The 57,671-nt window shown below is 41.3% G+C and carries 60 protein-coding genes, 1 tRNA gene, 1 other RNA gene, 1 riboswitch and 1 other annotated feature (1 of these 64 running past the window's edge); of the genes, 9 read left to right on the top strand and 53 right to left on the bottom strand.

Annotation, left to right across the window (positions count from 1 at the left end; genetic code table 11):
* The 12 genes from ispE to N693_RS0104895 all read right to left on the bottom strand — a co-directional run.
* Positions 1-157 carry the 5' portion of a 4-(cytidine 5'-diphospho)-2-C-methyl-D-erythritol kinase gene (ispE, locus tag N693_RS0104955; RefSeq protein ID WP_025783697.1) on the bottom strand. The gene continues 707 nt to the left of window position 1, outside the view, so only the first 157 of its 864 coding nucleotides appear in the window; the start codon lies at positions 155-157; the stop codon falls past the left edge of the window.
* Positions 158-349: 192 nt separating this feature from the next.
* On the bottom strand, positions 350-535 hold the full coding sequence (locus N693_RS0104945) for a small, acid-soluble spore protein, alpha/beta type (RefSeq protein ID WP_025783695.1): 186 nt from the start codon (positions 533-535) through the stop codon (positions 350-352).
* A 123-nt stretch (positions 536-658) separates the two neighbouring features.
* Positions 659-925, bottom strand: coding sequence for a biofilm formation stimulator Veg (gene veg, locus N693_RS0104940; RefSeq protein WP_025783693.1), 267 nt, complete (start codon positions 923-925; stop codon positions 659-661).
* Between the two features lie 163 nt (positions 926-1,088).
* Positions 1,089-1,979, bottom strand: a complete 891-nt coding sequence (gene rsmA, locus N693_RS0104935; RefSeq protein WP_025783692.1) for a 16S rRNA (adenine(1518)-N(6)/adenine(1519)-N(6))-dimethyltransferase RsmA — start codon at positions 1,977-1,979, stop codon at positions 1,089-1,091.
* Positions 1,973-2,533, bottom strand: a complete 561-nt coding sequence (gene rnmV / locus N693_RS0104930; RefSeq protein WP_025783689.1) for a ribonuclease M5 — start codon at positions 2,531-2,533, stop codon at positions 1,973-1,975. Before rnmV ends, rsmA begins: the two co-directional genes overlap by 7 nt.
* Before the next feature lie 151 nt (positions 2,534-2,684).
* Positions 2,685-3,917, bottom strand: coding sequence for a G5 and 3D domain-containing protein (locus N693_RS0104925; protein WP_025783686.1), 1,233 nt, complete (start codon positions 3,915-3,917; stop codon positions 2,685-2,687).
* A gap of 137 nt (positions 3,918-4,054) precedes the next feature.
* Positions 4,055-4,822, bottom strand: a complete 768-nt coding sequence (locus N693_RS0104920) for a TatD family hydrolase (RefSeq protein WP_025783684.1) — start codon at positions 4,820-4,822, stop codon at positions 4,055-4,057.
* Between the two features lie 123 nt (positions 4,823-4,945).
* Positions 4,946-6,913, bottom strand: coding sequence for a methionine--tRNA ligase (metG, locus tag N693_RS0104915; protein WP_025783682.1), 1,968 nt, complete (start codon positions 6,911-6,913; stop codon positions 4,946-4,948).
* Positions 6,914-7,239: 326 nt separating this feature from the next.
* Entirely contained in the window at positions 7,240-8,436 is a 1,197-nt protein-coding gene (locus tag N693_RS0104910) for a M20 family metallopeptidase (protein WP_025783680.1), read from the bottom strand.
* A 15-nt stretch (positions 8,437-8,451) separates the two neighbouring features.
* Positions 8,452-9,309, bottom strand: a complete 858-nt coding sequence (locus N693_RS0104905) for a MetQ/NlpA family ABC transporter substrate-binding protein (RefSeq protein ID WP_025783673.1) — start codon at positions 9,307-9,309, stop codon at positions 8,452-8,454.
* Positions 9,310-9,347: 38 nt separating this feature from the next.
* Positions 9,348-10,010 carry a methionine ABC transporter permease gene (locus N693_RS0104900; RefSeq protein ID WP_025783672.1) on the bottom strand — a complete coding sequence of 221 codons (663 nt, stop codon included), beginning with the start codon at positions 10,008-10,010 and terminating at the stop codon, positions 9,348-9,350.
* Positions 10,000-11,025 (bottom strand): methionine ABC transporter ATP-binding protein, encoded by a 1,026-nt coding sequence (locus tag N693_RS0104895; RefSeq protein WP_025783671.1) that lies wholly within the window; start codon positions 11,023-11,025, stop codon positions 10,000-10,002. Before N693_RS0104895 ends, N693_RS0104900 begins: the two co-directional genes overlap by 11 nt.
* A 146-nt stretch (positions 11,026-11,171) precedes the next feature.
* Positions 11,172-11,284, bottom strand: a riboswitch (SAM riboswitch).
* Between the two features lie 296 nt (positions 11,285-11,580).
* Here N693_RS0104895 and N693_RS0104885 point away from each other — a divergent pair.
* Entirely contained in the window at positions 11,581-11,856 is a 276-nt protein-coding gene (locus tag N693_RS0104885; RefSeq protein WP_025783670.1) for an AbrB/MazE/SpoVT family DNA-binding domain-containing protein, read from the top strand.
* Positions 11,857-11,914: 58 nt separating this feature from the next.
* Here the strand turns inward: N693_RS0104885 and rsmI are convergent, their stop codons facing one another.
* From rsmI to dnaX, 15 genes are all read right to left on the bottom strand, one after another.
* Complete coding sequence (gene rsmI / locus N693_RS0104880) at positions 11,915-12,787, bottom strand: 16S rRNA (cytidine(1402)-2'-O)-methyltransferase (RefSeq protein ID WP_025783669.1); 873 nt, start codon at positions 12,785-12,787, stop codon at positions 11,915-11,917.
* Positions 12,784-13,053, bottom strand: coding sequence for a GIY-YIG nuclease family protein (locus tag N693_RS0104875; RefSeq protein WP_025783668.1), 270 nt, complete (start codon positions 13,051-13,053; stop codon positions 12,784-12,786). The genes rsmI and N693_RS0104875 overlap by 4 nt, the downstream gene beginning before the upstream one ends.
* Positions 13,037-13,789 carry a tRNA1(Val) (adenine(37)-N6)-methyltransferase gene (locus tag N693_RS0104870; RefSeq protein WP_025783667.1) on the bottom strand — a complete coding sequence of 251 codons (753 nt, stop codon included), beginning with the start codon at positions 13,787-13,789 and terminating at the stop codon, positions 13,037-13,039. Before N693_RS0104870 ends, N693_RS0104875 begins: the two co-directional genes overlap by 17 nt.
* A gap of 79 nt (positions 13,790-13,868) precedes the next feature.
* The gene (gene yabA, locus N693_RS0104865) at positions 13,869-14,222 is read right to left on the bottom strand and encodes a DNA replication initiation control protein YabA (protein ID WP_025783666.1); all 354 of its coding nucleotides are present in this window, start codon (positions 14,220-14,222) and stop codon (positions 13,869-13,871) included.
* 21 nt (positions 14,223-14,243) lie between these two features.
* Positions 14,244-15,062 (bottom strand): stage 0 sporulation family protein, encoded by an 819-nt coding sequence (locus tag N693_RS0104860; RefSeq protein WP_025783665.1) that lies wholly within the window; start codon positions 15,060-15,062, stop codon positions 14,244-14,246.
* On the bottom strand, positions 15,055-16,062 hold the full coding sequence (holB, locus tag N693_RS0104855; protein WP_025783664.1) for a DNA polymerase III subunit delta': 1,008 nt from the start codon (positions 16,060-16,062) through the stop codon (positions 15,055-15,057). The genes N693_RS0104860 and holB overlap by 8 nt, the downstream gene beginning before the upstream one ends.
* Before the next feature lie 55 nt (positions 16,063-16,117).
* Positions 16,118-16,558, bottom strand: coding sequence for a YaaR family protein (locus N693_RS0104850; protein ID WP_025783663.1), 441 nt, complete (start codon positions 16,556-16,558; stop codon positions 16,118-16,120).
* 21 nt (positions 16,559-16,579) lie between these two features.
* On the bottom strand, positions 16,580-16,909 hold the full coding sequence (locus N693_RS0104845; RefSeq protein ID WP_025783662.1) for a cyclic-di-AMP receptor: 330 nt from the start codon (positions 16,907-16,909) through the stop codon (positions 16,580-16,582).
* Positions 16,910-16,956: 47 nt separating this feature from the next.
* On the bottom strand, positions 16,957-17,586 hold the full coding sequence (tmk, locus tag N693_RS0104840; RefSeq protein WP_025783661.1) for a dTMP kinase: 630 nt from the start codon (positions 17,584-17,586) through the stop codon (positions 16,957-16,959).
* Entirely contained in the window at positions 17,579-19,027 is a 1,449-nt protein-coding gene (locus N693_RS0104835; protein ID WP_025783660.1) for an aminotransferase class I/II-fold pyridoxal phosphate-dependent enzyme, read from the bottom strand. Before N693_RS0104835 ends, tmk begins: the two co-directional genes overlap by 8 nt.
* A 104-nt stretch (positions 19,028-19,131) precedes the next feature.
* Entirely contained in the window at positions 19,132-19,395 is a 264-nt protein-coding gene (locus N693_RS0104830) for a pro-sigmaK processing inhibitor BofA family protein (protein ID WP_025783659.1), read from the bottom strand.
* Between the two features lie 63 nt (positions 19,396-19,458).
* Positions 19,459-19,689, bottom strand: a complete 231-nt coding sequence (locus N693_RS0104825) for a YaaL family protein (protein ID WP_051508685.1) — start codon at positions 19,687-19,689, stop codon at positions 19,459-19,461.
* Positions 19,686-20,282 carry a recombination mediator RecR gene (gene recR, locus N693_RS0104820; protein WP_025783657.1) on the bottom strand — a complete coding sequence of 199 codons (597 nt, stop codon included), beginning with the start codon at positions 20,280-20,282 and terminating at the stop codon, positions 19,686-19,688. Before recR ends, N693_RS0104825 begins: the two co-directional genes overlap by 4 nt.
* Positions 20,283-20,293: 11 nt before the next feature.
* Positions 20,294-20,614, bottom strand: coding sequence for a YbaB/EbfC family nucleoid-associated protein (locus tag N693_RS0104815; protein ID WP_025783656.1), 321 nt, complete (start codon positions 20,612-20,614; stop codon positions 20,294-20,296).
* Between the two features lie 26 nt (positions 20,615-20,640).
* Positions 20,641-22,425: a DNA polymerase III subunit gamma/tau gene (dnaX, locus tag N693_RS0104810; protein ID WP_025783655.1), complete on the bottom strand. Its 1,785-nt coding sequence runs from the start codon at positions 22,423-22,425 to the stop codon at positions 20,641-20,643.
* 624 nt (positions 22,426-23,049) lie between these two features.
* Here dnaX and N693_RS0104805 point away from each other — a divergent pair.
* The gene (locus N693_RS0104805) at positions 23,050-25,326 is read left to right on the top strand and encodes a family 10 glycosylhydrolase (RefSeq protein ID WP_025783654.1); all 2,277 of its coding nucleotides are present in this window, start codon (positions 23,050-23,052) and stop codon (positions 25,324-25,326) included.
* A 175-nt stretch (positions 25,327-25,501) separates the two neighbouring features.
* On the opposite strand, the gene ffs is transcribed toward N693_RS0104805, so the two are convergent.
* Positions 25,502-25,769, bottom strand: an RNA gene (gene ffs, locus N693_RS19905) — signal recognition particle sRNA large type.
* Positions 25,770-25,896: 127 nt separating this feature from the next.
* Between ffs and N693_RS0104795 the strand changes: the two genes are divergently transcribed.
* Positions 25,897-25,989, top strand: a tRNA-Ser gene (locus tag N693_RS0104795).
* Between the two features lie 186 nt (positions 25,990-26,175).
* On the opposite strand, the gene N693_RS0104790 is transcribed toward N693_RS0104795, so the two are convergent.
* On the bottom strand, positions 26,176-27,033 hold the full coding sequence (locus N693_RS0104790; RefSeq protein WP_025783653.1) for a helix-turn-helix domain-containing protein: 858 nt from the start codon (positions 27,031-27,033) through the stop codon (positions 26,176-26,178).
* Positions 27,034-27,516: 483 nt separating this feature from the next.
* Between N693_RS0104790 and N693_RS0104785 the strand changes: the two genes are divergently transcribed.
* Positions 27,517-28,239 (top strand): hypothetical protein, encoded by a 723-nt coding sequence (locus tag N693_RS0104785; protein WP_025783652.1) that lies wholly within the window; start codon positions 27,517-27,519, stop codon positions 28,237-28,239.
* Positions 28,240-28,305: 66 nt separating this feature from the next.
* Positions 28,306-29,487 carry a hypothetical protein gene (locus N693_RS0104780; protein WP_025783651.1) on the top strand — a complete coding sequence of 394 codons (1,182 nt, stop codon included), beginning with the start codon at positions 28,306-28,308 and terminating at the stop codon, positions 29,485-29,487.
* 172 nt (positions 29,488-29,659) lie between these two features.
* Here the strand turns inward: N693_RS0104780 and N693_RS0104775 are convergent, their stop codons facing one another.
* The 5 genes from N693_RS0104775 to N693_RS0104755 all read right to left on the bottom strand — a co-directional run bounded on the left by N693_RS0104775 (position 29,660) and on the right by N693_RS0104755 (position 34,324).
* On the bottom strand, positions 29,660-30,016 hold the full coding sequence (locus N693_RS0104775) for a GIY-YIG nuclease family protein (protein WP_025783650.1): 357 nt from the start codon (positions 30,014-30,016) through the stop codon (positions 29,660-29,662).
* A gap of 23 nt (positions 30,017-30,039) precedes the next feature.
* Positions 30,040-30,795, bottom strand: a complete 756-nt coding sequence (locus N693_RS0104770; RefSeq protein WP_025783649.1) for a DUF2087 domain-containing protein — start codon at positions 30,793-30,795, stop codon at positions 30,040-30,042.
* Between the two features lie 277 nt (positions 30,796-31,072).
* On the bottom strand, positions 31,073-31,969 hold the full coding sequence (thrB, locus tag N693_RS0104765; RefSeq protein ID WP_025783648.1) for a homoserine kinase: 897 nt from the start codon (positions 31,967-31,969) through the stop codon (positions 31,073-31,075).
* Positions 31,970-33,028 carry a threonine synthase gene (thrC, locus tag N693_RS0104760; RefSeq protein WP_025783647.1) on the bottom strand — a complete coding sequence of 353 codons (1,059 nt, stop codon included), beginning with the start codon at positions 33,026-33,028 and terminating at the stop codon, positions 31,970-31,972. It lies immediately after the preceding gene.
* 3 nt (positions 33,029-33,031) lie between these two features.
* Positions 33,032-34,324, bottom strand: a complete 1,293-nt coding sequence (locus N693_RS0104755; protein ID WP_025783646.1) for a homoserine dehydrogenase — start codon at positions 34,322-34,324, stop codon at positions 33,032-33,034.
* 157 nt (positions 34,325-34,481) lie between these two features.
* Here N693_RS0104755 and N693_RS0104750 point away from each other — a divergent pair, with 157 nt between their 5' ends.
* Complete coding sequence (locus tag N693_RS0104750) at positions 34,482-35,849, top strand: aspartate kinase (RefSeq protein ID WP_025783645.1); 1,368 nt, start codon at positions 34,482-34,484, stop codon at positions 35,847-35,849.
* A gap of 180 nt (positions 35,850-36,029) precedes the next feature.
* Here N693_RS0104750 and N693_RS0104745 read toward each other — a convergent pair whose 3' ends face one another.
* Positions 36,030-36,350 carry a hypothetical protein gene (locus N693_RS0104745; protein ID WP_037592764.1) on the bottom strand — a complete coding sequence of 107 codons (321 nt, stop codon included), beginning with the start codon at positions 36,348-36,350 and terminating at the stop codon, positions 36,030-36,032.
* A gap of 311 nt (positions 36,351-36,661) precedes the next feature.
* Complete coding sequence (locus N693_RS0104735) at positions 36,662-37,552, bottom strand: LysR family transcriptional regulator (RefSeq protein WP_253271155.1); 891 nt, start codon at positions 37,550-37,552, stop codon at positions 36,662-36,664.
* Positions 37,553-37,646: 94 nt separating this feature from the next.
* Here N693_RS0104735 and N693_RS0104730 point away from each other — a divergent pair, with 94 nt between their 5' ends.
* A complete protein-coding gene (locus N693_RS0104730) occupies positions 37,647-38,732 on the top strand; it encodes a citrate synthase/methylcitrate synthase (RefSeq protein ID WP_025783642.1) in 1,086 nt (361 codons plus the stop codon).
* A 362-nt stretch (positions 38,733-39,094) separates the two neighbouring features.
* Here the strand turns inward: N693_RS0104730 and N693_RS0104725 are convergent, their stop codons facing one another.
* The 13 genes from N693_RS0104725 to N693_RS18905 all read right to left on the bottom strand — a co-directional run bounded on the left by N693_RS0104725 (position 39,095) and on the right by N693_RS18905 (position 49,840).
* Entirely contained in the window at positions 39,095-39,568 is a 474-nt protein-coding gene (locus N693_RS0104725) for a hypothetical protein (protein ID WP_025783641.1), read from the bottom strand.
* A 94-nt stretch (positions 39,569-39,662) separates the two neighbouring features.
* Complete coding sequence (locus N693_RS0104720; RefSeq protein WP_025783640.1) at positions 39,663-40,193, bottom strand: GNAT family N-acetyltransferase; 531 nt, start codon at positions 40,191-40,193, stop codon at positions 39,663-39,665.
* Between the two features lie 84 nt (positions 40,194-40,277).
* A complete protein-coding gene (locus N693_RS0104715; RefSeq protein WP_025783639.1) occupies positions 40,278-40,589 on the bottom strand; it encodes a DUF3784 domain-containing protein in 312 nt (103 codons plus the stop codon).
* Positions 40,590-40,803: 214 nt separating this feature from the next.
* The gene (locus N693_RS0104710; RefSeq protein ID WP_025783638.1) at positions 40,804-41,289 is read right to left on the bottom strand and encodes a M48 family metallopeptidase; all 486 of its coding nucleotides are present in this window, start codon (positions 41,287-41,289) and stop codon (positions 40,804-40,806) included.
* 451 nt (positions 41,290-41,740) lie between these two features.
* Complete coding sequence (locus tag N693_RS0104705; protein ID WP_025783637.1) at positions 41,741-42,283, bottom strand: metalloprotease family protein; 543 nt, start codon at positions 42,281-42,283, stop codon at positions 41,741-41,743.
* 337 nt (positions 42,284-42,620) lie between these two features.
* Positions 42,621-43,259: an arylformamidase gene (gene kynB, locus N693_RS0104700; RefSeq protein WP_025783636.1), complete on the bottom strand. Its 639-nt coding sequence runs from the start codon at positions 43,257-43,259 to the stop codon at positions 42,621-42,623.
* A 27-nt stretch (positions 43,260-43,286) separates the two neighbouring features.
* Positions 43,287-44,627 (bottom strand): sodium-dependent transporter, encoded by a 1,341-nt coding sequence (locus N693_RS18910; RefSeq protein WP_037592762.1) that lies wholly within the window; start codon positions 44,625-44,627, stop codon positions 43,287-43,289.
* Positions 44,628-44,659: 32 nt separating this feature from the next.
* Positions 44,660-45,505 (bottom strand): tryptophan 2,3-dioxygenase, encoded by an 846-nt coding sequence (kynA, locus tag N693_RS0104690; RefSeq protein ID WP_025783635.1) that lies wholly within the window; start codon positions 45,503-45,505, stop codon positions 44,660-44,662.
* 21 nt (positions 45,506-45,526) lie between these two features.
* Positions 45,527-46,810, bottom strand: a complete 1,284-nt coding sequence (gene kynU / locus N693_RS0104685) for a kynureninase (protein WP_025783634.1) — start codon at positions 46,808-46,810, stop codon at positions 45,527-45,529.
* Positions 46,811-46,984: 174 nt separating this feature from the next.
* Entirely contained in the window at positions 46,985-47,653 is a 669-nt protein-coding gene (locus N693_RS0104680) for a deoxynucleoside kinase (protein ID WP_025783633.1), read from the bottom strand.
* Positions 47,654-48,286 carry a deoxynucleoside kinase gene (locus N693_RS0104675; RefSeq protein ID WP_025783632.1) on the bottom strand — a complete coding sequence of 211 codons (633 nt, stop codon included), beginning with the start codon at positions 48,284-48,286 and terminating at the stop codon, positions 47,654-47,656. It abuts the gene before it with no gap.
* Positions 48,287-48,666: 380 nt separating this feature from the next.
* Positions 48,667-49,305: a hypothetical protein gene (locus tag N693_RS0104670; protein WP_025783631.1), complete on the bottom strand. Its 639-nt coding sequence runs from the start codon at positions 49,303-49,305 to the stop codon at positions 48,667-48,669.
* 1 nt (position 49,306) lies between these two features.
* Positions 49,307-49,840: an RNA polymerase sigma factor gene (locus tag N693_RS18905; RefSeq protein ID WP_037592759.1), complete on the bottom strand. Its 534-nt coding sequence runs from the start codon at positions 49,838-49,840 to the stop codon at positions 49,307-49,309.
* 155 nt (positions 49,841-49,995) lie between these two features.
* Here N693_RS18905 and tadA point away from each other — a divergent pair, with 155 nt between their 5' ends.
* Positions 49,996-50,499, top strand: coding sequence for a tRNA adenosine(34) deaminase TadA (tadA, locus tag N693_RS0104660; RefSeq protein ID WP_025783630.1), 504 nt, complete (start codon positions 49,996-49,998; stop codon positions 50,497-50,499).
* A gap of 28 nt (positions 50,500-50,527) precedes the next feature.
* On the opposite strand, the gene serS is transcribed toward tadA, so the two are convergent.
* Positions 50,528-51,811, bottom strand: coding sequence for a serine--tRNA ligase (gene serS, locus N693_RS0104655; protein WP_025783629.1), 1,284 nt, complete (start codon positions 51,809-51,811; stop codon positions 50,528-50,530).
* A gap of 71 nt (positions 51,812-51,882) precedes the next feature.
* Positions 51,883-52,096, bottom strand: a binding site (T-box leader).
* 168 nt (positions 52,097-52,264) lie between these two features.
* On the opposite strand from serS, the gene N693_RS0104650 reads away from it, so the two are divergent.
* Positions 52,265-53,671, top strand: a complete 1,407-nt coding sequence (locus N693_RS0104650; RefSeq protein ID WP_025783628.1) for a PLP-dependent aminotransferase family protein — start codon at positions 52,265-52,267, stop codon at positions 53,669-53,671.
* A 21-nt stretch (positions 53,672-53,692) separates the two neighbouring features.
* On the opposite strand, the gene N693_RS0104645 is transcribed toward N693_RS0104650, so the two are convergent.
* The 3 genes from N693_RS0104645 to N693_RS0104635 form a co-directional block, all read right to left on the bottom strand.
* The gene (locus N693_RS0104645; protein ID WP_025783627.1) at positions 53,693-55,039 is read right to left on the bottom strand and encodes a D-alanyl-D-alanine carboxypeptidase family protein; all 1,347 of its coding nucleotides are present in this window, start codon (positions 55,037-55,039) and stop codon (positions 53,693-53,695) included.
* Positions 55,040-55,176: 137 nt separating this feature from the next.
* On the bottom strand, positions 55,177-56,643 hold the full coding sequence (gene guaB, locus N693_RS0104640; protein ID WP_025783626.1) for an IMP dehydrogenase: 1,467 nt from the start codon (positions 56,641-56,643) through the stop codon (positions 55,177-55,179).
* Between the two features lie 107 nt (positions 56,644-56,750).
* Positions 56,751-57,227, bottom strand: coding sequence for a glutathione peroxidase (locus tag N693_RS0104635; protein ID WP_025783625.1), 477 nt, complete (start codon positions 57,225-57,227; stop codon positions 56,751-56,753).
* Positions 57,228-57,671 lie beyond the last annotated feature (444 nt).

The following is a 57,671-nucleotide window of genomic DNA, read 5'->3' as shown; positions in this document are numbered from 1 at the left end:
AACGGATTGTAATGCCACGATCTAAAGGCTTTAACCAAATACGATCTGCAAGGTCCACTGTTGTCATTATCATTTCAACTTCATGAAAACCATCCGGACGTTTTTGTAGGACATCGAGCGTTAAATTTATTTTAGCTGGCGCTTTTTCAGATACCATACTCATCTGGCTGCCTCCATTCAAACTTCATTGCTCACTATTTTACCATAGGAGGGTTTAAAAGTGCCTAGATTCGATAAAAAAACCATGGTTAAACACAAAAAAGAGCTGTGCAAGGCACACAGTGTGCATAGCAACAGCCTCTTTTGTCAGCCTTACGTTGGATTTGGGTCGTTCAAGGTCCAATGAACTTTATTGCGGTCGATCTTTATCCGCCATTCCTTGTCCTGCCATCTCAATTGCGCGCTTCACCATGTTGCCTGCATCTCGAGACTTAATGCCTCCCCAACCTTCACGTTGAACCACATCGTAAAATCCAAGTTCTTTTGCAATCTCTTCTTTAAGTTGCTCAGACATTACGCCGTTTCTTCTCGCCATTTAGGTTTCCTCCTTCTTGGCTGACACGTGTAGTATGAACATGAACCTCAAAAAAACACCTCCCACTTTCAAAGGAAAGTAGGAGGTGTTTTGTTTAAAAATAAATCAAAAATGATAAAAGTGCTATTTAATCTCAAACGCTGTGGTGTCTCCACCGTCCAGTATCGTTATTTCAACTGCTTCAGTTAAAATATCCGCATAGCTGTATGATACCCGTTCAAACGCATTTTCGTCCTGATCAAGTTCCACTACAAATACCGCACGATACGTGTCACGAAGGATTCCAGCTCTTTCGATCGTTTTTTTACGACCGCCGTTTGCACGAAGGTGCAGACGTTTTCCTAAGTGAGCATCCAATGACTTTTTAATGTCCGCTAATGTTTTTGGCACGTCGCTTCCACCTCACTGTGTATTATCATAACACAGTTAAAAAGTTCTGTCAATTAAAATTTAAATTTTAACAGGTTGAAATCCTCTTTGTCAATCCTTTTATAGCAATTTCTCACCTTTCGACATTCTTTTTTTCTTAAAATAGTCATAACTTCAGGATGTCTTACTTTTCGCTACTACAAAACTCCTCATACAAAGCATTCGACAGATTCGCAAATTCTTCAATAGAAAGAGTTTCTCCTCTTCTGACTGGATCTATCCCTGCTTCAGTGAGCGCAGCTATAATTGCTTCCTTCTTCGCCTTCCCTTGAGGAAGAGACGTTTGTAAGTTATTTAAGATGGTCTTTCGTCGTTGCACGAAAGAACCTCTTGCCACTTGAAATAGAAATTCTTCATTAATAACCGAAGCAGGTGGGTGTGCTTTCCTCGACAAACGAAGGACAGCAGACTCTACGTTAGGTTGTGGCATGAATACCGTTCTTGGGACAACCATCGAAACTTCTGCGTCCATATAATACTGAATCGCAATCGAGAGGGATCCATACGCTTTTGTGCCCGGAACAGCAGTAATACGATCAGCTACCTCATGTTGCATCATTATGACCATTCGCTCAATGGGTACCTTGCCCATCAAAAATTTCATAATGATTGGTGTCGTGACGTAGTATGGGAGGTTTGCTACGACAGTCACTTCGTCAACATCTGAAAATTGTTCTTCAATGGCCGCGTTTAAATCAACGTCCAGTATGTCTTGATGAATGACTGTGACGTTTGAGTACGGAGAAAGAGTGTCTTCTAAAACCGGTAGCAAACGATCATCTATTTCATAGGCGACAACTTTACCTGCTGCACGTGCAATATGTTCCGTAAGTGCACCAATACCCGGTCCAATTTCGATGACACCCGATCGCTTATCGATACCTGCATGATAAATGATGTTTTTTAATATATTTGGGTCGATCAAAAAGTTCTGCCCCAAACTTTTTTTAAAAGAAAACCCGTGCTTTTCCAGTATTTCCTTCGTTCTTGCGGGGGTTGCGATGTCTTTCACCATTCTTGTTCCTCCTCGTCTATCGTTAAAAGTGCCTGCATGAGCACAGTTTCACTAATCCGAAACATGGTAAGCCGTTTTTGGAGTCCTTTACCATTTACTTGACCAATTTGCAAAAGCTCACTTAAGCGATCACGTCGCTTTTTAGCTTCAGGATGCCCAATTAAACGTGCTTCAATTAGTAGTTCTCGTGGTGTTTCTTCTATTAGAGTTGTGTCAACTGTGTAGACGGCTTGGAGAGCAGTTCTAATGTCCTCATCCGTGGCATGCTCAATTCCAACTTTTTTTCCGTTTTTCGCAATCGCGCGATCTCTTGTTAAGAAGGCATGCTTAACTTCTGGAATTTGTTGTTCGATGATTGCTCGGATTCTTCTACCTGGATAGTCCGGATCCGTAAATACAATGACTCCACGTGTTTCTTGAGCATGACGAATTTTAATAAGGGCTTCTTGACCGACTGCTGAACCATTGGTTTCGATGGTATCTGCTCCAGTTGCCCGCTTTATGGCAATCGTGTCAGACTTTCCTTCGACGACGATAACTTCTTTTATATCCACTGTAATCCTCTTTCCTGAAAATAAGTCTTCTTCAATTCTAACGGCTGTACCCATTATTGTACAGAATACGTAAATACCACAACAATCCGCATGGCTAGTTTCAAGCCATGCGGATTGTTGGACCTACCTCTATATACTGTGCGGCGTGCTATCACTTTAATACTTTAATCTTTACTTGCCGTCTGCCGAACTTTTTGGCAACAGCGTCATTAGGTACGTGCAAATCGATACGATTGCCTTTTATAGCACCACCTGTATCACCTGCGATTGCGTAGCCGTAGCCCTCAACCCATACCTTTGAACCGAGTGGAATGACACTTGGATCTACTGCTATGACTTTCAAATTCGGGTTGGCAGCTAAGTTAATGCCAGTAGCCGTAATTCCACTACATCCCGTGCAATGTGCTGTATAAGCAGTTGCGTTCATATACATCACTTTACCGGACTCACTTCCATTTCCACGTGAAACACTTGTCTTCACAGTAGAAGATTTCGGTGCTGCACTCGCAAGCGCGACTTTCGATCCTACAGAGACTACTTTAGTTTTTGGATGTGCGACAACGTGTTCACGGATAAGATTACGTGAAACTTCTTTTCCGTTCTCTTTGACGATTTCGAATCTCTTTCTGACTTTCCCATTTTCACCTTCTCGGACAACCTTTTCTCGTCCTTTCAGTAAACTATCGTCAGTACGTGTTTTCACGTCATAATCCGTCGTCTCTTCCACTACATCGGTGACCTTTTCCACACGAACAATTGAGACAACAGATTTCGGCAGCAACATTTGCTCCTTATCATTTTCTAATCGATCCAACTCACTTAGTTGAATGTTCTCGTTCTTTAAAAAGTCAGCGACCGTAGTCGAAGTGGACCACACTTTTGTAGACTTCTCACCGTCTTTAAACGTGACTTGAAACGCTTTGTCAATCGAGATTTCACCTGAATTGCCAACTTTACTCTCTAGGCTTGGCTCAACAGAATCATGATCTGCCAGTTCTACACCTGCATCATCTAGGATGTCTTTTACTGTAGACTCGGTTGTCCAAATCGTAGTAGAGTCGTTATTTATATTTATTGCAACGGGTTTTGCCTGTTTCCAATCAATCGTCATTCCATCTTTGATGGACGTTGTTGCTGAGGGTGAAATTACGTCGTGAGACCCAATTTCTATATCACGCTGCGCCAGTACATCTTTAACTGTTTTCGCGTGTGTTTTAAATTCTACTGTTTCGCCACCCGCTTCAAGCGTGATGTTTTTCTTCGTACCTTCATAGAAAGCAAGAGAAAGAACAGTTATAAAAATCGCTAGTATCGCTGTACCAGCTGCGATTTTTTGTATCCTCAGTGATTGAAAGAATCCGTTTCCCATGGTACATTTCGTCATGAAAAAAATCTCCTCCTTATTCACTCGGCTGATTATATAGGCTCAATTTCATGCTGTCAACCGTTCTAACTTTCCCGCATAGGAATGCCGGAAGTCACCTATCTTCAAAGAATGGGTGATTCTCCCGGCAAATCAAGTCAGTCGATGGCAAATAATTTCATAGCATTTTGAGTGGTAATTTGAGCTACCTCTTTGAGTGATATTCCTTTTAGTTCTGCGATTTGTTCTGCAACTAGTGCGACAAATGCAGGTTCGTTTCTTTTACCACGATGTGGATGTGGTGCAAGATACGGTGCGTCTGTTTCTACAAGTAAATACTCAAGTGGAATTTCGGTCGCAACTTGTTTTGGCATCTTGGCATTTTTGAAGGTCACCGGACCACCGAGAGATATCATAAAGTTCATATCTATACATTGTTTAGCAGTTTCTACACTCCCACTAAAGCAATGCATAATGCCCCCCGTTGTTCCTGCTTCTTCTTCTTGTAAGATTTGTACAACATCCGCTGTTGCATCTCGATTATGAATGATAATCGGCAAATCCACTTTTTTAGCAAGTCGTATTTGCTTTCGAAACAGTTCTTGCTGAACCTCTTTCGGTGACTTATCCCAATGATAGTCGAGTCCAGTTTCTCCAATTCCAACAACTTTCGGATGTGCCGCTAACTCTTCAATCCATTTTAAATCTTCTTCGGTACAATCGATTGCATCGACCGGATGCCAACCGACCACCGCATATATAAAGCTATGTTTTTCAGTAAGCTCCATTGCTCTGGTAATGGTGGGGCGGTCAAATCCGACGACTACCATTCGCTCAACACCTGCGTTAAGTGCGCGCTGAATAACTTGGTCTATGTCTTGTTCATACTGGTTATCATTTAAATGGACATGTGTGTCTATTAACATCTCATTCGCCTCACATAAGTTATAGTGTACTTTCCTGTCTTTACACAAACATCGCAGTTTCATTACAAAACGGTTACAAACAAAAGACAACAGCGGCTCTCCGAAGAAAGCCGCTGTCCTATATTATTTTACACGCGATCCATTTGCAAGAGATGCGTCTGCTGTTGCAAGTTTTAAAACGCCGTCTGATGTGCCTGCTAAAATCATTCCTTGGGACAACTCCCCACGCAATTTAACGGGCTTTAAATTAGCTACGACAATTACTTTTTGTCCAACCAATTGGTCAGGTTCGTAATGTTCAGCAATACCTGAAACTACTTGTCGTTGCTCATAACCTAGATCGACTTGCAGCTTCAACAATTTGTCCGCTTTCGGTATTTTCTCACACGCAGTTACCGTTGCAATTCTCAAATCGATGGTGTTGAATGCGTCAATTGTAATTTCAGGGGATTCCTCCACCTTTTTTTCTTCCTTAGGCTCTTCTTTCTCTGCCTCTTTAGGAGCGGTAATCGCCATTTGTTCTTTAATGTATTGAATTTCAACTTCGTTATCCAGTCTTGGGAAAATAGGAACGCCCTTTTCAATTACTTTCGTGTTTTCTGGAATAGTATTGAAATCACCTAACGTGTCCCATGCCAATCGAGATTCGTCTAGGCCGAGCTGTTCTATAATTTTTTTCGGCGACTCAGGCATGAATGGTTGTAACATTACAGCGATATGGCGTAGTGACTGTGCCAAGTGGACCATGACAGAGGCAAGCTTTCCGCGATCTGCCTCTTCTTTTGCAAGAATCCAAGGTGACGTTTCGTCAATGTATTTATTCGTTCGTGATACGAGTGACCATAGTTCGGAAAGCACAATACTGAACTGCATTTTTTCAAGAGACTCTTCATACTTTTCCACAGTAGATGTCATTGCGGATTGAAGACTTTCGTCAAACTCCGTTGGCTCTGTGAGATCGACTGGCACCACACCATCAAAATATTTGTTTATCATAGAAACTGAGCGGTTCAACAAGTTTCCTAAGTCATTTGCTAAATCGTAATTCGTTCGTTCAACGAATGATTCAGGAGAAAACGTTCCATCTTGACCAAACGGTAGTTCACGTAATAGGAAATAACGAGTCGCGTCCAGGCCATAACGTTCTACAAGCATGTCTGGATAGACGACATTTCCTTTAGACTTGGACATTTTACCATCCTTCATCATGATGAATCCGTGTGCAAATACTTTCTTTGGTAACGGTAAGTCTAACGCCATTAAGAAAATCGGCCAGTAAATCGTATGGAATCGAACGATGTCTTTACCAACCACTTGAACGTCAGCCGGCCAATATTTGTTAAATAACGTTTCATCATCCGACAAATAACCAAGTGACGTAATGTAATTGGTTAATGCATCTACCCATACGTAAATGACATGCTTCGGATCTCCTGGCACTTTAATGCCCCAGTCGAAGGAAACCCGTGAAACGGATAAGTCCTCAAGACCCGGTTTAATGAAGTTATTAATCATTTCGTTTTTACGTGATTCCGGTTCGATGAACCCCGGGTGATCTTCATAATATTGAAGGAGGCGATCGGAATACTTCTTCATATTAAAGAAATAAGATTCTTCAGCTACACGCTCTACCGGACGCCCACAATCTGGACAATTGCCATCTACTAGCTGTGCTTCAGTGAAGTATGATTCACAAGGAATACATTTCCACCCTTCGTATTCCCCTTTATAGATATCCCCGTTATCGAGAAACTTTTGAAAAATCTTCTGAACGGCCTTTTTATGTCGCTCTTCCGTCGTTTGGATGAAGTCATCATACGTAATGTCCATCAGCTTCCATATACGTTTTGCATAGTCCGCGATGTCATTGACGTATTCTTGAGGTGGACGCCCGGCTTCTTCTGCTTTTTCTTGAATCTTTTGTCCGTGCTCATCCATTCCTGTCAAGAAGCGTACATCATATCCCCGGAGTCTTTTGTACCGTGCCATCGCATCGGATGCCACGGTTGTATAAGCCGTACCAATATGAAATTTACCACTCGGATAATAAATCGGTGTTGTAATATAAAATGTCTTTTTCTGTTCAGCCACTGCAATTCCTCCTGTACCCTTATCGATTATTTCATTTTATCGAACTTCTGATAATTTAGCTATGGTGAGGTGTGTAAAGATTGTATCCATTTCGCAGAAAATCTGTACCTTCACTAAAATTTATATGTTTTTCAAATACTATTCTGGTCAATGTAATCCCTAGACCTTGGTACATCTAGAACCTTTTTGAAATAATGAATGAATTCCCTTTTACTATTAACTATCTCCAATTCAAAAACAGCTTATTCTTCCCCTGAAAAAGGAAGAATAAACTGTTTGTTAGTCTAGATTCAATTTAACAAATGAGTTTCATATGAGAGACCTTATTATTTCTCTTTCAAACTTTTTTCAAATTCCTTCTTAACACGATGCAGGAGCTCAGCATCTGTTAACAATCTATACCCCGTTGACGCCAACACTTTTGCACCTCTAATGAGCGCTTCATCTCCAACAGGTGACTTTGCAGCTTCCCTAAATTCATCCGTGTGGGCAACTAACTCATCAGGACCAATCTTTATATACGGATGTGCTGTAGGGACTTCATAACTAATATTCCCTGCATCTGTAGAACCCTTACCAATTTTCTTTTCAGTATGAACGACTTCACCGAACGTTTCTAATTCCTCATGTAAAATTCCGTCTAATACAGAGTTCAATACAAAGTCTTTTACTTCATTTTGGAACCGTTGAATTTTAACTTCAGCTCCTGTTGCAAGAGCAGCACCTTCAGCGATTGCACGAACCTTGGTGGAAGTCTCTTCGGTTTTTGACCAAGTCTCGGCACGGATGAAAAATCTTGCTGCCGCGTATTCAGGGATAATATTAGGAGCATCTCCGCCGTGTGTAATGATTCCATGGATTCTCACATCCTGCGGAAGCTGTTGACGGAGTGCGTTTATCCCATTAAAAAGTTGAATGACTGCGTCTAGTGCATTGATCCCTTTTTCAGGTGAACCTGATGCATGTGCAGGCTTCCCGTAGAAATGGAAGTCTAGCGGATCGACAGCTAACGTCTCACTCGTCAATGCAGTTTTACCGGATGGGTGAATCATTAAGGCTGTGTCAATCTCTTTTAAGTAGTCGTGTTTTACAAAACTTCCTTTTGCACTGCCGTTGGGACCCCCTTCTTCTGCAGGTGTCCCCAACACAACGACACGCCCTCCGCTCTCAGAAATTATTTTAGATAAAGCAATACCAGCAGCTACACTGGTAGTACCAATAATATTATGTCCACACGCATGACCTAACCCTGGGAGTGCATCGTATTCGGCAAGAAAAGCGATTGCTGGTCCTGGAATGCCGCTGTCTTTCACCGCGTAAAACGATGTTTCATGTCCAGCAACCGCCGTTGTAACTTCAAAACCTTCATCTTTTAATAGCTTGACATGTTTCTCACTAGCAAAGAATTCTTGGTTGCCGATTTCAGGTGTGGCATGGATTTCTTGACTCGTTTGAATGTATAGATCCCGGTTAGATTCAATTGAATTTATAATAACATCGTGTTTAGAAGTAATTGTGCTCATAATAGTTTTCCTCCCTTATAGTCCTTTGTAGACTTTTAGTAACTCTTCCTTTGAAATATCAACTACGACAGAACCGCCATTTGTATCTGCCTCCACCGCTTTTTTCACATCTTCTTCATGATACAATTCAATAATTCGCTGATAGGTTTCATTGTTCTTATCTGCTGACCTAGCTGCAAAGATATTTACATACGGCAATGTATTTTCGTCATCGCTATCTTCTAGATAGATTGGATCTTTTACCGGATCAAACCCTGCTTGCCCAGCGACTCCATTATTAATGACAGAAGCGGCAACATCCGGCAGTACGCGTGGAGTTTGTTGAGCTACAATTGGATAAATGTCGAGTTTCTTCGGATTTTCGACAATTTTCGACGGATCTCCAAACAATCCGAAATCATCAGCTAGTTTTATCAGGCCTGCAGATTCTAGCAATTTCAAAGCACGTGCTTGGTTAGATGGATCATCTGGAATTGCGATACGTGCTCCATCTTCAATATCGTCAATTGACTTCAGCTTTTCTGAGTAAATTCCCATGGGTGCAATGATTGTGGCTCCAATTGGTGTTAAATCTGCATCATTTTCTTTTGTGAACTGACTTAAAAATGCAATGTGTTGAAATGAGTTTAGGTCAATATCTCCATTTGCTAAAGCCTGGTTCGGTAATGTGTAATCGGCAAACTCGATGAGTTCAATTTCAATTCCTTCAGCTTTAGCTTTCTCTTTAAGAATCGGCCAAACTTCACCATCTGATCCCGTCACACCGATTTTCACTACATTTGAGTCTTTTTCTTGTCCTGATGTTTTTTGGCTGCAAGCTCCTAGTGTTAATAGAAGTAAGACAGTTCCTAAGTAGATAATTGCTTTTTTCATATTATAATCTCCTCCAAGTATGTGTCTGATCAAAAAAACTAACGTCTCATAACCTTCCGCGAAAGCGTATTTCCTAGCCACTGTGCTACCTGGACCAGAACAATTAGAATGACTACCGTAACCAGCATGACACTGCCATCGAAACGCTGATATCCGTATGTCATCGCTACATGTCCCAATCCTCCTCCGCCAACAGTACCTGCCATTGCCGAGAAGTCTATTAAACTAATTGTTACAAATGTTAAACCAAGAATTAGAGGACCGAGAGCCTCTGGTATTAGAACTGTAAAAATAATTTGAAAAGGGCTTGCCCCCATCGCTTTAGCAGCTTCCACAACTCCAGGATCTATACCTACCAAGTTGTTTTCCACGATTCTAGCGATTCCAAAAGATGCTGCAATCGTCATTGGAAAGATAGCCGCCCATGTTCCGATTGTGGAACCCACCACAGCTCTTGTAATAGGGCTTAATGCTACAAGAAATATAATAAATGGAATTGGACGTATGATATTGATAAGCATATTTAAGGTTTGAAACACCCATTGTTTTTCTAGTATATTTCCTTTTCTCGTTACATAAAGCAATAAACCTATACTAATTCCTAGAATCGAACCAAAAATAAGCGTTGCAATGACCATGAGTACTGTTTCACCTGTTGACTCTACAATCCTTGGCCAAAATGTTGTCCAATCAACTTTCATGAACCTCAACCTCCTCAATCTCAACCGTTTCCTTCAATGCCGCAATGAGTAGGTTAACCGACTCCTCTTCACCATCAAATGAAACTAGCAAATTCCCAAAAAACTTCTCCTGCAATTCACGAATGGAACCGTACACAATATTAAAATTCACTCCATATTTTTGCGTGAGTCTCGAGAGAACTGGATCACTAGCTACCTCGCCTTTAAAGATAACGCGATATAGTTTCCTTCCTCCTTTTGAACGCCACTCCTTAAGCAAAGCGTCGGAGGGACGATCCTGCTGTACGGACTGAATGAAGCGTTGCGTGGTTGAGTGCTGCGGATTTGTAAATGTATCAAAAACTGTACCTGTTTCAATCACTTCTCCATCTTCCATCACAGCGACACGATCACATATTTCTTGAATGACGTGCATCTCATGTGTGATCAATAAAATCGTGATTCCAAGCTCCTTGTTCACTTTTTTTAGTAGTCTAAGAATATCAGCTGTCGTATCCGGGTCTAACGCTGATGTCGCCTCATCGCAAATTAATATATCCGGTGATGTAGCGAGTGCTCTTGCGATACCCACCCGCTGTTTTTGACCACCGGAAAGTTGTTCCGGATAATCATTTGCTTTATCAGACAGTCCAACAAAGTCCAATAGTTCTGCTACTCGTTCAGTCACTTCTTTTTTGGCTCCACCCGCAAGCTTTAAAGGATACGCCACATTTCCCGCGACCGTTCTTGATGAGAACAAATTAAAGTTCTGAAAAATCATCCCGATTCGGCGACGAAGCTTTCTTAGATCTTTTTGAGAAAGTGTTGCTAGGTCTACTCCTTGTACTTGAATGGAACCCGTGGTTGGTCGCTCCAGCATATTAACGAGTCGAAGTAATGTACTTTTCCCCGCACCACTAAACCCGATAATTCCAAAGATTTCACCTTGCGCAACGGACAAACTCACGTCATTAACCGCCGTCACCTCACGCTTTCCTAGTCGAAACGTCTTAACCGCCTGTTTAAATTCAATCATGCCGTGCCCCCTCTACTTACTGTTATGATTCTGTGCAGCAATGAGCGCAGTCATCGAACTTTCTTTTGTTTGAACGAAAAAAGCCCTCTTTTTTCTCATGAATACGAGAAAAAAGAGGGCTTCAATATAAAGTGAAACCATCTCCGTTCTCATCTTCCAAATGCATTAAGCATTTGCAGGAATTGGCACAGTGTTCATGTGTAATGAACCCGCTGCCGAGATGTCATAGGGCCTGCCCCTCGATCTCTCTGGATAAGAAAGTGATGTGTTGCTATTCGATTGTCGCAAGAATTAATTTATACTATAATCACAAAATCATACAAAGTCAACCTATTTTCATTTTTTTTAAATTTCTAATGAAATACTTTCTAATTTGTTATAAAACTGCAACTTTCATTCACATTTAAGTGAGTTTTTCATGTATCTATTATTCATAAAATAGTTTATAGGTTTCACCATTGACGTTAATTGGAAGACTTGGTATGATAATAGACAGACAAGAGAAAAATGTCGAAATCTGACGAATCACCATTTTACTTTAGGAGGAAACCTGATATGAAATCTACTGGAATCGTACGTAAAGTCGACGAACTTGGTCGTGTAGTTATCCCTATCGAATTACGTCGGACACTCGGCATAGCTCAAAAAGACGCACTAGAAATTTATGTGGATGACGATAAAATCATCTTGAAGAAATACATGCCTAATATGACATGTTCAGTAACTGGAGAAGTTTCAGATGATAACTTAACACTTATCGATGGTAAGCTGATTCTTAGTCCTGAAGGTGCTAAACAGCTAATTGCTGAAATCGAAGACAAAATGTCTTGATTTAATGCTTTTATTGCAATAACATCTGTGCCTATTCAAGTAGACACAGATGTTTTTTTTATTCAACGTGATATGCCTGGTAAATCTCCCGTTTACTCACACCTCGATCAACTGCCGTTTCCCGAATTGCCTCTTTTGATGTATACCCTTTTTGCTCTATCAAGAGTTCAACGTGTTCAACCGGAGTTAGCGAATTCCACCACACTTCTTCAGTTTCTGATTTCGTCTCATTTGTACCTTCTACGACTAAACAAAACTCTCCGCGAATTTCTGTTGATTCTGCCCAGTTAAGTGCTTCTTCAACCGTTCCTCTAATGAATTCTTCATAACGCTTTGTTAGTTCTCTAGCAAGAGTAATACGACGATTCGGTCCAAACTGTTCTTTCAATTCGCGCAACGTATCTTTTAGGCGATGGGGTGCCTCGTAAAAGAGTAATGTCTCTTGTCGATTCTTTAACGCTTCCAACTGAATACGACGTTTTTTCTTCTGCCGATCTAAAAAACCGAAAAACATAAATGGTTGCGTTGGAATACCGGATGCAACTAATGCACTAATGGCTGCATTCGGTCCAGGTACAGGTACGACTGGATAACCGTCTGCGATTGCTTTTTCTGCAATATCGGCACCCGGATCTGATATACAAGGCATCCCTGCGTCACTAACGAGCGCAACAGTTTTACCTTCTGCCAATAGCTCTAAAATTTTTCTCCCACCCACTTCAAGATTGTGCTCATGGTAACTCATGAAAGGCGTGTCAATTTCAAAGTGATTGGATAACTTTACAGTATTCCTCGTATCCTCAGCTGCAATCATGTCTGCTTCTTTTAAAATGCGGATAGCACGATAACTCATATCTTCCAAATTCCCAATAGGTGTACCGACTAAATACAGCACACCCTTCTCGTATTCCGCACTTTTCTGCGTGATCATTCGTCTGCCTCCTCTTGTTCCAAATACCGTTCTTTAGCGGGTCGCGTCAACTGTTTGAAACGGTACTCCGCTTGCATCGCTTCCCGCTTCGTTTCAAACTTTTCGTGATGAATGCAACGAACTGGCCTTCTTGCCCTCGTATATTTTGCTCCTTTACCTGAATTATGCATTGCAACCCTACGATCTATATCCGTTGTATAGCCTCCGTAGTAGGAGCCATCCTTACATTCAAGTACATAAAACAGATGCTCATGCTTCTGTTCCATACAACAATTTCCTCACTTCTTCAGTATACGTACCATCTTGTTGATAAACATATAGCGGCGGAAGTATCTTCAAATCAGGCTTCCCATCTTTCGTCGCTTCGATTAGCAATGTATTCGCTTCTTTGCCTTCTTTCGGATATACAAATTGAATACGCTTCGGCTCCAGCCGATTCGCCCTCATCGAAGTAACAATATCCAGTAATCTTCCTGGACGATGGACAAATGCTGCCTTCCCACCTTGCTTGAGTAATTCACTTGCAGAATGAACCGCTTGATCAAGAGTCAGTTTTACTTCGTGTCGAGCAATGGTCAGCGGTTCTTTTTGATTTTGTTCACTATGCTCATACGCTTTAAAGTAGGGAGGGTTACATGTTACTACATCGTATTGATCAAACCCGATCTTCGATGCAATACCAATGACGTCGTCACACAGCATTGTAATCTGCTGATCCAACTGATTATAAGTAATACTACGACTTGCCATATCAGCTAGTTGTTCCTGCAACTCCACCCCTATAATATCAGCGGAGGTGCGGGCACTTAAAAACAAAGGAATTGCACCATTACCTGCACACAAATCCACAATCTTCCCGCGTCTAATAGGCATATAAGCAAAACGTGCTAGAAGTACAGCATCTAGTGAAAATGAAAAAACAGATGGACTCTGGATTATTCGCAAGTCTTCTGCAAGTAAGTAATCGAGGCGTTCGTCACCTCGTAATTCAATTGGTTCCATCGGATACTCCTTTAAGAGAATAGTGACTTCATAATATAGAAAAACCGACACCTAGAAAGAAATAGGGATCGGCTATAATTCACAAATTTTGTTTACTTAGAAACGAGAGACAAAACAGGCAATCTTCACCTTTACGGGTGCTTCCATAATGGACATTGCACACGTGGAATCCCTCATTATAAATACGAGCCAAATTGTCTACGCCTTCGCCAACGTCTGCCCGTTGCGAGCGTTCTGCGTTTTTTTTGTCAGTAGCAGCTTGTTGATCCAACTCGTCCAGACGTGCGCGCAGATGATGATTCTCAAGTTGAAGTGAATGGTTTTCTTCCGTCATCTTGGCAACAAAACCGATTATTTCACGGAATTGCTTGTGCATAGAGTCGAGTTGTTGTTCGTATTCGATTACCTTATCGAGAAAGTTCCCTTCTTTCAACTTTGTCACCTCATCACTTCATCAATTAACGGGCTGTCCCGTCTTCTTCGACAGTTCTTCCCAAGCATATTCAAGTGTTTGGTCTTGGTCGGTTAACTTTACTTTCAGCAAACGCTCTAGTAAGTTTAGACCGACAACCTTCCCTGAGCCATCTGGCGTCTCAATTCGTGCACCAATATCGGGCATGAGTGCTTTAGCTTGCTCATACTCGTCGTTTTCGTATTTTAAACAGCACATCAATCTTCCACATAATCCCGAAATCTTTGAAGGATTCAATGACAAATTTTGATCTTTTGCCATTTTAATAGAAACCGGTTCGAAATCCCCTAGGAATGTGGAACAACAAAGCATTCTACCACAAGGACCAATTCCGCCCAGCATTTTTGCTTCATCTCTTACACCGATTTGGCGTAGCTCAATTCGAGTTCTGAAGATAGATGCTAAGTCCTTCACTAAGTTTCTGAAGTCGACTCGACCTTCAGCTGTAAAATAGAAAATCACTTTATTACGATCAAATGTATATTCCACATCGACAAGTTTCATATCAAGTTTGTGCTCTTGGATTTTGGCGACACATGTAGTAAATGCTTTTTGAGCATCCAGTTGGTTTTCTTCCACCTTATCCTTATCCTCTATACTAGCGGGACGAATCACTTTCTTTAAAGGCAGAACTAAGTCTGAACCATCCATATCCACCATCATGCTAACCACTTTCCCATACTCTGTACCTCGTGCAGATTCGACGATTACGTAATCATCGACTTTCAAGTCATAGTCCATTGGGTCAAAATAATGTATTTTACCCGCTTTTTTAAAGCGGATTCCTGCAACGTTATACAACGAATAACCCCTCCTGCATACTGAGCACCAATTGCTCCATTAAAAGCGTCCGGTGCATATTGCGATGCAATTGCTTTTTTGCCTGCAAAACTGATTCCAAGATTGTGGACAATTGATCATAAGTCATTTTCATTGCTAAACTTGTTATGAATTCATCTAAATCCGGGTATGCGGGTGTTGCAGACAGTCCCGCTTTCTTCGCCACGATATCACGGTACATGTACAGAAGCAAGTCCAGCCCCATCTCGGTATCTACTTTTTCTTTCAAGAATGGCGCCCATTCAGACTGGATGAGTAATAATGCGTCTGTTACGTTCAAATCGATGGCTTGAACTAATTTTACCACTGTTTTTCGCAAACTTACAAACTGCTCGTCTACTGCAAGTTCAGCAGCGCGGGTTGAATCCGCAGTTAGTGAAGTAACCGTAGCTGCAAGTGAAGGAGAAATCCCTTCAGCTTTCAAGGTTTCCAACAGCTGTTCCCGCTGTGGTGGTAGGAAAGAAATACGTTGACATCTCGACTGAATTGTTGGCAATACCATATGATAGGCATCTGTCAGCAATATTGCCGTCACATCCCCTTCAGGTTCTTCTAAAAATTTGAGGAGTGCATTAGCTGCGGCTGTATTCATTCGATGAGCTTGACCAATCATATAAATACGGCGTCCACTCTCATATCCCTTTTTCGTCATAACTGAGAGTAATCCTGCCATTTGTTCTTTTTTTATGTCTTGACCATCAGGTTCAATCGTTAAGATGTTTGGGTGATTTCCTGATGCGATGCGCTTGCAGGCGCTACATGTTTCACATGGAACATTTTCGTTTGGATGCTCACACAATAATAATTGGGCGAAGTATAATGCAGCCTCTTGTTTCCCAATCCCTTTTTCGCCATCAAATATATAAGCATGACCAATCCGATGATTGCGGTAGGCAGCACTGAATCTAGCAGCAACTGCCGGCTGTTCTGTAGCGATTCGACTGTTTAACTGCTTTTCCATACGGCTGCCTCCTTTCGTATAAAAAAGACGTTTTCTTATGTATCAGAAAACGTCCTCATGTATATAGATTGATGAGAAGTCCTTTGATTTCACCAATTTTAGCGAGAAGTTCCACGGATGATTCTTCATCTTGAAGCAATTGTTCCGCTAATTCGATTAGCTTCTGATCAATTGTTTCAACAATTTGTAACCGCCGTCCTTCTCCGTACTGGTTCCACGTATGTGACTGCTTCAGACCTAGACCGGTTTCGACAGACTCTTTTAGAAAACGTTTGACAAGCATTTTAAATTTAGCCATGTCCCGTAGGTTGCGAGACCGGGCAAGCCGGTCACCTGCGCTGGAAATGTCGCCAAGTAGACGAGTAATCTGTTCTCCATGCAGGCGTGATTCTTGTTTTTGAACCATTTGACCAAATCGCTCCCCACCTTGAGGAGACTTTAACGGGTCGTTACGCAATTTATCGAGGCCCGTGCGATACTCATTATTAACTTTCATTAAAATTCACTCCGATATGAATCAGAAATGACGGAATTGTTCAATTGGCAGAACGAAAACCGTTGCGCCACCGACTTCAACTTCAACTGGATATGGAATATAGGAGTCAGCGTTTCCGCCCATTGGTGAGACGGGAGCTACCATTTGATCACGCGAACGACAGTTATCTCGAATGAGGTCCAACGCTTTCGGAACAAGACTATCGTCTGTACCGATCAAAAACGTCGTGTTCCCTGATTTCAAAAATCCGCCTGTACTTGCCAATTTCGTTGCACGAAAGTCACCTTTCGTCAATGCCGATGAAAGTCGATTACTATCTTGGTCTTGTACTACTGCCACTATAAGTTTCACGAGGTATCTCTCCTTTTCCGCTTTCTTTTATTATATCATGAAATGGCTTAAGAAATGAATGATGCAATCGTTTTCCATACAATTTCTGTAACTTCTTCTACCGAGCCACTCGCATCAATGGGTTGAATCCGTTTTGGAAATCGTTTCTGTACGAGACGGTAACCTTCTGCGACGTCTTTATGAAATTGCAACGTTTCATTATCCAAACGGTTTTGTTCTCGTTCACCACTCCCTGCAATTCTTGCTAAACCAGCTTCCGGAGATAAGTCAAAGTAGATTGTATGATCAGGCATGAGTCCATTGATCGCAAATTCGTTTACCGCGAACACTTCATCGATACCTAGACCTCTTGCATACCCTTGGTACGCGAGAGAGCTATCCACGAACCGATCACAAAGGACAATCGCCCCCTCTTCCAGAGCTGGGATGACCTTCTCCGTTAGATGTTGTCGTCTTGCAGCGGCGTATAATAATGCCTCTGTCCTGCCATCCATTTCTTCATGATCATTATCTAAAATAATCGTCCGGATTTTCTCTGCAATTCGGATCCCGCCAGGCTCCCGTGTTAAAACCGAATATTTTCCTTGTTGTTGCAAACGGTTATGAATTTCTTTAATAACTGTCGTCTTCCCTGCGCCTTCTGGTCCTTCGAATGTGATGAAAATTCCTTTAGCCATTCCAATCTTCTCCTTGTGCACTCAACACTTCAAATTCCGTTGTTGGTCCATTTACTCTAACTGCTCCTTGAAACTTTGCCCCTGACTCCATCATATGACATACCTCTTGAATTAGCTGTGCATTCAATTGTTCTCCGCTCAAAACCAGCGGGATTCCTGGTGGGTACGGAATAATTGCTGCAGCTGCTTGAAAACCATTTGCCGACTCTGCAGGTACCCATTCCGTATCTTTCTTGGAATGGGAGCTTGTTGTAATTATCAACTTACGCGACTCTTCTTCATTTGATTCATCCTTTTCAGGAACCTGCTCAGAGTCTCTTTGCAAAAGTTGTACTGCTGACTCGACTGCTGCACAAATGGAATCTGTAGGGTATGAAATCGCTTCAGGTAACAAAGGAAGTACGAATAACACTTGGCGTTCGTCTGCGAGTTCTGTATAGATCCCCATCTCTTCCAATGAATGCTGAAGTGTATAGCCGGATTCTTCTTTTGGTCGAAGTAGAATTTTCAATGGATCTTCTGTCTCGATCACTTCAAGATCTTTTATCTTACTAAGCTGATCGATAAATTCACCACGCCACGCGAGAAATGATTGCTTGTCATCCTCTGAATAGGCAGCAATCATCGCTCGTGCATCGTCAAGAGAGGCGAGTAACACATACGATGGACTACTTGTTTGTAGCATGGAAAGTATGCGAGCCAATCGGTCTATATCTACTAACTGTGAGTTAGCATGTAGAAAAGATGCTTGGGTCATCGCGGACAATGTTTTGTGTGCCGATTGAACAACAATATCTGCACCAAGACTAAGCGCAGATACCGGAAATGGAGTACCAACTACAAAATGCGCACCATGTGCTTCATCTACAAGTACAGGTATACCCTTTTCGTGCGCTTTTTCAACAATTGTCTGCAAGTCACTACCTGTTGTTCCATAATACGTCGGGTATGTAACGATTACGCCTTTTGCATCTGGATACCGTTCTAACGCATCCTCCACAGTTGTCGTTGAAACTGCGCCTGCTGTGCAAGTTGCTTCGTCCCACTCCGGTGTAAGTAGAACAGCTTGTGCACCTGACAACTCTACTGCATGAAACACAGATTTGTGGGCGTTGCGTTGTACGAGCAACGTATCACCCGGTGCACAAACTGTACGGATCATTGCAAGGTTACCAACTGTAGAACCATTCACTAGGAAAAAGCTTTGGTCCGCTCCATATACATCTGCCAACATCATTTGTGCTTCTGCAAGCATTTCAGTAGGTGCGTGCAGATCATCCAGTCCTGTCAATTCTGTTACATCGTATCGTAGTGCAGCTTTAAGATCCTCGGGTAGTCCTGAAAGCAAGCCGTGCTTATGTCCAGGTACATGGAAAGATACGGGCTGTGACCCTATAAAGGTCTGTAGTGCCTCCACTACAGGTCTTTTTGTATGATCCATTCGTTTCTCCTCCTTCCTCATGAGATTTTGCTCCATCTTCTATGTAAAAAAAGTCAGCACACATTGGCTGACTTCGTGGTAGGACATCTTTCAACTATTCACCCTTACAAGAAAACTGCCAGGACTAGTAAAGACGCCAATCCTGGAATACCAAGCACTGCCAATAAAAAGCCTGATCCAATATTAATCGGCACGTACAATCCAACAAACCCGCCTGCGATGTTGAGGATGAATAGAATTAAAAACGCAAAAGCGAGTCTAAACCATAAAATGGACAGCTTTTCAGCAGCTGTTTGCAGTTGGGGCTTGGTCAAACGCAGAACGAAGAGCAGGACAACACCGAGTGCAAGAATTATAGCAACTTTCATAGCAGAAGTTGCCCCCTTTACAATAGACTACTAGCAGTCTATGCAAAGCAATCGTTGTTTAGTTCACTCGATGCCAAGATTTCTAATTTTAGCTTCTTTGTACAAATAGAAATGATTGCTTTCAGCGATTTTTTTTCGAATCACAACTTCCTGATCGAAATCATCCGCATACTTTTCAATCGATTTTGCCTGCTCCCACTCTTCTCGTGTATCTACCATCAATGTCCGTAACTTTTCATCGTATTCTCGTTTCAGCTTATTCTTCCTGCGAAACAGTCCCCCTGACCGTCTCACAGTTGTCGCCGCCCTTCTAAAGCTTTAGACAGCGTCACTTCATCTGCGTACTCCAGATCTCCACCAACCGGTAACCCGTGAGCGATTCGACTCGTTGGAATGCCAGACGGTTTCACAAGACGCGAAATGTACATCGCAGTTGCTTCGCCTTCGATCGTCGGATTGGTTGCTAGAATTAGCTCTTCAACTTCCTCATCTTGTAGACGCTTCAGCAAGTCGGGGACGTTAATGTCCTCAGGCCCAACACCATCCATAGGCGAAATTGCACCATGCAAAACATGATAAAGTCCTTTGTAATCACGCATTTTCTCCATGGCAATGACGTCTTTCGGGTCTTGGACTACACAAATCAAAGTGCGGTCTCGTGACTGATCCTGACAAATATGACACGGATCGATGTCTGTAATATGTCCGCAAACGGAGCAAAACCTTAGATTACGTTTGGCATCAACCAATGCTTTCGCAAAGTCGAGCACTGTATCTTCTTTCATACTCAACACAAAAAATGCCAGCCGGCCCGCAGTTTTCGGGCCGATGCCTGGCAGTTTCATAAAACTGTCAATCAGTTTAGATATCGGTTCAGGATAATGCATGGTTTTGCCTCCTAGAACATCCCTGGAAGGTTCAATCCCTTCGTGAATTGTCCCATCGTAGAGTTCGTTAATTCTTCTGCCTTTTCCATTGCATCGTTAGTTGCAATAACGATCAGGTCTTGTAACATTTCAGCATCTTCAGGATCGATAACTGATGGGTCCACGATGACTTCGACAACTTTTTTGTCGCCTGAGACGATCACTTTCACCATACCGCCGCCTGCTGAACCTTCTAAACGCTCTTCACCTAGTTTTTCTTGAGCCTCACCCATTTGCTTTTGCATCTTTTGCATTTGCTTCATCATGCCTTGCATATTTCCCATACCACGCATTCTTGTTTCCTCCTCTTTAAGTTAAGTTACTCGTCATGGACGGTAATGAATTCTTTACCAAATATTTTTTCTGCTTCCGACACGACCGGGTCTTCTTGTGTCAGTTCGGCGCCATCAAGGAACGCCGGGGGTTCTTCAGACCCCGAAACTTCGGAAGGTTCACCGCTAGTCGCGGAGTTCTCCTCTGTTTGAGATGGTTGCTTAGACATCCCACTCTTGCGGATGAAATCCTCTCTAACTTTAAGCCATCCCTCTTCAGGGACGTAAACTACGTCGTAGGCTTTGCCTGTTTGTTGACGCAACGCTTCCGCAAGACCTGAACGGAGGGATGCGTTTTCAGACGCCATGAGACAATGGATTTCATATTTGAATTTTAACACAAACGCGCTATCCGATGCTGCTACTGGCTCTGTTTCTTCCAGAAGAGCAGAATGTGAACGTTGCATCGTCTGCATCATGCGTGCCCATTCTTCCCGGATCACTTGAATGTCCTGCTTGGTCGCAGAACTGAGTACTTGATGGACTTTACCGGTCGGAATCTTGTATGCACGGGCATTGTTGGATGAATTTTTGCGTGCTGTTGGTGCTTTCTCACCTGCTTGCGAAGCATGTCCCCCACCGTTAGCAAGTTGTTGCTGCAATTCTCCAACAATCCGTTCCAGTGTAGCAATCTTTTGTTCCAGTTCAGGAGAAGCTGCTGTACCGCTTGTTCCTGAATTAGAAGTTCCACGCGTTTGCACCATCTTCAATAATGCAGATTCAATATACACTTTCGCATGATTAGAGAAACGCATTTCTTGCTGGGTTTCTCCTAGAATGTCGATATAAGCGTACAAAGTATCTGGCTCAAATGCTTGTGCCAGTGCAACGAAACGTTCATCACCCGAAACGACTTCTAGTAAGTCTGTAAGATCAGGCGCTGTCCGTAATAACAGTAAATCACGGAAGAATGTGATTAAATCCTCCGCTAGACGTGAGACATCTTTTCCTTCTGCAATGAGTCGGTTTAATAATGTCAGTGCAGCACCTGCGTCTTTCGTGAGCAAAGCTTCCGCAAGCTGGTGGAAGATATCTTCCCCAACAGATCCTGTGACGAGTAGAGCCTCTTCTGCAGTAACTCGATCACCACTGAAAGAGACAACTTGGTCCAGCATGCTGAGTGCATCCCGCATCCCGCCTGAAGCTGCTTGCGCGATTACTTTTAGCGCACTGGCGTCAGCTTCAATGTTCGCGTCTGTTAAAACATGGGTCATCCGCTCCACAATCTCTGCAGCAGTAATCGGCTTAAAGTCGAATCTCTGACAACGGGAAATGATTGTGAGCGGCAGTTTGTGTGGCTCCGTTGTTGCTAGGATGAACACCGCATGTGCAGGTGGTTCTTCCAACGTTTTCAACAGCGCATTGAAGGCTGAATTGGAAAGCATATGCACTTCATCAATAATATAGACTTTGTATTTGGACGAAGCCGGAGCATAGCGAACCTTTTCAATGATGTCCCGCATCTCTTCAACGCGAGAATTGGACGCTGCGTCAAATTCAATCACATCTGTATTCGATCCTTCTGTGATCGTCCGGCACGTCTCACATTCGTTACATGGTTCTTTGGCAGGTCCGTTTTCGCAATTCAATGCCTTCGCAAATATCTTTGCGGCACTCGTCTTTCCAGTTCCGCGGGGACCTGAAAACAAGTAGGCGTGGGTCGTTTTGTTATGGAGGAGAGCGTTTTGAAGTGTTTGTTTTACGTGTTGCTGTCCTGACATTTCGTGAAATGTCTGAGGCCGGTATACCCGGTAAAAAGCTTGATAACTCAACCGTCCGCTCCCCTTTCTTTTCGCATCATTCATTCCTACAAGTATACCACAAACCAACAAATAAGACGTTGTTTGAGAGAGGTGTTTACAAATGATTTCTTGTAGAAAAAATTTGTGTTCCCAGTGCAGTTTTTCACAGACAGGACAACTCTATTCTGAATCACTGAGTATTTCAAAATCATATTCTACCAAGGTCTCTGTTAGTTTAACTAAATAAATTCACTGTTTTTTAACAAGTTCACAATTCGTCAACTCTTAATATCTTGTACTTAAGCATAATTAATGTAATTAGCGCAGCGTGTACTTTTCTAAATAATAATCTAAAAATTAGCGTTGGCCATTTTTGGAAATAATTCGGTAAAAATAGGAAAAAAGCCACTGTTAAAATGAAATTTCTCGTGTAATCTTATCCATTGCGGGGTCCTTTTATTGGAAGATTAATAGGTTATTATCATTTTTTTGCGCAAAAGTAGTCAAAGAATCTTCGGCCTTCAAAATATGGACACCTATTTTATCGAGGCGTTAGTGGGGATAAAAAAATTCTCTTTTTCTGTACACGTTAATTATTATCCTCATCACTAAATATATGGACAAACAACTATCTTCGGGAGGAACACACTCATAATGTCTAAAAAATTTTTCGTCCGTTATCTAGCAACTTTTTTAGTTTTAGTATTGCTTATTCCAGTATTTAAAATTCAAAATGTCTACGCTAGTACAACCCATCCTAAAACTGAAATGCGTGCTGCTTGGATTGCAACCGTTACAAATATTGATATGAAAGCTGGAATGAATAAATCCTCGTATACTCAATGGGTAAAAAACACATTGGACAAACTAAAAGCCGATCATTTCAATACTGTTATTTTTCAAGCTAAACCATTAAACGATGCATTATATCCATCCAAGCTTGCACCTTGGTCTTCCTATATTACAGGTAAGAATCAAGGGACGAATCCTGGATACGATCCTTTACAAATCATGATAGATGAAGCACATAAACGTGGGTTAGAACTACATGCATGGGTAAATCCTTATCGCGTTACAATGCCTTCACAGAAATTAACTGATCTAGCTACTAATAATATTGCTCGCAAGAATCCTGGGTGGGTAGTGAAATATGGCAATCAATACTATTTGAATCCTGGTCTTCCAGAAGTACAAAAGTACTTAGTTTCTACTGTAAAAGAATTGGTAGCCAATTATGATATTGACGCTGTACACATGGATGATTATTTCTATCCTTATAAAATACAGGGTGAAACATTTAAAGATCAAGTAGCTTTTAAAAAGTATGGAGGGGCTTTCAAACAAGTTGAAGATTGGCGCCGTAATAATGTCAATCAATTAGTTAAGAATGTCTACAGTACTATCAAAGCAACAAAGCCACATGTTCAATATGGCATATCCCCGTTTGGAATTTGGAGAAACAAGGGACAAGATTCTACTGGTAGTGATACTAATGGAATGAGTAACTATGATGACATTTACGCGGATACTAGACAATGGATCAAAGATGGTAGCATTGATTACATTGCTCCTCAGATCTATTGGTCAAGAAGTTATAAAGCCGCAAATTACACTAAGTTATTAAATTGGTGGGGACACGAAGTCCAAACTTATGCAAAAGCTCATCCTGTGAACTTGTACATAGGTATGGCTGATTATAAGGTCGGAAACGATGCTGATAAAGCATGGAATAACAAAACGGAGCTTACGAATCAAGTAATTGCAAATAGAGGGAGTACTAGTGTAAAAGGACAAATGCATTTCTCATTAAGGAGTATTAACAGCAATGCTCTCGGTTATGCTACATACCTTAAACAACAAATGTATCCTTCAAAAGCTTTAACGCCTTCTGTACCTTGGAAGGGTTCTTCAATACCTGCTCGCCCAACCGATGTTACGTTAAGTAAAGAGTCTTCCGAAACAAAACTGACCATTACAGACAAAAATAGTACTCTCCCAAGAAAATACGTAATCTATCGATTTGACGGAACAAAAGAAGGCTCTTATGAAGATCCTAAAAATATTTTGGACATTGTTTATAATACAAAAGGTAATACGGTTTACGTAGATACCACAGCGAATAGAAGCAAAGTATATACGTATGGCATTAAATCCGTGTCTCATACAGGCGTTGAAAGTAAAAATGCTTTCGTTTTGAGTGACGGAATAACTGAACTCCCTACTCCGGGAGTATTTAATGATATTAGTTCGAAGCATAGAGCTTATAAAGAAATCACCTACTTAGCACAAGGCAACATAGTATCGGGTGATACTAAAGGTGATTATAATCCAAATAGACAAGTTACACGTGCGGAAGCTATGGCTATGATTGGTCGTTCTTTAAATCTCGACGGAACGAAAAGAAAAACAACCTTTAGCGATGTAAATGCTAATTCATTTGCATCGGGCTATATTCAATCTGCTGTTGATAAAAAAATTATTTCTGGTTACAACAATGGTACGTTTAAACCTAATGCACCTCTTACACGCGGTGAAATGGCTCTTATGATCAGCAGAACATTTGAATATGATTATAATAATTCTACATCTGGAGCTGCTCAAGCGCTTATAACAAGAGGAATAGCAGTTGGGTTGGAAGATGGAACGTTTGGCACAGATAAAAAGATTATTAGATCTGACTACGCAATCTTTTTAGCGAGAGCCATTGATTTTACTCTTCGTGTAAATAATCCTACTATCTCTTTTGATAGCGAAATGACTGTAAACATCGATTCTTGTATGATCAAAAAAGGACCGTCAGATAAATTTGCTCAAGTGGGTTCTTTAAAACGCAATGAAAAAGTTAGAATAGGATATCGTGTTGGAAGTTGGACACTTATTAAATCTCCTACAAATGTGATAGGATTCGTTCCACATTCCTCCTTAAATTAACTTAACCTATTAATTGAAGGTCATTACTTTACATTCTCTATGAATGCTGCTCAAAGAACTATTGAACATTTCATAAACGTTTTTGTTCAGAACTTGTTTCTAACATATAAAAATTTATCTAAAAACATGCAAAAGCCTCTCATCCACATCGGGATGAGAGGCTTTGCTATGTACGCCGTGCACCTTCCTTCGACCGCCGCACATAAGCGTTACTCTTGTCGTTGGCTCGATTTAGGCGACCCCGCGGCACATGAGAAATTCCACTTAATGCTGCTTCCTTCCGGACCTGACATGGTTCATGGGTTCCCATTGCGCGGGACCCAAATGTCAACACTACGTGCAAAAGGCAGACCCTACAATACGGACGGCCTCAGGAAAGGGATTCAGTCTTGCTAGAGCGGATTGCAAGTTATAGGGCACCGCTACCTCCCCACCTAGCACGGCAACTTTTATTATACGAGTAGCTCGTAAAAAAATCAACTTTCACCCATTTGTCTATCCCACAAAATTTTTCATTTAAAATTGTTGACTTCTTTTCTGATGCCTGATATACTATTACTTGTCTAACACGGAGGTATACCCAAGTTCGGCTGAAGGGATCGGTCTTGAAAACCGACAGGGGTGTCAAAACCCGCGGGGGTTCGAATCCCTCTACCTCCTCCATACATAATTTTTAGATCTAAACAATAGAAAAAAGCTGTCCACCGAAAAGGGAAACCTTATTGTGGACAGCTTTTTGTTTTGTAGATTAACCTACTACGCCCTAACTTTTCAAGATAAATAAGCCATACTTGTGTAAGATGATAGTATCGTCCTCCTTGAAAACGCTAATGTGTCCAGTTTACATTCTTAAACTTCGGAATATAGATTAATTTCAACTGTCGCCATTTGTAATAGCGCATATTCTTCTAAAACAGTTAAAAGTTCCATCCCCTTTTGAACCCACGGGAATCCGTTTTGATTTAAACAGTTTAAACAAATACCTTTACGCACATAACAAACAGCTAATTGTAAATACGCCTTTTGTTTTTTTGATAAAATAATCGCTGTTTCAATCTCTTCCAATGCCTCTACATAGCATTTTTCTTTTATTAGCATTAGCGAAATATTTACACAGAAGTTTATTTTTAAACGCTGTATGTTTTGAAAATCCCCGTACCGTTCAATACTTTTAAATGCTAATTTTTTTATTTCAAGCATTGTTTCAAGTGGAAAAAAGTAAAAAATCGAATTTAATAAGTATAAATCAGAAAAGTAAAACTGATTTCTATCTGAAAGTCTTCTCCATACACTTGAGACAGTTGTTTGAAGCATTCTTGTATCAGCAGTATATAGGAGTATTAAAAAAGCCTCGCATAAAGATTTAATATCAGTAATTAATTGGTCGTTTTTTTTGTGTAAATAGCTTACTGCCATATTTAATAGCTCTTTTATATTTTCTTCATTATTGTAAGAAGTTGAAATGAATTTCTTGAATATCGCATCTTTTTCAGTATGCTTGAAACCATTTTGAATATATAAGACTTCTTCAAATGTTACTTCTATATTTTCGAGTATACTAGTTAAAGACGAGTAAGTAATTTCTGTTTTGTTTAACTCGAATTTCGAATAAGCACTTTGAGTCATTACTCCATCAACTACATATTTTTGTGTGAAATCTTTATCACTTCTAATCCTTTTAATAGTTGAACCTATATTTGTCTGCATCTACTAACCCCCTCAAATAGTCATTTGCGACTTTTATAAAACCTTTCTATACTAGTAGAAGTATCATCACATTGAGTGGAACTATTTTTACAAAGATAGGAGGTGCCAACCATGTTAGATTTCATTATTTCGATGTTAGATATTTGGTTTATTGGTGGTGGTTAAGATCTTTGAAACTAAAGTACAACAACCTTGTAAATGATTCTTAAAATGGGCACTCCTTTTTTCAAATGCTTATTTAGGTTACATTGTACAATTTAAAGACTGAATATTACAATTAATCAACCTGCTTTTTTCTAACTTATTTACAAAGATGGACCGAACACGTAACTTAGATATCATTTGTCGGACACTTCAAAATACCACTGTTACAGCATTTCTATTGAGTATGTAACTAAGTAATTGAAAGTTGTAAAAGAATTATTTTTATTTGTTATCAAAAACCTAGTAAAATACAAATAAATATAAGGGAGTTTTAAAAAAATGAAAAAAACCATTTTAGCCCTATCTTTAACAACAACTATGTTATTTAGCCAAGCTAGTTTTGCATCTGCTGGTACACACGTAGATGAAATTCTAAAACTACAGCCCGATATCTCGAAACGAGAATTGCTACAGGATGTTCGAATGATTGCATCTAATACAGGTCAGACAGAACAAAGTATTATTGAGCAAATTTATACCGAACTAAAAAATGATCAAGAAAAGGGTAAGGAGGAGAAATTAGCCCGCTCTGATATGTCTACCTATGGAGGTTCTGGGGGAACTATAAGTGTAGGTTCTAGTACAAAAGGAAACTTCTATTACACACCTTCACAAACAGCTTATTTAGATCATGGTCATGTGGGTATGTACTATTCTTCAACAACAATTGTAGAATCTGTTCCTTCTGCTGGCGTTCGAACAATTTCAACTACTGCACGTAAAGTAGATAGCTCTGGAGCTATGGTTAAATCGGTCACAACATCAACTACAAATCGTAATAACGCTGCAAACTGGGCAAATACTCAGGTTGGACAATCCTATTCTTATAATTTCGCTACAAATCGTTCAACTAGTCATACTGGAGCTAAAAACTGCTCCAAACTAATTTGGTCTGCTTATAAACTAAATGGCTCGTTAGATTTAGATGTAGACGGTGGATTAGGGGTTTACCCACGTGATGTTAGAGATGCTAAAGGCACTGTTCTAGTAAGAAACATCTAATCCTTTCAAACAAGACCGTCGAAATAATTAGAGACGGTCTTGTTTGTTAATCTGGAGGTACTGAATATGAAAAAAAGTATATTAATAGGTGCCATCTTATTATTGGTCGCGATTTTAGTCATTAGTTTTACAAAAGAAAAAAGTATCCCTGATACTTCGTTACTTTCAGCAGATGAAATTTCTAAAAAGGAGTTACTCCAGAACACTAAAGCAATTATTTATTTATCAACAACAGCGGATCAGGATATTGATAATAAAGGAGTAAGTTATGGTGTTTTTGTACAGGATGATAATTCAGTTCAAGCCCTCCCTATGAAGGGGCTAGAACTTGGAAGCATAGCAGTAGGCAAAGATCAAATACTATTAGAGGATAAAAATAACATCAATATTATCAGTGACAATATAAAAAAATTTAAAATGGAAACTCCACAATACACAGGTGAAAGAACTGGCTATCTATCAGGAAAAGAATTATTCTTTAGTATATATAACAGCGGGTTTGTAGAGGATGGATACAGTTCAGATGTTCGATATGGGGACTCTAAAGGTTTTAATGTAGATAATATCCCTTACTATATCGTTGCGTCTGGAACAACTGAAAACTCGGTTCATATACTCACACAAGATTTCGAAACAAATAGATTCAATCTCAAGGAAGTAACATTTGCTGAGGAACTTAAGATTAATGATATAACTACTGTTCAATCCGAGTCTACTGAAAATATGCAAGTTCTCGCACCAATCTTATCGGATGAAAACTATTATTATCTAATTTTATCTACAATTATCAATGATACTAATGAAACAGTATCGATTTATAGAATTAATAAAGAAACATTGGAGCAAGAGACATTTGAATTTATTGACTACACTAATGTAGATTTAACCGCTACAATTCCTTATAATTATAAAAACTCTGCCACGATCCATAACAACAAATTGTTTTATGCTAACGGATTAGGTGAAATATATTCTTTTAATCTAGATTCAACAGCTGTATCAAAAGATTTTAGTCTTAATAAAGTCAGTAACTCTAAAGTTCGCCACAATGAAGAAACATACTTTAAAGAAGGAAATTTATATGTATTGCGATATAGCCCAGATAAAAAAGAACACTACTTTTTAGAATCTTATTCATTGGAGAAAGGTAATTTAACGGATTCTATTGATATCCATGGTCTTGATACCATCATCAATGAATCCCAAAACAAAAAAGTGTATTCATATGACTTAAAAATATTAAAGTAATACATTACCTACAGTTAATTGCCTATAAGGTTTCTTTACCTTCTTCTGAAGTCCCTTCCGCAAAATACACAAAAATGCACCTCACTTATAGTTCTATAACGAAAAAAGCTATCCATTGAAAAGGGAAACCTGATCATGGATAGCTTTTTTATAGTTGGTGGACCCTGTTTTGTCAAAGTGATTTTTGCTTGTTATACCCATGTTCTCCATAAGGCTGTAGTTGGTCTAACCATTTCGTCTCCAGTTCCGATAGTGCTTCTTTCTCGTTGAAATAAGGTTCCTCTTTCTTTTTCAATTTCTCTAATATGTCGAAGGTAAATACATCTTTTCCAAATTGGTCCCACTCTTGTTGAAGCTGTTTGTTCGTGTGAGTATTGGTTTCTAATTGAAACTTGACCCCATTGAGTGTTTTGAAGTTTTTAGTACTTCCTACAAAGACTTTATTGTTCGCTGTATTCTTGACTTGATAAATTCCTGCTTCAATAGCGGTTCCTTTGTATTGTTGCTTTAGTTCTTTTTTCCGTTCCATTTCTTTTCACTCACTTTCCATTGTTAGTTCTTCAGCCAATACTCGCTTCCATCTGCAGTTCGATCCAAAAATCCATATTCGATTAAATACCTTCTGATTAAGACGTAGTCGGCATGAATTTCTTTTAATAGCTCATTGAGTTCTTTTTCTGAATAGGTTGTTTGACTGTCAATCAAGGTTGCAATTTCTCTTAAAACAACCAAGCGTTGTTTTTCTTTAGGGGGAAATTTCGTTAACCCGCCACTCACACTTTCAGGTAAAAATTTCTTAAGGATTTCCTGCTGCTCCGCTTCAGTAATTGCATACCGATCGTCAATCATCTTAGCCGTTTTATGCGGAGGTATGAATGCCGGTGTATGCTCATCTTTTTCTTTCAACAGTTCCATCATCGTCAAAAAGATCTTGGCTTGTCGTTCCTTCTCTTTTAGTGCAAATCGATGATGTCGTACCGTAGAGACGCTACCGATTCCCATTTCATGCTGAACCTCTTTATCCCCTTTTCCTTCATAAAAAAGACGCAATAGCTGATTTTGATGATCAGTGAGGCCTGTTAGCCTTTTCTCCATTCCAATTAGGTACTCAAATACTGATTGATGCTCATTTTCGATATGAAGCCGCATGTACCGTTCCGCTTCGTAGAGCGTATTTCCATCAGGATAGATGATTCCTTTATCAATTCGTTCACTGCATAGCAAACACGTATAGGAATGTTGGTCCTCAAAATATCCATTTTTCATTTCAGTTAATGAGGCATTCCAAAATAAATCTGAGTTCTCCATTGCACAAACGCCCCTGTTCTTTGTTTGGTTTTAAGCAAACATTTTAAAACATCGTTTACTTATACCTTGAATATTATTCTTTTTCCTCAGTTATGTCAAACAGAAAACAAACATTTTAGTACATTATTTAACCAATGACCAACAAAATTATATTTCGTTGGTCATTGAAAATAACTAGATGACTGAAATACAAATAGACTTTTTTTAGTGGCAGTTATTGAACACAAAAAACAGAGATCACCTATGCCTAAAGCAAAGTTGACCTCTGTTTACATGATTATTCACTTACTGTTGCACCTTTTATAACGGGTGTGACGGCGATACATGTATAGTAAGGGAATTTCTCTCCCAGTACACGAGCTGCCTCTTCTTCACTGCCTGAATGCACAGCAACAAACAGTGACGGACCTGCGCCGCTTAATGTCATGCCATATGCGCCATGTGCGTGACTCGCTTCACGGACTGCATCGAAATCAGGAAACATCTTTTTCCGGTAGGGTTCATGGAAGATGTCGCGATCCATCATGCGTCCGACGAGCGACCATTCTCCTTTTGCAAGGGCTGCTGCCATGAGACTACTTGCTGCACTTCCTTCTGTTGCTTTTTTGTGGTCCAATTGATACGGAAGTAGTCCTCGAGAGTCGCCGGTTTTCATCTCCACGGGTGGAACGAGCACCACTCCGCCAATGGGTGGGGAGTCGAACTTCATGACTTCTAATGACGTTTGATCGTAAAGAGAGATTGTCACCCCTCCAGCAATTGCTGCTGTCACATTATCCGCATGACCTTCGATACCGACACCAAACCACATTTTTTCTTTCTGATTCATCTTAAGATCATGTAGCTGGTCAGCGATTTCAATCCCTGCTGCAATTGCTGCTGCACTACTACCCAATCCTTTGCCTAAAGGGATATCGGACTTCACGCGTAGTGTGCATGGAATCATGTCACGCCCTGCGCGACGTACTACTTTTCCGATAGTCTGGACGATTAGATTGTCTTCATCAGTTGGAAGTCCCTTCATCCCTTCGTCTTCATAGACAACCATCCATCGATCTGCGGGTTCTACTCTCACCGTCATATATAACGACAGCGCAATGCCTATACTGTCAAAGCCAGGCCCAAGATTTGCAGTCGTCGCAGGAACAGTCACGGTAAATGGAGTACTACCCATTTACTTCGCCTCCTTTTGCAAGTTAGCTGCGAATGTTTCGAATTCCGCACGTGTCATGAATGGCTTCCCATCATTGACTCGAATTGCGGTTTCAGGATCTTTCAATCCATTCCCGGTCAAGACCCCTACAATCGTCGTTCCTTTCTCGATTTCTCCTGATTCTATGCGCTTCTTCAGTCCTGCAATTGTTGCGCATGAAGCAGGCTCAGCAAACACACCGTCGGTTGCAGCAAGTAGGCTATACGCTTCTAGAATCTCTTCATCTGTTACCGATAAAATATGGCCGCCTGATTCCGACAAAGCCGTTTCTGCTAAGTGCCAGCTCGCTGGATTACCGATGCGAATGGCAGTCGCAACTGTTTCAGGCTCCTCAAAAACACGACCGTACACAATCGGTGCTGCACCATCCGCTTGCACGCCTAATAATTGTGGCTTGTCTCCACCTTTTTTCTCCGCATACTCCGTAAAGCCTTTCCAAGCAGCTGAAATGTTGCCGGCGTTTCCTACTGGCAACGCAAAAATGTCCGGAACACTTCCGAGTTGTTCAATCGTTTCAAACGCAATTGTTTTTTGACCTTCTAACCGGTACGGATTGACCGAGTTTACAAGGGCGATGTCGCCTCCGCCAGCTTCTCGTACCATTTGCAACGCTTCGTCGAAGTTTCCTTCGATTTCAAGGATTTCAGCGCCATACATCTTGGCTTGTGCTAATTTTCCAAGCGCAATCCGACCTTCAGGAATAACGACAATTGTTCGCATCCCTGCGCGTGCACCGTATGCTGCTGCTGATGCAGAAGTATTGCCTGTTGACGCACAAATAAGTGTTGTTTTTCCTTCTTCTTTCGCTTTTGCAACGGCCATTACCATCCCGCGGTCTTTAAACGATCCCGTCGGATTGGCACCTTCCGTTTTCACATATAAATTCACACCCCACTGTTCAGATAAGTTTTTCAAGTGAATGAGTGGTGTATTACCTTCTTGTAGCGTTAAATCGGGTGTTTGCTCCGTTACAGGAAGCCATTCCCGATATTCATCAATTAGTCCATTCCATCGTCTCATCGGTCAGTCCCCCTCTACTCGATAGTGGCTAAGTACGCAATTTACTTCTGGTGCCACTTTCAATTCTTCAATAACTTTCAAATGTTGTTCTCTGGAAATCGCATGTGTAATGAAGATTAAATCCGCATTTTCGCGCTTTGGATTCGCATGTTGAATCACCGTTGCCAAGCTCGCCTTATTATGGCTATATATAGAAGACAAACGCGACAGCACACCGACTTCATCCTGGACAGAAATCCGGTGGAAATAGCTTGCAAATTTCTGATCGTCCGACTTCACTTTGCGATCATATTGGAATGAATGAATTCGTTTTCCATTCACCCCGAGCAAAAGGTTTCGACAAGCTGCTACGATATCGGACGTGACAGATGTCGCAGTTGGCAACGATCCTGCACCCGGTCCATAAAACATCGTTTCCCCGACTGCATCTCCGTAAACGTAGACTGCGTTGAACTCGTTGTTAACAGAAGCAAGAGGATGTTCGTTATTTACGAAAACAGGTTCTACTGCCACTTCAATACCGTTCTCATCCTTCTTTGCAGATCCTGCCATCTTAATGGTATACCCAAATTGCTCTGCAAGTTCCAGATCTCCATCTTCAATGACACTCATACCGCGCACGAAAACATCATCCAGTTGTACTTCAGACGAAAACGAAAGCGATGCAAGGATGGCCATTTTACGGGCTGCGTCAATGCCGTCTACATCAGCTGAAGGATCCGCCTCTGCATAGCCAAGTGCTGTTGCTTCAGCGAGTGCATCCTCATACGTCTTCTTTTCTTCCTTCATCTTCGTGAGGATGAAGTTCGTTGTCCCGTTAACAATACCAAGTAACGAGGTAATTCGATCAGACGCAAGTCCCTCTTCAAGAGTACGAATCAGTGGAATTCCGCCACCTACACTCGCTTCATAGAACAGATCGCAACTGTTTTTATCGGCTAACGCCAGCAACTCTTTTCCATAAACAGCCATGACGTCCTTGTTGGCCGTAACAACTCCTTTTCCCGCATTTAACGAGCGCTCTATCGCCGTTTTTGCGTCATCCGTTCCACCAAATACTTCTACGATGAAATCGATTGAGTCGTCATTCAGCAAGTCGTCCAGTTGGTCTGTGAATGCCTCTTTCGGCAACTCCGTATTACGTTCTTTGTTTTTATTTTTTATCAACACACGCTTAATGCGTACAGGCACGCCTAATTTGTGCTGCAAGTCATCACGGTGATTGTGTAAAATCTTTGCAACGCCACTTCCAACAATCCCGAAACCTAGTAAGCCAATTCCGATTTCTTTTCTCATTTGACGATTCCCCTCGCTATATGTACACTATGTAACAACATTTGTACTTTCCATAGAGACAGTATAAAGATAAAGTCTTCACAGGACAACCCTATCGTGGTATTGTTATTCAATATATCACACAAGTCATAATTAATTAAAGATTGGATCTGGTGAAATGAAAGTTTGTAAATTTGGCGGAACGTCTGTTGCATCGGCACAACAAATCAAAAAAGTAGCAAACATTATCCTTTCCGATTCATCCCGAAAAATTATTGTTGTTTCCGCTCCCGGTAAACGACACAGTGAAGACACCAAAGTGACGGATTTGCTCATTCTCCTAGCTGAAAAAGCACTGATAGGGCAAGACGCAGAGTCTGAACTCCGCCAAGTCCTTGCACGCTATGAAGAGATTTCAAAAGAGCTAGGTCTCAATGGCACAATGAACTCTGTAATCGAAAAAGACTTACGTGAACGACTTTCTCTAGACAAAGAAGATCCAATTCTTTTTATGGATAGCCTAAAAGCGTCCGGTGAAGACAACAACGCGAAACTCATTGCTGCGTACTTACAGTCGATTGGCATGGAAGCGACGTATGTCTGTCCGAAAGAAGGCGGCCTGTTAGTCAATGAACGTCCTCAACGGGTGCAGGCGCTTCCTGAAGGTGAGGAACTCCTTGCTGAATTACGAAATAGACCTGGCATTGTCGTGTTCCCAGGATTTTTTGGTTATACAAAAGACGGAACACTCCGTACATTCAATCGTGGCGGTTCAGATATCACGGGTTCCCTGCTCGCTGCAGCAACTGGTGCTGAACTGTATGAGAACTTCACGGATGTCGATTCGGTGTTTTCTGCCAATCCGAATGTCGTCGACCAGCCGTGCGCAATCCATACGATGACATATCGTGAAATGCGTGAGCTTTCTTACGCAGGTTTCACAGTATTCCACGACGAGGCATTGCGTCCTGCGTTTTTGCACTCCATTCCGGTGTGCATTAAAAACACAAATAATCCAAGTGCTCGTGGAACAATGATTGTGAAAGAGCGGGAATGCGGAACACAACCGGTTGTCGGTATTGCTGCAGATGACGGGTTCTCAACACTATTCGTCGATAAATACTTAATGAACGTGGAAATCGGCTTCGGTCGACGCTTGCTTCAAATTTTGGAGGAAGAAGAAATTCCATTTGAGCACACGCCTTCAGGAATCGATAACATGTCCGTCATTATTCGCGATACGTTTTTAACTGAAGAAAAAGAAGCGCGCATTTTACACCGTGTGAAAGAAGAACTTGAAGCCGACGATGCGTATTTCCGTCGTGATTACTCGATGGTTGTTCTTGTTGGGGAACGTATGCGGGATACAACTGGTTTAACAGCCCGTGCCGCAACAGCGATTGCGAAAACTGGTGCAAGCATTCAAATGATTAACCAAGGATCGACCGAGGTCAGCCTCGTGTTCGGGGTCCATAAAAAAGATGAAACGGATGTGCTCCGTTCGTTGTATGAAGAGTTTTTCCAAACGGCTGCTGCACATGTGTGAGTGATATAAAAAGAGCGAATTCGAATTAGTAATTAATTCGAATTCGCTTTTTTTTGCATTGTCGATCAGTATGCGTTGTTTGTCAGACATAGATTTATAAGAAAGTTACATCCTTATAAAAACTTTGATCATTTCATCTTATAACTGTTTCACTATGTCGCCCGTTAGTTGGTTTGGTTTTTATGAATAATTGATTGGTTCTCTCTTACTGTAAATTTCATAAGCAATATATCCAAATAATAATCCTATTCCAGCTCCTAAACTAATCATAGTTACCAGAGAGAGTGAGAAAAACATGCTGAAAACCACACTGATAGCACAACCAAAAAGCATTCCCAACGGTATTAAGCTATCTAACAAAGCTTGAGCACCCTTTGTTTTTTTCTGGCCAAGGTTACCCTGTTTGTATTTATGTTTAAGCCTTAAAACTACAAACACTCCAATCCCCCCTACTATTATAAGAGGTAGTACACTACGCGTAATTTCTATGACTAACCCCATATTGGAACCTCCTTTCGCTCTTTTAAAATTCATATTCAACATAATTCGTTTTGCAATCGTGTCCAACATTTAAATTGAGTGCTGGCCCTTGTTACGTAAATGACCCTGATTACTGTACACTACTCACAAAAATCGCATCCCTTAAACTATTTTTGAATCAATTATACAATTTGTGCTATGGCAAATACATCCACACTTGAACCAGCTACAATAATCATATAGACAACATTGTCACTGGAAATATTTCCTGTATAAAAGGCAAGGATTCCAACAGTTAAGAAAAACATTCACATCAAATCCCCCACGTCATCTCACCCAAAATGAAATTTCAAAATCCCCTGAATAAACTCTTCTTCCAAACGGCCCATCTTCTTCACAAGAATAAATGTCGACACACTCGGCAATACGAACAAATCGAAATGTGGCCGCATCAGTCTGCCTTCCGTCAACTCTCGCCGAACTATAGAAAGAGGTAGAAACGAGTTCCCCAGACCTTCCTGAATGAACCGTTTTACTATATGTGCTTGAGTTACTCTCATCGTACGGATGCCAGGCACATGCTTTTTTAAAACGAAAAGCAGTTCATCCCAAAATACGGGGTGGTGGTGTGTTAGCAAGTAGTTGTTTTTCAATACTTCACGCACATCGATTGGAGGACCGCTTTCTTCATCATAACTGTCAACGGGCATGACGAATACTATGGGATCATCGTAAATTCGAATTGATTTCATATTTCTGAGTGTGGCTTCCAGTGCGGAAATCCCTAGGTGCACTTCACCGTCGTCGACGAGTTTTTCAATCTGTTCGGATTCCTCCACTCGTATAGACAGCTTCACATCTGGATGACTTTCTATGAATGTCCGTAAATAATACGGTAAAATCGTCTCGGCGATGAGTGGAGATATGGCGATTGTCCAGTTTTGCAGATACCCTTGCGTAAATTCATGCATTAGATGAACTGTTTCATCTAATGATTCTATAAGTTTCAAGGCCTCGCAATAAAACAGTCTGCCCGCATCTGTCAATGACACCCGATTATTTATCCGATCAAAAAGCTTTATGCCCAAATGCTCTTCCAAAAGCCGGATGTGGACAGTCACGCTTGGTTGAGACACTGACAATTTTTCAGAAGCCCTTCTGAAATTTAATGTTTCTGCAGCAACGATGAATGTTCGAAGCCAATGGTAATCCAGTGTAAACACCACCCTTAATTAATATTAGTAATCAATATGATAATAAATATTCAATTTATTTAATCATACATAAAAACTATACTAATAAAAAGGAGGAATGGTTATGTTTAAAAAAGGACTAAAAGATATAGTAGCGGTTCATACACATATTGCAGATGTCGATGGAGATAACGGGCAATTGTATTATAGGGGAAAAGAAATAGGTAAATTGGTCCCCGAGCACTCATTCGAGGAAATGACATATTTTCTCTTATTCGGCCAGTTTCCAAATAAAACAGAGCTGATTTCATTTCAACAAAAAATGGTTGAAGGCAGGAAACTGCCAAATTATATAAAGGAAATCATAGATGCACTTCCACATGGAATCTCTTTAATGGATGCAATGAGAACAGTGATTTCCGCCTATTGTGATTTGGCTTTCAAAAATCAACCAATTGAGGAACAAGCGGTCCATCTAATTGCGGCATTACCTGTAATAACCGCCTGTCACTATCGTAACTGCAACGAGCTACCAATCATCGAACCCAATTTGGAGCTATCCCACACTGCCAACTATTTATGGATGTTGACGGGCACCATTCCAAGTGCAGTACACATCGAAGCGCTTGAAACTTATCTTACACTCACGATGGAACACGGTATGAACGCATCCACATTCGCCGGTCGAGTCACTATCTCAACTGAATCAGATCTCACGGCAGCAGTCACATCTGCACTTGGCGCTATGAAAGGCCCCCTTCACGGAGGAGCGCCTGCGGGAGTAATTGACTTGCTCAATGAAATCGGCAGCAAATCGAATATAAGCAAAGTCATCGAACAGAAACTCGGAAACGGCGAACGAATTATGGGATTCGGGCATCGTATCTACAAAATAGAAGACCCTCGCTCCATCCTTTTAAGAGATAAATGCAGAAGCATGGAAGGCGAAGATATATGGCTAGATCTTGCGACAGCTGCAGAAAAAGAAATAATCGCATTGCTCGAAACCCATAAACCAGGCCGTAAACTATATACAAACGTCGAATATTACGCCGCGGCCATCATGCGTTCCATCGACATGCCGCGCGAACTCTTCACCCCTACATTCAGTGTTGCTAGAATCGTAGGATGGTCTGCACATGCTATCGAACAGCAAAACGATAACACAGTTTTTCGTCCCGAATCGGTCTATGTAGGCACCAAATCCTAAACTTCCTGGCACTAACTGTTTCAAAAACGACAGTCAGTGCCAATTAAGGTCAGGGCTTTTTTCTATACTATTCAAGAAATATTTTAGGAAATGTCCTTGCAGCGATTACCTTTGAGTATGACACCTTGATAGACTAGGGTGATTTCTTTTAATTGTTTTATCTTTTATCCCGTTAATATAGTTTTGGAATAAATTTTAATCAAAAACAACAAGCAAACTTACATTTTTTGAAAAATCAAAAGACCCCGTTTTGAAAGAAAGATTGTTCAATACGGGGTCATTCTTGGTGAAATAGTGTGCGACTTTTATAATAAATTTTAAGCATTTTTTACTATTGAGCTCCAACAAACGCCCCCGTTAGTTCAATATGAATTCACTCTATCCCCCTGGGTTTTGGACTGGATAATGTAACCACCATCAGCTTTATATTGTCCGACCATAAAATCTCTTGTATTAATTAAATCTTGGAAAACAGTTGGGATTGTGCAATTCCAGTTCAAACTTTCTACTTTAAGGGGGAAATTATCTTCCTTTGGATTTGGCGTATGAATAAAAACTGCATCACCACCAGCGTCTTCATCGTCAATATGAACCCAAGATTGGTATGGTTTTTTTAAAGTTTCAAGCTTTTTTAATATATTTTTATATAAATCTATATGTGCCTGAATGTGCTTTCTTCGTATCCTCAAACTATGATTTCCATATCCAGAAAAATCGAGATGGTTATGCCATAAGTCAAACCACGCATCATTACCACATTGTAAATTACAGGTTTCTAATGATACTTCTCTCGATAAATTACGAAAGTATCGTCTTTTTCCACGGAACTTTTTCAAACAACCCCTCCTAGCATCTAATGTTATTCGTAGTTACATATATTCTCCATTCCTGATTGAACTAACCGTGCCCGTTTGAAGGGGAACCCTAAATTCATTCTTTGTAGTTTCTTTTTAAAAGTCCCATAAAAATGATGTCATGCCACTTTCCATCTCGATAAAGCTGTTCTTCCAATTTTCCTTCTTTAACAAATCCAAGCTTTTGATACAATTTTATTGCCCGCTCATTGAAAGAAAACACGCGCAGATATACCTTATGTAAATTTAACTCTTTGAAAGCGAAATCTAATAATAGCTTAAATGCCTCCCATCCTAATCCTTTACTCCAGTAATCCTTATCACCTATATCTATAATACATTCTGCGTTCCGATTCACGTAGTCAATGTTGATTAGTGATGTAACTCCGATTGGCTTACTGGTACTAATTTCTTCAATCACATACCCCTTTGAATTATGAGATTCGATCACACTATTGACGAATCTTTCAGTATCAGCATAAGTGAAAACATCTAAAGATGGATTTGTATACTGCATAACCTCAATATCATTTCTCCACTTATGGTAAATCGAAATATCCTCATTGGACATTTTTCTTAATCGAATTCTTTCTCCAGTAAAAAGCATTAAAACAACTCCTTTATTACACTATTTGGCCCTATTCTGACACAGCCCTTATGCATGAAGCGCCCCCTATTGCGGTAAACATAATTAAGCAACCGATTTACTTAGTCGATTAATGTAAAATACGAGTATAACAATACCTAAAATAATCAAAATAGAAATCACTTGTCCTGCAATTAATCCTACTATTCCAATACCTAACGGCAAAATAAGAATAAGTACCCCACTAGTCATAAGGAAAAAACCTACTGCATTAGCTAACTTATTTTTATCTCCCCGAAAAGTGTTCTCATTGAAAGCTGCAATGAGAGTGAATTCTTGTTTTTTCCATATCAAGTAACTAAAAAGGAAAAGCAGGGCACTAGTAAAAAGACAAGCTATTACTGGACCTATATTCATACACGGAACACCTAACTTGCCTTCATATTTGGCTATAGTTGCTGGCTAACATAAAAGACTAGATTTCAATTTAATGATACTGCTAATCAATGAATTGGCACGTTTCTGACATAAAAATTTGCCAATAACGCCACCGTTTACAGAAATCTAGATCTTAATTTATTCACCTTTTGGATAAATGGAAAAACATCTATCTAAGTAGATTTATTCATAATTACTTCCAAATTTCATCCAATTTATTCGAATAGAAACTAATAGCCTTTTTATAACTTAGAATATCATCATCAACCGTTGTATCTGCTAAGCATTTAAGTAACAACTCCATAGCTCTACTATGCTCATTTAAGTTATATAAGGTCATTGAATAGAAGGTTTGAAGGGCCTTATTATTTGGAAATGATTCCATCCCTATTTCAAATACCCTTTTGGATTTTTTATATTCTCCCAATGTCCTATATGTACTGCCTAACCCCAAAAATGCCCCTTCTAGTTCCTCTGAAGACAATCCAAATTTAATTGCATTTTCATAAAAAGGCACTGCTTTAGATTCTTCTCCTAATAAATCAAAACTCCAAGCACAATGGTAGTTAACTGATGCATTCTCAGGAAATTCTTGTACCAGTTCCATAAATAGTTCATTAGATTCTTGATAATTTTCGCTCTTCCGTAGTCCAATAGCTTCATCAAATTTCTTTTTCATTACTTTCACATCCAATACATTATCTACTTGTTTATATGGTCCTTATGTAGATCGGAGGCAATCCCTATGCTGAAATCGCCTCCGATTAAGGAATTAAACTTGAGCGTTATGTCTTTTAAGTCTTCTATAAAAAAATATATACAACAAAGAAACTACTATGACGATAGTTTCTAATATGTTCACCGCCGTTGTGGAATAGGAACTAATCATAATAATCGCAACAAACAATAGTACCAAGATAACATGGATAGCCCTAAATAACTTTTACATTCCCTCGCCCACCTCTTGTATGCAGAACAAACTGGCCAGTTTAATGCACACCCCTTGTTCCTTTATTGCCCCGTTTTTTTAGAACCGTTACTGAAATAAAACTATCCGTTTGTTAAAAACATTAAATTAAATCTTTTTGTTTTGCACTATTTCCCCTTAGCCTATAATTGTGGAAATGCTACTAACCCTTCTCCACTCTATAATAACCTCTGCAAAATATTGAGTTCTTAGGCTTAATGGCAATTAATAATGAATTTATGATGTCAGAGGAAGAAATTATTAAGTTTATCCAACATATAAACCATAAAATTGATTTAGTATTTCCTGATACAAAGAATGAGGCAATGACAGGCATTACGGATAATGTGATGAAGGGCAGGCTCATAAAGAACCAAAATCTCATTTTAGATAAAACTGCATTTGTATGTAACCAAAAAAAAGTACCGCTAAATGTTAAGCTAATATCGCCTTTCTTATTTATCACAAGAATGTGAAGGATTTCGTGAATGATGAAGACAAAGATACCTATTACGATGAGAGAAAATGTATTGATACGACTAACCCATGCATCAAAAAATAGAGACATCAAAAAAATAATTATCTGGAGTAAATAAACAAATTTCATATAGTTCTTTCGAAACCAATTACTTTTTATGAAAGGAGTCCATTCTACAATATCCATACTTATTTGCGGTAAGTGACGAAACCAAATTATCATAAGTATCCACTCCCTCTTTTTGTTTGTTCCAACTCCACTTCCTTACTTTTTTTCATTCCGATTTGAAATACTCTACAAAATGATCCAATTTTTTAAATTTAGTTATTTAACAATACGATTTAATTGTATCAAACTTCCAGATGAAATATCTCCATATATTCTAAATAATCATTCTTATTTAGATCATCAAAGCTCGTTTCACAGCCACACCAGACATTTGTGTGCTTTCTCGATAATACACAATTCACTCACCATTAGTGATTACTCGGTAATCCCATGCTCAATCCATACAAAAAGAGCTGCTTAAAGGGACCCAAACCCTCTAAGCAGCTCTTATATAACATCATCCCTCCAACGATCGCAACACTGCGCGCACCGGGCTACCATCCGAACCTACCAGCGCAAGTGGAAGTGCAATCAGCTCATACACTCCTGGCGTTACGTTCGACAATACGGTGTTTTCCAAAATGTTAACGCCGTTATCGTAAAGCGAGTGATGCGCATCCATCGTTTTGCTGTCGACTGAATCGACGGATGGGACGTCGACACCAATTAACCTAATTCCCCGCTCCTTCAAAAACGGACCGATGTCTGCCTTCAACACGGGATAGTCTTCCGGGAACGTATTCGGATCAGGATGACCTCCTGTTTTAAGAAGGAGTCGCTCCACATCTTTAAAGTCAAAACTCTCGAGCTCTGCACGACCAATTTCAGCATGTCCTGTGACATCGACAACCATAGCTGGCCCGATATACAAAGACAAATCCAGTTCATGCACACACTTGCCGTCATTATCATAGTGGAACGGAGAGTCAATGTGTGTTCCTGTATGGACACTCATTGACACTTGGCCGATATTGACAGAGCCCGTTTGTTCTTTCGTAAACGTGAGTTCATAATTGAACGGCCTATCCCCTGGCCATTCCGCAATCGAATTGCTGAGGGGCTGGGTGATGTCGATCCACTGTGTTAACTTCGTCATGCCCATCATCCTTTCTAGTTACACGTATTAAAGATTATTTATAAATACAGCAACAATCGTCAGTGGTACGACGACAGTCATCAAGACGAGCCATACCCGGAACAATCCCGGAGAATCCTTTGTACTCAAATTGAATTCTTGTTTCACAAGTTCACGATCCATTCTGTGGATGATGAAAATTGCAATCAGTAAATTTCCGATAGGCAGAAGTATGTTACTAACGAGGTAGTCCGTGCTATCGAAAATACTCTTGCCATTAATCATAAATGACTCCAGCAAACTGGATGACATGGCAGATGGAATCGCCGCCACGAACACGATGAGTCCCGTAAGCCAAGCTACTGTCTTCCGTGTACGTTTGCCATTTGCCGTAAGTGCAGCAACAATGATTTCGTACAAACTGAACGACGACGTCAATGTCGCAAATAAGAATAGTAGCAAGAACAACGCTAAAAATAGTTCCCCGAATGGCATTTGCCCAAACACTTCTGGCAACACCATGAACAGCAATCCAGGTCCTTCGTCAGGCGCTAACCCGAATGCAAAGACAACTGGGAAAATCGCAAGTCCTGCAAGCAACGAAACAAAGATGTTCATGCCCACGACCGATCCTGCGGATGACCGTAAGCTGACGTCTTTTTTCAAATACGAACTGTACGTCACCATACACGAAAACCCGACCGCTAACGAGAAGAACGACTGTCCAAGTGCATAGAGAATCGACTCACCTGTTATCTTCGAGAAGTCCGGAGCTAAGAAAAACTTTACGCCCTCCATAGCACCATCTAATGTCAGTGAACGCACTACTAATATTATGAAAAAGATGAATAGCAGTGGCATCATATATTTATTGGCACGCTCAATGCCATTTTGAATTCCAGACGCAATAACGATGACGTTAATGACCGTAAATAGCAGTAATCCAAGCAATGTAATCCAAATAGAACCGGTAACCGAACCAAATAGTTCGCCATAGTTCGTTCCATCCCCAATTACCTGACCCGGGATTGCTAGCCCGCTATAGACGAGCACCCATCCGCCAACTACGCTGTAAAAGGAAAGCAACAAGAAGCAGCCTAAGACTCCCAGTCGGCCAATCCACACCCATAGACTATCAGGTGCTAACTTTTTATACGCACTGATCGCTTCCTTGCCTGTGCCACGTCCGATGATGAATTCAGAAAGCAGCATCGGCAAACCAATGACCAGGGTGAAGACGATGAACAACAGGAAGAATGCACCGCCTCCACTCATCCCCGTCACATAAGGGAATTTCCAGATGGCCCCGAGTCCAATCGCAGCCCCCGCAGATGATAATATAAATCCTAACTTAGAGGACCATTGTTCAGTTCGTCCTTTCTCCTCCATACAACTCCCCCTTTTTCATCTCTCTATCGTTCTTACAATTTCGTACGCAGGTCCCAGAGTTCAGGGAAAAACCGATGGTCGAGTACGTGGCGTAAGTAGTTCACACCAGACGAACCGCCCGTCCCTGTTTTAAATCCGATAATTCGTTCGACTGTTTTCATATGACGGAACCGCCACTGCTGTAGCCAATCCTCGACGTCCACAAGCTTCTCAGCAAGCTGATACAAGTCCCAATACTTATCGACATCACGATAGACCGCTTCCCAAGCCGCTTCAACGGTTGGATCCCCTGCATACGTGACACTGAAGTCACGGTCAAGTAATTCCGGATTAATCGCAAAACCAGCTTTTGATAATGCCCGAATTGCTACATCATAAATACTCGGTTGGTTCAAAGCCTCTTTTAACATTGCATGCACTTCCGCATCCTTCTCGTAAATCTTTAAAATATGAGAAGACTTATAGCCAAGCGCAAATTCAATCAGACGATACTGATAGGACTGGAATCCAGATGCTTTGCCGAGTGAATCGCGGAATTCCAAGTATTCAGCTGGCGTCATTGTCGAGAGTACATCCCATGCTTGAATAATCTGCGATTGAATTTTCGTCACGCGTGCTAGTTTTTTGAATGCGGACTGCATTTCACCCTTATCGATTGCATCAATTGCCGCCGTCAGTTCGTGCAACGTCAGCTTCATCCACAGTTCGCTCACTTGGTGGATGATAATGAACAACATTTCGTCGTGATGCCCAGACAGTCTCTCTTGACTCGATAAAATCTGATCGAGATGCAAGTATTCCCCGTACGTCATGTCCTTTTTAAAATCAGTATGAATGTTTTCTTTGTCCAAATTCAAATCTGAAATCCCTTTATTCATCACAAATCCCCCAGTTCCCGTTTACGCGACGACTTCTCGCTTATTTTCAAATTGCTTGTATTGCTCTTCGTCCATGATACGCTTTAAAATGTTCACCGTCTCAAGCACTTCTTCAAACGTGTTATAGAGTGCAACTGGTGCCAGACGTATTCCATTCGGTGTGCGGAAATCGGGAATAACTCCATTTGCTTTCAAGGCTTTACAAATTCGTGCTGCTTCTTGATGAACGATAAATACATGACCACCACGTTCCGCATCGACTTTCGGACTTGTTACCGTAAATCCATACTCTTCAAGTTCCGTTTCGATTAACTCCTGTAAGTAGCCTGTCAATGCAAGTGATCGTTTACGAATTGCGTCCATTCCTACTTCGTTCATGAGTTCTAGTGAGCCGATCAACGGTGCAGAACTGAGTAAGTTAGGCGTGCCCATCTGAAGTGCTCCAGCACCCTCTGCAGGCGTAAACGTATGCTCCATATCGAACTGCCGGTCTTTTGCAGAACCGAACCATCCTGCGAGTCCAGGTTGCACACCAAAATGCATTTTGTTAACGTAGATCCCGCCCGTTGCACCCGGTCCTCCATTTAAGTGCTTGTAATTGCACCAAAATGCGAAGTCGACATTCCAATCATCCAGTGCATGTGGAATTGCTCCTATCGAATGACACAAGTCGAAGCCAACTAAAATCCCTCGTGCATGAGCCGCTTCTGTTACCTTCTCCATGTCAAGTACTTGTCCGCTACGATAGAGAGCGCCGGACAAAATCACAACAGCAACGTCATCATTCATCGCCTCGATAATGTCTTCCATCTGCAGTGTTTGTCCATCACGGCTTGTCACTTGAATTAGGTGCTCCGCAGGATCTAGTCCATGTAGCTCTAGCTGACTTTTAATCGCGTAAATATCCGTCGGGAAGTTCAATTCATCGGCTAAAATTTTTGTTCGACCGGTTGAGGGTTTGAAAAATGTTGCGAGGAGCTGATGGAGATTCGAGGTAGTCGAACCTGTTACAATAACTTCTTCAGCTTCCGCACCGATTAGCGGAGCAAGAGACGCACCTAATTCTTCGGACAAGTTAAACCAAGGACGCTCCCCTTGCATCCATCCGTCAATACCATGTGTCTTCCATGAATCCATAATAGCGAGTAATGAGGTTTCTGCACGTTTTGATAATAATCCAAGAGAGTTGCCGTCAAAGTAAATGATGCCTTCTTGAACGTAAAACTCTTCACGACGGCTTGCTGCAGCATAGCGTGTCTCGAGTTCATTTGCATAGGCAATCGTCGATTTTTCGTTCACAGTCATAGGGAATCGCTCCTTCACAATGGAATTTTCTATAGGGTTCACTATACGTGAAGCATTTTCAACGCGTCAATAACGCTTGTTCACGGATAGGAATACTCTATTCCTCCATTCGATAAAAAATGCAAAAAACCTTTCCAGACAGGTTTTCGCTGCCGGAAAAGGTCTTTTGCTTTGTTACCTACGAAGCGGTTCTGTTTGGGACAGGATGCCGCCAATTTTCTCAACGATCAGTTCCACTTCATGAGCGTTTGTAATTAGGTCATAGTCATTGATATCTAGGCGAAGCACCGGGCAAGCAGTGAACGAGTCGATCCACTTCTCATACCGTGCATGCATTTCTTCCCAATACGTAATCGGTGTCTCTTGCTCCATCTCACGGCCTCGTTCATGAATGCGGTCAATAATGCTGTCCAGCGGGCCTTCCAAGTAGATAAGCAAATTGGGATGTGGGAAATAAGGAGTCATGACCATCGCGTCGAACAAGTTTGTATACGTCTTGTAATCGACAGGATCCATCGTACCTTCTTCCATATGCATACGTGCAAAGATGCCAGTATCTTCATAGATAGAACGATCTTGAATGAACCCACCGCCATATTCGAAGATGCGCTTCTGTTCTTTGAAACGTTCTGCTAGGAAGTAAATTTGTAAATGGAAACTCCATTTCTTGAAGTCTTCATAGAATTTGTCCAAGTATGGGTTTTGGTCTACATTTTCAAAGGATGTTTGGAAACCGAGTGCTTCTGCAAGTGCTGTCGTCATCGTCGACTTTCCGACACCTACTGTTCCTGCGATCGTAATAACTGCGTTTTCTGGAATCCCGTATTTTTCACGTAAGTTCACTTAAACGACCTCTTTCTGGATGACAGCATTAACTGCGTCAAGAATGTATTGGCGGTCCCTGGAGTTCGCAACGAAGTCGAGTTCGTCTCCATTGAAACGCAAGACTGGAATTTCAGGATGCATGAGCTCGAATCGATTAATGAATGTATCATAATCTTCGGAGAGCCGACGCATATAGTTTGGATCCATTCCCCGCTCATAATCACGACCTCGCATAGCAATTCGTTTCATAAGTGTCTCGAGGCTAGCATGCAAGTAAACAATGACGTTTGGAACAGGCATACCTGCAGTCAAGATGTTATAAATTTGCTCATATTTTGCATAGTCGCTTTCAGAAAGACTGCGTTGTGCAAAGATGAGATTCTTAAATATATGGTAGTCTGCGACGACAGGCTTGTCTTCGGCTAGATACTGTTTTTGAATATCGCCAAGTTGTTTATATCGATTGCAGAGGAAGAACATTTCGGTTTGAAAGCTCCACTCTTCGATGTCGTCGTAAAATTTATTGAGAAACGGATTTTCATCCACAATTTCCATGAGCAGGTGGAACCGGCTAGTGTCCGAAATCGCTTTAGACAACGTGGATTTTCCAACCCCGATCGGTCCTTCTACTGCAATGAATGGAATGGTCATGACCAACGCTCCTGTCTTTCACTTAGTGTCGTCCCTTTAGTTTATCATAGGAGTCACTCAATTGGTTGTGACATTTTTTCCACGTGGAACAATTGTAAAACTTGCATATAGATAATTAAAAATGAACATAAAAAGGCTGTCTACTTTGTGAAACACTAGAAGTAGACAGCAACCGGGAATTATATAGTAGACAGTGTTGATTTACACTTCAGTCGGACGCTTTCCGCGGGCTCGATTTCAGTCTCCTCGTCGCTTCGCTTCTGCGGGGTCTTCAACCTTCGCTATTTCCGCAGGAGTCGCCGCCTTTCGTTTCAATCAACAGTATCTTGCTTAATACAAATTTACTATCAAGCTCAAGAACAGATAAGTTCAGCTAAGTTCTATTCTGCTTCAATTACACTATTGGATTTGCCCATTGAAAAGAAGTGGTCATTTGAGATTTCATCCAGAAATGCTTGCATTTTAATCATGACTCCATCGGGTGATGCGATATCTGCATTGAAAACATAGCTAGGCAAAACCACGTCGAACGTCTTGGTTTGATTGGCATCAATAGTTACGTGTTGGGCCACACTTGCTTGAAATGGATTTTCCCTAGCTTCATTTTTCAAACGAATGTCGTAGCTCAAATAAAGATTCATATCGAGAATTGGCAGGTTTGACTGGTTTTTCACTTGAATCGTGAACTTTGTTTCGTCAGTATTTATAGGGACTTGGGTAAGTAGTTCAACATTGATTTTTTCTAAATCTTCCATGGAAATACTTGTAGCAGTTAGTGGCTCATCTAAGGATAATGATGAATTTTTTGATGAATTGTATAAGATTCCAGCAGACATGAGTAAAAATAATGAGAAAGCCGCAGCAGCAACTACCCAGTACGTAATAGGGGGTTTCTTCTGACGATCAGAAGCATGTAAAGCAACCTGATGAAGTCGAATCTTTTCTCCATCTGAAAGTTTCACATGTTTGTCTGTATAACTTTTCATCTCATTTGCCAACTTCTGTTCGAACTTATCCATTTCAATTGCCTCCTTCTAACTTCTCTTTTAACTTCTTTTTCGCACGCAGTAATCTAGACTTTACGGTGTTACTACTAATTGATAAGATTCTTCCTATTTCCTCCATCGTTAACTCTTGGTAATAATATAGAATTAGAACTTCTTTATACTTTGATGATAGGTGGGACAAATGGGACATCGTTTCTTCCGTCTTCTCTTTAGTTAATAAAGAGTCTTCTGCGGAGTGAAAATCCCCCTGTGGGTCAATGGATGCTTTATATAAAAAGTTTCGAACTGACCAACGTTTATTATGATCTTTGCATTTATTGATAGTAATACGAATTAGCCACGTTCTGTAGCTGGATTCTTCCCTGAACTTATGTAGGTTTTGATAACATGCGATGAAGACCTCTTGTAAGATGTCTTCACTTTCCATTACATCATTCACATAGAGAAAAGCGATTTTTTTAACGTCTAATGCATAATCACGAATCAAGGATTCCATCAGTTCATTATCAGTTTGTCTAATCTCCTTATATAAATCCCCGTTATTCATCTCTTTCAACTCCTTCCAACTATTAGACGATTGTCAAAACTGATTTGACTCCTAAAATAGATAAATAAAATCGTCCTTAGACTTCTCTACTTTTAATAAATGTGTAGTCCATTAATTTATTTCTCATGATACACTGAGGATAAGGAGCGATGAGTATGAATGTGAACGAGCAAGATCAGTACTTTATGGAATTGGCGATAGCGGAAGCGAGGAAAGCAGAAGCGCTCGGTGAGGTACCTATAGGGGCTGTTATTGTCCATCACGGTGAAGTGATTGCGCGTGCCCATAATTTACGGGAGACGACGCAAAATGCGGTTACTCATGCAGAGCTATCCGCTATTCAAGATGCGTGTGAGGTCATTGGTAGTTGGCGACTTGAGGAGACCGCTCTTTACGTGACGCTTGAGCCTTGTCCGATGTGTGCGGGAGCTATTCTTCAATCTAGAATCCCAACAGTCGTCTACGGAGCCCGTGACGCGAAAGCAGGGTGTGTTGACTCTTTGTATCGACTATTGAACGACGAACGGTTTAATCACGAATGTGAGGTCCGTGAAGACGTCCTGGGGGAACAATGTGGTGCTCTACTCACGAACTTCTTCAGGGCGTTGCGTGAAAAGAAGAAACGAGCAAAAAAAGAAGCGATGCCGGAAGCAGATTGACTTCCGACGTCGCTTTTTACGTTCACTCTTATTCACCAGCTGTAATGTATTCTTTTCCACCCATATATGGACGCAGAACTTTCGGGATCAATACCGAACCATCTTCTTGCTGATTGTTTTCAAGCAATGCTGCAACTGTACGACCAATCGCAAGACCACTGCCGTTTAGTGTGTGCACATACTCTGGCTTCCCCTTTGCTTCACGACGGAAGCGTATGTTAGCTCGGCGCGCTTGGAAATCTTCAAAGTTTGAGCATGAAGAAATTTCACGGTACGCGTTTTGTGCTGGGATCCATACTTCCAAGTCATACTTTTTCGCAGCTGTGAATCCAAGATCAGCTGTACACATTTTCAACTTACGGTATGGAAGCTCAAGTAATTGCAATACTTTTTCTGCATGTCCTGTCAGTTTTTCCAACTCGTCATACGAATTCTCAGGCTTCACAAAACGGACGAGCTCCACTTTGTTGAACTGATGCTGGCGGATCAATCCGCGTGTATCACGGCCCGCAGAACCCGCTTCAGAACGGAAGTTTGTGCTGTACGCTGCAAAGCCTTTCGGTAGCATTTCAGCATTCAGGATTTCATCCCGATAAAAGTTCGTCACTGGTACTTCAGAAGTTGGAATCATGAAGTAATCTTCTTTTTCAACGAGGAATGCATCCTCTTCAAACTTCGGTAATTGCCCTGTACCCGTCAAGCTTTCACGATTCACAAGGTACGGTGGTAACATTTCTTCATAACCGTTCTCATCCTGATGCAGATCCATCATGAAATTGATAAGTGCACGCTCTAAACGCGCGCCCATGCCGCGGTAAAATACGAAACGGCTTCCCGTTACTTTTGCTGCTCGTTCAAAGTCAATAATTTTCAAGTCTGTCCCGATTTCCCAATGCGGTTTTGCTTCAAATGAAAACTCTGGTGTTTCTCCCCACTTACTAACTTCCACGTTATCATCTTCGCTGTCACCAACAGGAACACTTTCGTGCGGAATGTTCGGAATGCGCATTAGGACGTAATCCAATTGTTCTTCGACTTCATTCAACTCCGTGTCGTATGCTTTAATGTCTTCTCCGACTTTACGCATTCTCAAAACAAGCTCGTCAGCGTCCTCTTTGTTACGCTTCATCTCTGCCACTTTCTGAGACACTTCGTTACGCTCCGCTTTTAGCACTTCAACTTTTGCTAATAATTCACGGCGTCTGTCATCGAGCGCTGGGAACTTGTCCAGCTCAGAGATATCCTCTCCACGCATGGCAAGCTTTTTCTTCACACCTTCAAAGTCTGTACGCAACACTTTTCTGTCTAACATTACGATTCCTCCTCAATTTGTTGTAACGATTTCCGAAATTCGAGCACAAAAAAAGCCCTCCATCCCCTATCAATAGGGACGAGAACTACCCGCGGTACCACCCAGCTTAATCAGCACAATGCTAATTCACTCCAGGAAGATAACGGCTCCGGTGCCGGCACAAACCTACTTCTGTTCAGTTTGGCTGCTCAAGGATGGATTCACAGTTGTTTTCACCGACTCGCACCACCCGTCGGCTCTCTTTAGAAAAACGTTGCTGCTACTACTTCCCTTCATCGTCTTACGTTTGAAATTACTTTAACTTTACTATACGCCGAAATGTTTGGCAAGCAAATGCTGAATTTAGAAAATAGATGTCATTTTCACTTTCATCAGCTTACGGTATACTTCACTTATAACCTTTACAAATTTTAAACGTATGAGAGATCGACAGGGTCAGAATGGAGGATATTGATGGAAGAGTGGTTACTTTTATTGGACAAATCTCATGCAATTCCTCTTTATGAACAGATTTATCGGCAGTTGAAACAGGATATTACGGATCAGCGGATTCCTGTCGGTAAAAAACTACCGTCTAAGCGGAAGCTAAGTGAATTTCTTTCAGTCAGCCAAACAACAATTGAACTTGCTTACGGTCAGCTGGTTTCGGAAGGATATATCACGGCAGTCCCTCGTAGTGGCTACTACGTTCAAGATATTGAAGAACTCGCCTATACAGAGTCTGCAGAAGTGAAGGAGGTGATCACTCCTGTAAGACCAGCAGCAATCGACTTTTCACCCGGAAAGGTGGATCCTGTATTGTTTCCTTTTTCGAAATGGAGAAAAGTAGCGAAAGACGTCATCGACGAACACGCCGCTCACTTATTGCAGCTAGGTGATCCCCATGGCGATGTAGAATTACGTAATGAGATTGCCACGTATTTGTATCATTCACGAGGAGTTATTTGTACTCCTGAACAGATCATTGTCGGGTCGGGAACCGAGCAACTCATTCCACTCATTATCCGGATTCTAGGTGAAGAAGCTGTGTATGCTGTGGAAGACCCAGGTTACCCACTGACCCATCACGTATTTGACCATCATTTGAGACCAGCCATTCCCATATCAGTGGACGACGATGGTATGGACGTAGATGCACTACAACGCTCGTTGGCTACAGTTGCATATGTTACACCTTCCCATCAGTTTCCCACAGGTACCGTGCTCTCTGCGCCACGTAGAGCCGCTTTGTTGAACTGGGCATCCTCTAATCCAGAACATATTATTATCGAAGACGATTATGATGGTGAATTCCGATATGCGGGGCGTCCTATTCCTTCACTTCAAGGAATGGATCGTGGAGAAAATGTCATCTATTTAAGTACATTCTCTAAATCACTCATGCCATCACTACGAATCGCCTACATGGTGCTCACCAAAGCACTGCTGGAGCGTTATAAAGGGGCGTTCATCCAATACGCATCCACTGTCCCGCGACTCGATCAGCACATGCTTGCACGCTTCATGGCAGAAGGACAGTTTTCAAGACATTTGAATAGGATGCGCAAAGTGTATCGCAAAAAACTTCAACTGCTCACGGAAGCCCTTACTCCTTATGAACCTGCAATCTCTTATTCAGGAGACGAAGCTGGAATGCACATCATCGTAACTGTACATAAACAGCAAACAGAACCTGTACTAGCTGACCTTGCTCTGCAAGCGGGGATACGTGTTTACAGCTTGCAAGACTACAAGTCCGGACAGGCTACAGGCTCACCATCCTTTTTGCTTGGCTTTGGTGGATTGAGCGAACACCAAATAGAGCGAGGCATTGAAAAACTCATGAACGTCTGGGGCATACAAAAAGCGGAACAGCGCTAGATAGCGTCTGTTCCGCTTTTTTTAGTTGAACAAGCCTTTTACGAAGCCTGTCCCACTATCCCAAAGACCTGAGAAGAAGTGACCGATGCCTCCCATTGCTAGAGAGAACCAGCCTGCCTTTTCAACAGCTTCTTTTGTTACCACTTCGGACTGTACATTTTTCCCGTCGATATACCCATAGTCTTCAGAGCCGTCTTTCTTCACGAGCTCCACATGCCCTACTACTGTATCTTTTTTAATTGGTGCTTGAAGTGAGCCATCTTTCAACTTTTTCTCATCGATGACTAACTTAGGTGTATACTGATCTTTTTCACTCGTTCTTACCATCATTTTAATCGGTTCTTTTACTTGGATGGCAACATCTTTCTCTTTCCCTTTCAGAACCTTCATTGTCTCATCACCTTTGAACTGGTAGCCTTCAGGAACAAACTCCACTTCAGAGAACTGTGAGAAACCATAATCGAATAGGGAACGTGTTGCGTCAAACCGTGCTTTATAGGAACCTTCGCCTTTAGCGTCTACAGCTTTCATCACAACAGCGATGACGCGCTTACCGTCACGAATTGCAGTTCCTGTAAAGCAATGACCTGCAAAGTCCGTTGTTCCTGTCTTCAAACCATCTACACCTTCATAGGCATATAAGAAACCTGGCAACATAGAATTCCAGTTAATCATATTGATCGCGTCTGAAGTACCCTCACGAAATACCTTTGTTGGAATCTTTGTAGTATCGAGAACCTGAGGATAATCATTGATTAGCGCATACGAAAGCTTCGCAACCGATTTAGCCGGCATTACGTTTTCATCATCAGGACCTGATCCTTCTGGATGCATGCCTTGTAAGTCTTTATTATTCAATCCTGTTGAATTGACAAACTTATAGTCCTTCAACCCAAGCTCTTTTGCTTTTTCGTTCATGAGCTTTACGAACTCTTTTTCTGTTCCACCGATTGTTTCAGCAATTGCAATCGTCGCCGCGTTCGCGGAATAAATTGCAAGAGCTTCATACAATTCTTTAATTGTATACGAACCATCTCGTCGTAGGGGCACGTTACTCAACTTACGATTTTGAGACACCGTGTATGTATAGTCTGTTACCTTGTACTCCTGATCCCATGTGATGGACCCTTCATCAATTGCTTCGAATAGAAGGTACTCGACCATCATTTTTGACATACTAGCAATGCCAAGTGGAGCGTCTGCATTTTCTTCATACAAAATCTTTCCGCTATCCGCGTCAATTAGAATGGCCGCATCCACATGGAGGCCAAGCGCCGATTCCGCCTGAGCGGGTGTCGCACCAAATACTGCTACGAGCAAGACTGCCGAGCATAGTACAGACAGCCATCTGTTCTTCATCTTCTTCACATTTCTACCTCCGTCATTGCGATTTACTCCCATAGTTTATCATACCTAAAGGAAAGGATGGATATAAAATAAAAAAAAGCACCTTTCCGCCCATATAAGACGAGAAGAAAGGTGCTGAAGTTCCTGACGAACTAGTTTTAAGAAATTGTATAGTTCGGTGCTTCTTTCGTAATCTGAACTTGGTGGGGATGGCTTTCTCGAAGACCTGCACCTGTCATACGGATGAATTGTGCTTCTTCACGCAATGTGTGCAAGTCTTTCGTTCCGCAATAGCCCATACCTGACCGAATTCCTCCAACTAACTGATGAACTGTATCAGCGAGGGAACCTTTATAAGGCATGCGCCCTTCGATTCCTTCAGGTACAAGCTTTTTCGCATCTTCTTGGAAGTAACGGTCTTTCGAACCGCGTTCCATTGAAGAAACAGAACCCATACCACGATACACTTTAAAACGACGGCCTTGGAAGATTTCAGTATCTCCAGGGCTCTCAGTCGTTCCAGCAAGTAAACTACCGAGCATGACCGCATGTCCACCCGCAGCCAGTGCTTTGACGATATCTCCCGAGAACTTAATACCTCCGTCGGCAATAATCGTCTTGCCTTGCTTCCGAGCTTCAGCTGCACAATCATAGACTGCTGTAATTTGCGGAACCCCTACACCTGCAACGACTCGAGTCGTACAGATAGAACCTGGACCAATTCCGACTTTCACCACATCTGCTCCCGCTTCATACAATTCATGAGCCGCTTCTGCAGTTGCAATGTTTCCTGCAATAATATCGAGTGACGGATACGTTTCCCGAATCTTTTTCACCATATCAATAACACCTTTAGAGTGACCATGTGCTGTATCGATAACAATGACATCTACTTCAGCCTCTACAAGCTTCTCAACACGAACCATTGTATCCGATGTAACACCAACAGCTGCTCCAACTAGAAGCCGACCATGATGATCTTTCGCCGCGTTCGGGAATTCAATCACCTTTTCAATATCTTTAATGGTGATTAACCCTCGCAACGTTCCGTCTTCATCGGCAATCGGAAGTTTTTCGATTTTATGCTGTTGTAAAATCTTTTCTGCATCTTCAAGCGTCGTACCAACAGGCGCTGTAACGAGTTTTTCTTTCGTCATCACATCGTCAATTGTTAACGAGTAATCTTGGATGAAGCGAAGATCACGGTTCGTAATGATTCCGACCAACTTCCGATTCTCAAGCGTATCTACAATCGGTACACCGGAAATACGATATTTCCCCATTAAATGTTCTGCATCGAATACTTGGTGTTCAGGAGTCAGGAAGAATGGATTGGTAATGACACCATTCTCAGAACGTTTTACTGTGACAACTTGCTCAGCTTGTTCTTCAATGCTCATGTTCTTATGGATAACACCGAGACCACCCTGACGCGCCATAGAAATTGCCATTTTAGATTCTGTGACCGTGTCCATTCCTGCACTGATCAACGGGACGTTCAGCTTAATTTTTTCCGTCAATTGAACAGACAATGATACGTCTTTTGGTAACACTTCAGATGCTCCTGGTATCAACAATACATCATCAAACGTTAGCCCTTCACGAGCAAACTTAGTTTCCCACATGCCTGGTGCCCCCTTATAGTTTCGGTTAAATATTAGATAATAGGTTATCAGCGGCGTTAAGGTGTGTCAAGGAAGCAACGATAAGTAAAAGTATTAGCCCTTTTCTGTCATATCAACTTTTCAATTGCATCCTTCATTTTTAGAGGTCCTGTTTGCGGAGCAAAGCGATCTACTACATTGCCTTGTCGGTCTACAAGAAACTTCGTGAAGTTCCATTTAATCCCTTCCGTAAGCATCCCTTTCTTTTGCGATGAAAGAAATTGAAATAACGGCTCTGCGCGATCACCTTTTACATTCACTTTTGCAAACATCGGGAAAGATACACCGAAGTTCATCCGACAAAACTCCTCCGCCTCATGACTACTATCAAATTCTTGATTGTTGAAGTTATCCGACGGGAAACCTAGAACGGTCAGCCCCTGGTCCTTATACATCTCATAGACCTCTTGTAACTCGTCAAACTGCTTCACAAAGCCACACTTGCTCGCCGTGTTCACTATGAGCAACGGCTTTCCTTCGAACTCAGATAGCGATTGCTCGGTTCCATCAGGTTTCTGTACAGTAAACTCATAAACGGATTCCATCTGCGCCATCTCCTCGTGGGTTAGTCCCTTAACCATAAGGGAAACCTCCCCCCAGTGCAAAAAAGAAGGCTTAAATTAAAGCATGGGACATGGAGTGGTATTGGAATGTGATTATGAACCCCGCATTGTGATCATAAACTCTGGATTCCGCTCATAAACTCCAGATTGTGATCATAAACTCTGATTTCCGCTCATAAACTCCGCTTCGTGATCATAAACTCTGATTTCCGCTCATAAACTCCAGATTGTGATCATAACCCCCAGCATCCAATCGTATCTCCACCTACGCAACTCACCATCTACAATAAGTTTCTCCCAAAAGAACATCATCCAACCAGCCTTTTAGAACTTAGATACAAATTAACCTCAACAAACAAAAAAGCGAGCCAAGGAATGAACTCCTTGACTCGCTTTAAAAATTGCCCGGCAACGTCCTACTCTCAC

Origin of the sequence: Sporosarcina sp. D27 (genome assembly GCF_000586555.1) — a bacterium.
Lineage (GTDB): Bacteria > Bacillota > Bacilli > Bacillales_A > Planococcaceae > Sporosarcina.
Note: the sequence above shows the minus strand (reverse complement) of the source record. Positions and strands in the feature narration are given on the sequence as shown.

Bases quoted from the DNA above. Each gene is read 5' to 3' on its own strand.
- N693_RS0104775 (WP_025783650.1), bottom strand. From the start codon at position 30,016: ATGGAACGGAAAAAAGAACTAAAGCAACAATACAAAGGAACCGCTATT.
- N693_RS0104925 (WP_025783686.1), bottom strand. From the start codon at position 3,917: ATGACGAAATGTACCATGGGAAACGGATTCTTTCAATCACTGAGGATA.
- N693_RS0104830 (WP_025783659.1), bottom strand. From the start codon at position 19,395: ATGAAAGTTGCTATAATTCTTGCACTCGGTGTTGTCCTGCTCTTCGTT.
- N693_RS0104745 (WP_037592764.1), bottom strand. From the start codon at position 36,350: ATGGGGTTAGTCATAGAAATTACGCGTAGTGTACTACCTCTTATAATA.
- N693_RS0104905 (WP_025783673.1), bottom strand. From the start codon at position 9,309: ATGAAAAAAGCAATTATCTACTTAGGAACTGTCTTACTTCTATTAACA.
- N693_RS0104875 (WP_025783668.1), bottom strand. From the start codon at position 13,053: ATGGAACAGAAGCATGAGCATCTGTTTTATGTACTTGAATGTAAGGAT.
- guaB (WP_025783626.1), bottom strand. From the start codon at position 56,643: ATGTGGGAAACTAAGTTTGCTCGTGAAGGGCTAACGTTTGATGATGTA.
- N693_RS0104670 (WP_025783631.1), bottom strand. From the start codon at position 49,305: ATGGATAAGTTCGAACAGAAGTTGGCAAATGAGATGAAAAGTTATACA.
- N693_RS0104790 (WP_025783653.1), bottom strand. From the start codon at position 27,033: ATGCAGACAAATATAGGTTCAACTATTAAAAGGATTAGAAGTGATAAA.
- rsmA (WP_025783692.1), bottom strand. From the start codon at position 1,979: ATGGTGAAAGACATCGCAACCCCCGCAAGAACGAAGGAAATACTGGAA.
- tmk (WP_025783661.1), bottom strand. From the start codon at position 17,586: ATGGCTAAAGGAATTTTCATCACATTCGAAGGACCAGAAGGCGCAGGG.
- N693_RS0104920 (WP_025783684.1), bottom strand. From the start codon at position 4,822: ATGTTAATAGACACACATGTCCATTTAAATGATAACCAGTATGAACAA.
- thrC (WP_025783647.1), bottom strand. From the start codon at position 33,028: ATGAGACGATGGAATGGACTAATTGATGAATATCGGGAATGGCTTCCT.
- N693_RS0104945 (WP_025783695.1), bottom strand. From the start codon at position 535: ATGGCGAGAAGAAACGGCGTAATGTCTGAGCAACTTAAAGAAGAGATT.
- N693_RS0104885 (WP_025783670.1), top strand. From the start codon at position 11,581: ATGAAATCTACTGGAATCGTACGTAAAGTCGACGAACTTGGTCGTGTA.
- N693_RS0104910 (WP_025783680.1), bottom strand. From the start codon at position 8,436: ATGAGCACAATTACTTCTAAACACGATGTTATTATAAATTCAATTGAA.
- serS (WP_025783629.1), bottom strand. From the start codon at position 51,811: ATGTTAGACAGAAAAGTGTTGCGTACAGACTTTGAAGGTGTGAAGAAA.
- kynU (WP_025783634.1), bottom strand. From the start codon at position 46,810: ATGACTGTGAACGAAAAATCGACGATTGCCTATGCAAATGAACTCGAG.
- N693_RS0104900 (WP_025783672.1), bottom strand. From the start codon at position 10,010: ATGAAAGTTGATTGGACAACATTTTGGCCAAGGATTGTAGAGTCAACA.
- N693_RS0104835 (WP_025783660.1), bottom strand. From the start codon at position 19,027: ATGGATCATACAAAAAGACCTGTAGTGGAGGCACTACAGACCTTTATA.
- N693_RS0104815 (WP_025783656.1), bottom strand. From the start codon at position 20,614: ATGCGTGGTATGGGAAATATGCAAGGCATGATGAAGCAAATGCAAAAG.
- rsmI (WP_025783669.1), bottom strand. From the start codon at position 12,787: ATGATCACGCAGAAAAGTGCGGAATACGAGAAGGGTGTGCTGTATTTA.
- N693_RS0104675 (WP_025783632.1), bottom strand. From the start codon at position 48,286: ATGACCATTCCATTCATTGCAGTAGAAGGACCGATCGGGGTTGGAAAA.
- N693_RS0104755 (WP_025783646.1), bottom strand. From the start codon at position 34,324: ATGAGAAAAGAAATCGGAATTGGCTTACTAGGTTTCGGGATTGTTGGA.
- N693_RS0104710 (WP_025783638.1), bottom strand. From the start codon at position 41,289: ATGAAAAAGAAATTTGATGAAGCTATTGGACTACGGAAGAGCGAAAAT.
- N693_RS0104650 (WP_025783628.1), top strand. From the start codon at position 52,265: ATGGAAGAGTGGTTACTTTTATTGGACAAATCTCATGCAATTCCTCTT.
- N693_RS0104785 (WP_025783652.1), top strand. From the start codon at position 27,517: ATGAAAAAAACCATTTTAGCCCTATCTTTAACAACAACTATGTTATTT.
- N693_RS0104635 (WP_025783625.1), bottom strand. From the start codon at position 57,227: ATGGAATCCGTTTATGAGTTTACTGTACAGAAACCTGATGGAACCGAG.
- N693_RS0104715 (WP_025783639.1), bottom strand. From the start codon at position 40,589: ATGAATATAGGTCCAGTAATAGCTTGTCTTTTTACTAGTGCCCTGCTT.
- tadA (WP_025783630.1), top strand. From the start codon at position 49,996: ATGAATGTGAACGAGCAAGATCAGTACTTTATGGAATTGGCGATAGCG.
- kynA (WP_025783635.1), bottom strand. From the start codon at position 45,505: ATGAATAAAGGGATTTCAGATTTGAATTTGGACAAAGAAAACATTCAT.
- N693_RS0104730 (WP_025783642.1), top strand. From the start codon at position 37,647: ATGTTTAAAAAAGGACTAAAAGATATAGTAGCGGTTCATACACATATT.
- N693_RS18905 (WP_037592759.1), bottom strand. From the start codon at position 49,840: ATGAATAACGGGGATTTATATAAGGAGATTAGACAAACTGATAATGAA.
- N693_RS0104895 (WP_025783671.1), bottom strand. From the start codon at position 11,025: ATGATTGAATTTAAACAGGCGGTTAAGACGTTTCGACTAGGAAAGCGT.
- recR (WP_025783657.1), bottom strand. From the start codon at position 20,282: ATGCATTATCCTGAACCGATATCTAAACTGATTGACAGTTTTATGAAA.
- N693_RS0104870 (WP_025783667.1), bottom strand. From the start codon at position 13,789: ATGGAACCAATTGAATTACGAGGTGACGAACGCCTCGATTACTTACTT.
- N693_RS0104850 (WP_025783663.1), bottom strand. From the start codon at position 16,558: ATGAAAGTTAATAATGAGTATCGCACGGGCCTCGATAAATTGCGTAAC.
- N693_RS0104770 (WP_025783649.1), bottom strand. From the start codon at position 30,795: ATGGAGAACTCAGATTTATTTTGGAATGCCTCATTAACTGAAATGAAA.
- N693_RS0104750 (WP_025783645.1), top strand. From the start codon at position 34,482: ATGAAAGTTTGTAAATTTGGCGGAACGTCTGTTGCATCGGCACAACAA.
- N693_RS0104780 (WP_025783651.1), top strand. From the start codon at position 28,306: ATGAAAAAAAGTATATTAATAGGTGCCATCTTATTATTGGTCGCGATT.
- N693_RS0104720 (WP_025783640.1), bottom strand. From the start codon at position 40,193: ATGCTTTTTACTGGAGAAAGAATTCGATTAAGAAAAATGTCCAATGAG.
- holB (WP_025783664.1), bottom strand. From the start codon at position 16,062: ATGGAAAAGCAGTTAAACAGTCGAATCGCTACAGAACAGCCGGCAGTT.
- N693_RS18910 (WP_037592762.1), bottom strand. From the start codon at position 44,627: ATGGAGGAGAAAGGACGAACTGAACAATGGTCCTCTAAGTTAGGATTT.
- N693_RS0104805 (WP_025783654.1), top strand. From the start codon at position 23,050: ATGTCTAAAAAATTTTTCGTCCGTTATCTAGCAACTTTTTTAGTTTTA.
- thrB (WP_025783648.1), bottom strand. From the start codon at position 31,969: ATGGGTAGTACTCCATTTACCGTGACTGTTCCTGCGACGACTGCAAAT.
- kynB (WP_025783636.1), bottom strand. From the start codon at position 43,259: ATGACGAAGTTAACACAGTGGATCGACATCACCCAGCCCCTCAGCAAT.